The organism is Megasphaera cerevisiae DSM 20462 (assembly GCF_001045675.1).
Lineage (GTDB): Bacteria > Bacillota > Negativicutes > Veillonellales > Megasphaeraceae > Megasphaera > Megasphaera cerevisiae.
In genome coordinates, this window is record NZ_LEKT01000016.1 from 1 (window position 1) to 57,671 (window position 57,671).

50 protein-coding genes and 1 pseudogene are annotated in these 57,671 nt (G+C 43.9%); 15 read left to right on the forward strand and 36 right to left on the reverse strand.

The window, feature by feature from the left end:
- Nucleotides 1–359: 359 nt before the first annotated feature.
- From AB840_RS06310 to kdpA, 7 genes are all read right to left on the reverse strand, one after another.
- The gene (locus tag AB840_RS06310; protein ID WP_048513993.1) at nucleotides 360–674 is read right to left on the reverse strand and encodes a hypothetical protein; all 315 of its coding nucleotides are present in this window, start codon (nucleotides 672–674) and stop codon (nucleotides 360–362) included.
- Between the two features lie 21 nt (nucleotides 675–695).
- Nucleotides 696–1,580 (reverse strand): DMT family transporter, encoded by an 885-nt coding sequence (locus tag AB840_RS06315; RefSeq protein WP_048513994.1) that lies wholly within the window; start codon nucleotides 1,578–1,580, stop codon nucleotides 696–698.
- Between the two features lie 88 nt (nucleotides 1,581–1,668).
- Entirely contained in the window at nucleotides 1,669–2,388 is a 720-nt protein-coding gene (locus AB840_RS06320) for a response regulator (RefSeq protein WP_048513995.1), read from the reverse strand.
- A gap of 3 nt (nucleotides 2,389–2,391) precedes the next feature.
- Nucleotides 2,392–5,100, reverse strand: coding sequence for a sensor histidine kinase (locus AB840_RS06325; RefSeq protein WP_048513996.1), 2,709 nt, complete (start codon nucleotides 5,098–5,100; stop codon nucleotides 2,392–2,394).
- Between the two features lie 137 nt (nucleotides 5,101–5,237).
- Nucleotides 5,238–5,831, reverse strand: coding sequence for a K(+)-transporting ATPase subunit C (gene kdpC / locus AB840_RS06330; protein ID WP_048513997.1), 594 nt, complete (start codon nucleotides 5,829–5,831; stop codon nucleotides 5,238–5,240).
- Between the two features lie 16 nt (nucleotides 5,832–5,847).
- Nucleotides 5,848–7,923: a potassium-transporting ATPase subunit KdpB gene (gene kdpB, locus AB840_RS06335; RefSeq protein WP_048513998.1), complete on the reverse strand. Its 2,076-nt coding sequence runs from the start codon at nucleotides 7,921–7,923 to the stop codon at nucleotides 5,848–5,850.
- Between the two features lie 17 nt (nucleotides 7,924–7,940).
- Nucleotides 7,941–9,761 (reverse strand): potassium-transporting ATPase subunit KdpA, encoded by a 1,821-nt coding sequence (kdpA, locus tag AB840_RS06340; protein WP_200809958.1) that lies wholly within the window; start codon nucleotides 9,759–9,761, stop codon nucleotides 7,941–7,943.
- Nucleotides 9,762–10,049: 288 nt separating this feature from the next.
- Between kdpA and AB840_RS06345 the strand changes: the two genes are divergently transcribed.
- Complete coding sequence (locus AB840_RS06345) at nucleotides 10,050–10,448, forward strand: YbaN family protein (RefSeq protein WP_048514000.1); 399 nt, start codon at nucleotides 10,050–10,052, stop codon at nucleotides 10,446–10,448.
- A gap of 133 nt (nucleotides 10,449–10,581) precedes the next feature.
- Here the strand turns inward: AB840_RS06345 and AB840_RS06350 are convergent, their stop codons facing one another.
- The 3 genes from AB840_RS06350 to AB840_RS06360 all read right to left on the reverse strand — a co-directional run bounded on the left by AB840_RS06350 (nucleotide 10,582) and on the right by AB840_RS06360 (nucleotide 13,790).
- Complete coding sequence (locus AB840_RS06350; protein WP_048514001.1) at nucleotides 10,582–11,343, reverse strand: SDR family NAD(P)-dependent oxidoreductase; 762 nt, start codon at nucleotides 11,341–11,343, stop codon at nucleotides 10,582–10,584.
- A 75-nt stretch (nucleotides 11,344–11,418) separates the two neighbouring features.
- Entirely contained in the window at nucleotides 11,419–12,699 is a 1,281-nt protein-coding gene (locus AB840_RS06355) for a purple acid phosphatase family protein (protein ID WP_234984895.1), read from the reverse strand.
- Nucleotides 12,700–12,794: 95 nt separating this feature from the next.
- Nucleotides 12,795–13,790 carry an NADH:flavin oxidoreductase gene (locus AB840_RS06360; RefSeq protein WP_048514003.1) on the reverse strand — a complete coding sequence of 332 codons (996 nt, stop codon included), beginning with the start codon at nucleotides 13,788–13,790 and terminating at the stop codon, nucleotides 12,795–12,797.
- Nucleotides 13,791–14,109: 319 nt separating this feature from the next.
- On the opposite strand from AB840_RS06360, the gene AB840_RS06365 reads away from it, so the two are divergent.
- Nucleotides 14,110–14,667, forward strand: coding sequence for a manganese efflux pump MntP (locus AB840_RS06365; protein ID WP_048514004.1), 558 nt, complete (start codon nucleotides 14,110–14,112; stop codon nucleotides 14,665–14,667).
- A gap of 340 nt (nucleotides 14,668–15,007) precedes the next feature.
- On the opposite strand, the gene AB840_RS06370 is transcribed toward AB840_RS06365, so the two are convergent.
- Entirely contained in the window at nucleotides 15,008–15,445 is a 438-nt protein-coding gene (locus AB840_RS06370; RefSeq protein ID WP_048514005.1) for a SoxR reducing system RseC family protein, read from the reverse strand.
- A gap of 338 nt (nucleotides 15,446–15,783) precedes the next feature.
- Between AB840_RS06370 and AB840_RS06375 the strand changes: the two genes are divergently transcribed.
- The 3 genes from AB840_RS06375 to bioA are packed head-to-tail and all read left to right on the forward strand — an operon-like array spanning nucleotide 15,784 to nucleotide 18,358.
- Nucleotides 15,784–16,308 carry a biotin transporter BioY gene (locus AB840_RS06375; RefSeq protein ID WP_048514033.1) on the forward strand — a complete coding sequence of 175 codons (525 nt, stop codon included), beginning with the start codon at nucleotides 15,784–15,786 and terminating at the stop codon, nucleotides 16,306–16,308.
- Between the two features lie 17 nt (nucleotides 16,309–16,325).
- Nucleotides 16,326–17,003 carry a dethiobiotin synthase gene (gene bioD / locus AB840_RS06380; RefSeq protein ID WP_048514006.1) on the forward strand — a complete coding sequence of 226 codons (678 nt, stop codon included), beginning with the start codon at nucleotides 16,326–16,328 and terminating at the stop codon, nucleotides 17,001–17,003.
- Nucleotides 17,004–17,005: 2 nt separating this feature from the next.
- The gene (gene bioA, locus AB840_RS06385; protein ID WP_048514007.1) at nucleotides 17,006–18,358 is read left to right on the forward strand and encodes an adenosylmethionine--8-amino-7-oxononanoate transaminase; all 1,353 of its coding nucleotides are present in this window, start codon (nucleotides 17,006–17,008) and stop codon (nucleotides 18,356–18,358) included.
- A 4-nt stretch (nucleotides 18,359–18,362) separates the two neighbouring features.
- On the opposite strand, the gene AB840_RS06390 is transcribed toward bioA, so the two are convergent.
- From AB840_RS06390 to AB840_RS06415, 6 genes are all read right to left on the reverse strand, one after another.
- Nucleotides 18,363–18,641, reverse strand: a complete 279-nt coding sequence (locus AB840_RS06390; protein WP_048514008.1) for a thioredoxin domain-containing protein — start codon at nucleotides 18,639–18,641, stop codon at nucleotides 18,363–18,365.
- 60 nt (nucleotides 18,642–18,701) lie between these two features.
- The gene (locus AB840_RS06395; protein ID WP_048514009.1) at nucleotides 18,702–19,094 is read right to left on the reverse strand and encodes a NifB/NifX family molybdenum-iron cluster-binding protein; all 393 of its coding nucleotides are present in this window, start codon (nucleotides 19,092–19,094) and stop codon (nucleotides 18,702–18,704) included.
- A gap of 200 nt (nucleotides 19,095–19,294) precedes the next feature.
- Nucleotides 19,295–19,789 carry a hypothetical protein gene (locus tag AB840_RS06400; protein ID WP_048514010.1) on the reverse strand — a complete coding sequence of 165 codons (495 nt, stop codon included), beginning with the start codon at nucleotides 19,787–19,789 and terminating at the stop codon, nucleotides 19,295–19,297.
- 104 nt (nucleotides 19,790–19,893) lie between these two features.
- Nucleotides 19,894–21,042, reverse strand: a complete 1,149-nt coding sequence (locus AB840_RS06405; RefSeq protein ID WP_072061780.1) for a L,D-transpeptidase — start codon at nucleotides 21,040–21,042, stop codon at nucleotides 19,894–19,896.
- A gap of 10 nt (nucleotides 21,043–21,052) precedes the next feature.
- Entirely contained in the window at nucleotides 21,053–22,387 is a 1,335-nt protein-coding gene (locus AB840_RS06410) for a nucleobase:cation symporter-2 family protein (RefSeq protein ID WP_048514011.1), read from the reverse strand.
- 57 nt (nucleotides 22,388–22,444) lie between these two features.
- On the reverse strand, nucleotides 22,445–23,401 hold the full coding sequence (locus AB840_RS06415; RefSeq protein WP_200809957.1) for an L-lactate dehydrogenase: 957 nt from the start codon (nucleotides 23,399–23,401) through the stop codon (nucleotides 22,445–22,447).
- A 257-nt stretch (nucleotides 23,402–23,658) separates the two neighbouring features.
- Between AB840_RS06415 and AB840_RS06420 the strand changes: the two genes are divergently transcribed.
- From AB840_RS06420 to AB840_RS06430, 3 genes are all read left to right on the forward strand, one after another.
- Entirely contained in the window at nucleotides 23,659–24,285 is a 627-nt protein-coding gene (locus AB840_RS06420) for a DUF47 domain-containing protein (protein WP_048514012.1), read from the forward strand.
- A complete protein-coding gene (locus AB840_RS06425; RefSeq protein ID WP_048514013.1) occupies nucleotides 24,278–25,294 on the forward strand; it encodes an inorganic phosphate transporter in 1,017 nt (338 codons plus the stop codon). The genes AB840_RS06420 and AB840_RS06425 overlap by 8 nt, the downstream gene beginning before the upstream one ends.
- Before the next feature lie 212 nt (nucleotides 25,295–25,506).
- Nucleotides 25,507–26,529 carry a 1-aminocyclopropane-1-carboxylate deaminase/D-cysteine desulfhydrase gene (locus AB840_RS06430; RefSeq protein WP_048514014.1) on the forward strand — a complete coding sequence of 341 codons (1,023 nt, stop codon included), beginning with the start codon at nucleotides 25,507–25,509 and terminating at the stop codon, nucleotides 26,527–26,529.
- 72 nt (nucleotides 26,530–26,601) lie between these two features.
- On the opposite strand, the gene AB840_RS06435 is transcribed toward AB840_RS06430, so the two are convergent.
- From AB840_RS06435 to AB840_RS06445, 4 genes are all read right to left on the reverse strand, one after another.
- Nucleotides 26,602–27,498 carry a dihydrodipicolinate synthase family protein gene (locus AB840_RS06435; protein WP_048514015.1) on the reverse strand — a complete coding sequence of 299 codons (897 nt, stop codon included), beginning with the start codon at nucleotides 27,496–27,498 and terminating at the stop codon, nucleotides 26,602–26,604.
- Between the two features lie 81 nt (nucleotides 27,499–27,579).
- Complete coding sequence (locus AB840_RS06440) at nucleotides 27,580–28,608, reverse strand: MFS transporter (RefSeq protein WP_200809956.1); 1,029 nt, start codon at nucleotides 28,606–28,608, stop codon at nucleotides 27,580–27,582.
- The gene (locus tag AB840_RS17555; protein ID WP_200809955.1) at nucleotides 28,508–28,846 is read right to left on the reverse strand and encodes an MFS transporter; all 339 of its coding nucleotides are present in this window, start codon (nucleotides 28,844–28,846) and stop codon (nucleotides 28,508–28,510) included. The genes AB840_RS06440 and AB840_RS17555 overlap by 101 nt, the downstream gene beginning before the upstream one ends.
- Before the next feature lie 64 nt (nucleotides 28,847–28,910).
- A complete protein-coding gene (locus AB840_RS06445) occupies nucleotides 28,911–30,428 on the reverse strand; it encodes a UxaA family hydrolase (RefSeq protein ID WP_072061781.1) in 1,518 nt (505 codons plus the stop codon).
- 510 nt (nucleotides 30,429–30,938) lie between these two features.
- On the opposite strand from AB840_RS06445, the gene AB840_RS06450 reads away from it, so the two are divergent.
- Together AB840_RS06450 and AB840_RS18260 are read left to right on the forward strand one after the other, a co-directional pair.
- Nucleotides 30,939–31,208: a type II toxin-antitoxin system Phd/YefM family antitoxin gene (locus tag AB840_RS06450; protein ID WP_048514016.1), complete on the forward strand. Its 270-nt coding sequence runs from the start codon at nucleotides 30,939–30,941 to the stop codon at nucleotides 31,206–31,208.
- A 43-nt stretch (nucleotides 31,209–31,251) separates the two neighbouring features.
- Nucleotides 31,252–31,440, forward strand: a complete 189-nt coding sequence (locus AB840_RS18260) for a Txe/YoeB family addiction module toxin (RefSeq protein ID WP_354523340.1) — start codon at nucleotides 31,252–31,254, stop codon at nucleotides 31,438–31,440.
- Between the two features lie 256 nt (nucleotides 31,441–31,696).
- Here AB840_RS18260 and AB840_RS06455 read toward each other — a convergent pair whose 3' ends face one another.
- The 3 genes from AB840_RS06455 to AB840_RS06465 all read right to left on the reverse strand — a co-directional run bounded on the left by AB840_RS06455 (nucleotide 31,697) and on the right by AB840_RS06465 (nucleotide 34,906).
- Nucleotides 31,697–32,482 (reverse strand): IclR family transcriptional regulator, encoded by a 786-nt coding sequence (locus AB840_RS06455; RefSeq protein ID WP_048514017.1) that lies wholly within the window; start codon nucleotides 32,480–32,482, stop codon nucleotides 31,697–31,699.
- Between the two features lie 289 nt (nucleotides 32,483–32,771).
- Complete coding sequence (locus AB840_RS06460; RefSeq protein WP_048514018.1) at nucleotides 32,772–32,978, reverse strand: hypothetical protein; 207 nt, start codon at nucleotides 32,976–32,978, stop codon at nucleotides 32,772–32,774.
- A 320-nt stretch (nucleotides 32,979–33,298) separates the two neighbouring features.
- The gene (locus tag AB840_RS06465) at nucleotides 33,299–34,906 is read right to left on the reverse strand and encodes a gamma-glutamyltransferase family protein (protein ID WP_048514019.1); all 1,608 of its coding nucleotides are present in this window, start codon (nucleotides 34,904–34,906) and stop codon (nucleotides 33,299–33,301) included.
- A gap of 209 nt (nucleotides 34,907–35,115) precedes the next feature.
- Here AB840_RS06465 and AB840_RS06470 point away from each other — a divergent pair, with 209 nt between their 5' ends.
- Nucleotides 35,116–36,006: a diacylglycerol/lipid kinase family protein gene (locus tag AB840_RS06470; RefSeq protein ID WP_048514020.1), complete on the forward strand. Its 891-nt coding sequence runs from the start codon at nucleotides 35,116–35,118 to the stop codon at nucleotides 36,004–36,006.
- A gap of 150 nt (nucleotides 36,007–36,156) precedes the next feature.
- Here the strand turns inward: AB840_RS06470 and AB840_RS06475 are convergent, their stop codons facing one another.
- Together AB840_RS06475 and AB840_RS06480 are read right to left on the reverse strand one after the other, a co-directional pair.
- Nucleotides 36,157–36,867 (reverse strand): CpsD/CapB family tyrosine-protein kinase, encoded by a 711-nt coding sequence (locus AB840_RS06475; protein WP_048514021.1) that lies wholly within the window; start codon nucleotides 36,865–36,867, stop codon nucleotides 36,157–36,159.
- 143 nt (nucleotides 36,868–37,010) lie between these two features.
- Nucleotides 37,011–37,742: a LytR/AlgR family response regulator transcription factor gene (locus tag AB840_RS06480; protein WP_048514022.1), complete on the reverse strand. Its 732-nt coding sequence runs from the start codon at nucleotides 37,740–37,742 to the stop codon at nucleotides 37,011–37,013.
- 1,353 nt (nucleotides 37,743–39,095) lie between these two features.
- On the opposite strand from AB840_RS06480, the gene AB840_RS17080 reads away from it, so the two are divergent.
- Nucleotides 39,096–39,725, forward strand: coding sequence for a sensor histidine kinase (locus AB840_RS17080; protein ID WP_160300561.1), 630 nt, complete (start codon nucleotides 39,096–39,098; stop codon nucleotides 39,723–39,725).
- A 93-nt stretch (nucleotides 39,726–39,818) separates the two neighbouring features.
- On the opposite strand, the gene AB840_RS06490 is transcribed toward AB840_RS17080, so the two are convergent.
- The 6 genes from AB840_RS06490 to AB840_RS06515 all read right to left on the reverse strand — a co-directional run bounded on the left by AB840_RS06490 (nucleotide 39,819) and on the right by AB840_RS06515 (nucleotide 47,050).
- Nucleotides 39,819–41,813 carry a molybdopterin-dependent oxidoreductase gene (locus AB840_RS06490; protein ID WP_048514024.1) on the reverse strand — a complete coding sequence of 665 codons (1,995 nt, stop codon included), beginning with the start codon at nucleotides 41,811–41,813 and terminating at the stop codon, nucleotides 39,819–39,821.
- A 282-nt stretch (nucleotides 41,814–42,095) separates the two neighbouring features.
- The gene (locus AB840_RS06495; RefSeq protein ID WP_048514025.1) at nucleotides 42,096–42,893 is read right to left on the reverse strand and encodes a dCTP deaminase domain-containing protein; all 798 of its coding nucleotides are present in this window, start codon (nucleotides 42,891–42,893) and stop codon (nucleotides 42,096–42,098) included.
- Nucleotides 42,894–43,488: 595 nt separating this feature from the next.
- Complete coding sequence (locus tag AB840_RS17785) at nucleotides 43,489–44,793, reverse strand: ATP-binding protein (protein ID WP_048514026.1); 1,305 nt, start codon at nucleotides 44,791–44,793, stop codon at nucleotides 43,489–43,491.
- A gap of 505 nt (nucleotides 44,794–45,298) precedes the next feature.
- Entirely contained in the window at nucleotides 45,299–46,168 is an 870-nt protein-coding gene (locus tag AB840_RS06505) for a PD-(D/E)XK nuclease family protein (protein ID WP_048514027.1), read from the reverse strand.
- Between the two features lie 283 nt (nucleotides 46,169–46,451).
- On the reverse strand, nucleotides 46,452–46,874 hold the full coding sequence (locus AB840_RS06510) for a type II toxin-antitoxin system death-on-curing family toxin (RefSeq protein ID WP_053078143.1): 423 nt from the start codon (nucleotides 46,872–46,874) through the stop codon (nucleotides 46,452–46,454).
- Nucleotides 46,871–47,050: a hypothetical protein gene (locus AB840_RS06515; protein ID WP_048514028.1), complete on the reverse strand. Its 180-nt coding sequence runs from the start codon at nucleotides 47,048–47,050 to the stop codon at nucleotides 46,871–46,873. The genes AB840_RS06510 and AB840_RS06515 overlap by 4 nt, the downstream gene beginning before the upstream one ends.
- Before the next feature lie 237 nt (nucleotides 47,051–47,287).
- On the opposite strand from AB840_RS06515, the gene AB840_RS17570 reads away from it, so the two are divergent.
- Complete coding sequence (locus AB840_RS17570; RefSeq protein ID WP_048514029.1) at nucleotides 47,288–47,527, forward strand: IS3 family transposase; 240 nt, start codon at nucleotides 47,288–47,290, stop codon at nucleotides 47,525–47,527.
- Nucleotides 47,528–47,544: 17 nt separating this feature from the next.
- Nucleotides 47,545–48,429: an IS3 family transposase gene (locus AB840_RS06525; protein WP_152669411.1), complete on the forward strand. Its 885-nt coding sequence runs from the start codon at nucleotides 47,545–47,547 to the stop codon at nucleotides 48,427–48,429.
- A 40-nt stretch (nucleotides 48,430–48,469) separates the two neighbouring features.
- Here the strand turns inward: AB840_RS06525 and AB840_RS06530 are convergent, their stop codons facing one another.
- The 3 genes from AB840_RS06530 to AB840_RS06540 form a co-directional block, all read right to left on the reverse strand.
- Nucleotides 48,470–48,862, reverse strand: a complete 393-nt coding sequence (locus AB840_RS06530; protein ID WP_053078144.1) for a hypothetical protein — start codon at nucleotides 48,860–48,862, stop codon at nucleotides 48,470–48,472.
- Between the two features lie 302 nt (nucleotides 48,863–49,164).
- Nucleotides 49,165–50,139: a nucleotidyl transferase AbiEii/AbiGii toxin family protein gene (locus AB840_RS06535; RefSeq protein WP_048514030.1), complete on the reverse strand. Its 975-nt coding sequence runs from the start codon at nucleotides 50,137–50,139 to the stop codon at nucleotides 49,165–49,167.
- Nucleotides 50,126–50,791: a DUF6088 family protein gene (locus AB840_RS06540; RefSeq protein ID WP_048514031.1), complete on the reverse strand. Its 666-nt coding sequence runs from the start codon at nucleotides 50,789–50,791 to the stop codon at nucleotides 50,126–50,128. The genes AB840_RS06535 and AB840_RS06540 overlap by 14 nt, the downstream gene beginning before the upstream one ends.
- Nucleotides 50,792–51,115: 324 nt before the next feature.
- Between AB840_RS06540 and AB840_RS06545 the strand changes: the two are divergent.
- Nucleotides 51,116–52,132 (forward strand): annotated as a pseudogene (locus AB840_RS06545) (IS256 family transposase); the annotation flags it as partial.
- A gap of 219 nt (nucleotides 52,133–52,351) precedes the next feature.
- Here AB840_RS06545 and AB840_RS06550 read toward each other — a convergent pair.
- Entirely contained in the window at nucleotides 52,352–57,298 is a 4,947-nt protein-coding gene (locus AB840_RS06550; RefSeq protein WP_048514032.1) for an AAA domain-containing protein, read from the reverse strand.
- Between the last annotated feature and the right edge of the window lie 373 nt (nucleotides 57,299–57,671).

The following is a 57,671-nucleotide window of genomic DNA, read 5'->3' on the forward strand; positions in this document are numbered from 1 at the left end:
ACAAAAGAATCGTTCGAAAAGGCATGGAACAAGTACGTTTAGAGATTTTCCTGGTTTCTATCGGGCATAATCTTTATAAATACCACAATAAAAGACTACGTTTGAAGAAAGCCGCATAAACTCTAGAAAAGCAGTTTTTATGGGGAAAGGGGTTTTATGCCTATTTTGCAGTAATTTCCTGCTTATTACCTCAAGATGCAAATAAAAAGAGGATGTGGACAAAATGATTTCTCATTTTGTCACATCCCCACCGTGATACCACCCAACTTCGCCGGTCTTCACAGACCAAGCCTCTTCAGGTACGCCGGAATAAATCCATGATACCATAGCACTGTAACGGGTGCGCCCGGGCTACCTAATTATTCAGTACCCCAGCTCAGAGTCCATATTCCACAATACTTCATGCACTCCTTTTCACCAATAACAGCGAGTTCTCTGTGGTATTCCATATTATGTACTCTTCTCTTCATCGCCATGCAATTATACGAATGAGTTATGTGGTTCAGTGTATCATCTATCATATCGCTTGTCAATAATCCGACTCCTGCAGACCAACAGAACCAATCTCTGCGGCCAACATGGCCGCCTTGCATAGGAAAATCCGTTTTCTGCGCGCCGTCACTAGACCGAAAAAAAACATACCGGCTTATTTGCAGCAGATATGGTTTCTTCATCCGGCATCCTGTCCACTCCCATTATACCGGATGCTTCCAATGATGGGTCGTCATAAAAACGCCTGCAATAATCGCAGCCGCACCTCCCATCTGAGCCGGGCCAATGTAATCATCGAACATCATAAAACCGCTGAAAATTCCTACGACAGGCATAATATTCAGAAAAATAGCCGCTACGCTGGGTCCGGCGTTTTTGACGCCGACATTGTAGAAAAATAACGAGCAGAAGCCGCCCAAAAAAACAATATACAGAAAGGATATCAATGCTCCCGGAGACAGCGGCACGAATTGAAGAGTACCGCTCCCGGCACCGTACACGGCCGTCATGATGCCGCCAAACAGGCAGAACCAAAAGGTCGTCGCTTCCACAGACAAATCCTTCATGACGCGGAGACTGAGAAAAGAGTATGCGGCCCAGGATAATTGCGCTGCCAGACAAAGCATATCACCTGTATTAAAATTGATCTGCCGGATTACCTCGAGAGAACCGCCGCTGACAACGGCAAACACACCGCCAAAGGAAATGAAAATACCGATCCATTTCGCCAGGCTCAGCCGTTCCCGTATGAGGAAAAAGGCAATGCAGGCGGTCACCGCCGGCTGGGTCGCCGAAATCAACGTGCAATTCGTAACGGTCGTATACTGCAAGCCCGTAAATTGCAGAACGTTGTTCAGTAAAATCCCCAGAAAACCCATACTGATCAGCCATTTCCAATCCTCTTTATGCGGCATTATATTTTTCCCCTCTGCATGCCAGGCAGCGGCAAACCACATCAGAGCAATAATCGCATACCGGACAACAATCATTGCTGCCGGCGGCCATTCGGCTACCAGAAGCTTGACACAGGCAGGCTGGAAGCCCCAAATGGCACATGCAAAAAACAACATAAAATACGTTTTGACCATATCCGCATTCCTTTACATAGAATTCTAAGCAACATGTAAAGTATACCTTGTAGCAATTCGATTTTCAAGAACCTCCGGCACATCTTTGTTACAGTAGTTCCTCGTTCTCTTCTATGCGGAGCATGCGATAGCCGATACCGATATGTGTCTGAATATATTCGGGATTTGCCGCATCCTTTTCTATTTTTTTGCGCAGTGTCGCCATAAACACGCGCAGGGATGCCACATTGCTTTCCCATGCATTTCCCCATATTTCCCGCGTAATATAGGTATGGGTGAGTACCTTGCCAACGTTTCTTGCCAGCAGGCACAAGAGCTTATATTCGATCGGCGTCAGGTGAATTTCCTTTTGACGGCAGTAAACGCAGCCGGCCTGGTAGTCTATTTTCAGATCACCATTACTGAACACTGAATTCTCCTGCTGCATAGTCATCTGACTGTATTGCAGCCGCCGCACGGATACACGAATTCGAGCCAGTAATTCTTCAACGGAAAAGGGTTTCGTGATGTAATCGTCTGCTCCCGCGTCCAGAGCATCAATTTTATCCTTGTCCTCACTGCGCGCGCTGATCACGATAATAGGGAGTGCCGACCAGGACCGGACTTTTTTGATAATGGTCACGCCGTCCATATCGGGCAGTCCCAAATCCAAAAGGATTATATCCGGCAGATATGAGGCCGCTTCCAGTAAAGCTTGCGCACCTGTTTTTGCTATATGAAATTTATAGTCATTCAGTTTCAGTGTTGACGCAATCAAATTCCGGACGGCTGCGTCATCTTCTACAATTAAAAGGGACGGTTTATTCATATTTCAAATCTCCTTTGCCGGCAGCGTAAACACAAACAGAGTCCCATGCGGTACATTGTCTTTTACATAAATAGTGCCGCCATGCGCTCGAATGATAGACTGGCATAGGCTCAGCCCAATTCCCATGCCGCGCCGGCTGTCGGCAACACTTCGTTCTGCCGTATAAAACATTTCAAATATCCGTTTTTTTTCGTCGTTGGGAATGCCAGCCCCAGTATCTGCCACCGTTACTTCTATCTTATCTGCTTTTTTTCGTGCTTTAATGAGAATTTCCGATCCTTCCGGCGTGTACTTGACGGCATTATCGATCAGATTGATCAGCACCTGGGCCAGCAGCCGGGCATCGCCGACAACAATGAGTATCTCTGCCGGCGCTTCAAAGCGGATATTGTGATTACGGCGGCGCTGATTGACATGCTTCAGGGCTTCATAAACAATGTCATCCAGCAGTTCATTTTGCTTATGTATTTGTATTGTACCATTTTCGATACGTGTGACCGACAGGATGTTTTCCACCAGATTGATGAGCCACATGGAATCATCGTAGATGCCGGCATACATGCTGCGTTTTTGCTGATCGCTCAATTTATCGGAATTATTCAGAAGAAAATCAGCGTTGCCGGAAATGCTGGTAAGCGGCGTCCTGAGATCATGGGAAATAGACCGCAGTAAATTGGATCTCAGCTGTTCATTGCGGGCCTGCAGATACATTTCCTGTCTCTTTTTATTGTACAGTTCTTTTTCCAAAGCCAGGGACCCTTCCGTCAAAATAGAAAGGGCCAGATTGACTTCATTAGACTCCACATGATGCTGCTGTGCGGCCATTCCGACAACCCCATATACGTCATCACCGGATCGGACAGGCAGATATAAGCACTTGGCATCCCCCAGTGTTTCCGTCGATGCACCGGCTCTTTTTCTGTTCTTATATACCCATAGAGCTACAGCCTGTTCATTGGGGCTGGTCAGTGCCTCTTTTTCCTTAAAGTGGCCGGATGCTTCATACACTATGGGGGCCATCAGCCGGCCTATGTTCTGCACATGATCCACATGATAATAGACGATATCCCGGTTCAGCAGCTTTACCAGCTGATCTGCCATGATTTTTTCAACGTCCGTATCGCTGGTCGCCTTTTGCATCATCTGGCTTGTTTCCAGCAGCAGCCGCATACGGTATGCCAGTTGGGCAGCCTGTACTGCCTGAATCTTGACTTTATTGGCCAGTTCTCCGGCAATTACGGCTGCCACAAATAAGATGACAAAGGTAATGCCATAGGACGGATCATATGCCGACAGCGTATGCCGGGGTTCTATAAACAAGAAATCAAAGGTCAGAATATTCAGTATTGCCAGCAGAATACTGTGAAAGCGATCGGTCGTCTTCAGCGCATCTATCAGAACACCAATCAGATACAGCGGTATAATTGCTATATCCGTCAGTTCCCAGGAATCAAAAGCAAGGCTTATGGCCGTGGTAATAGCAAAGATCAGCAAGGTAATACCGGTATCCTTTAAATGGAAGGATTCTCTCCGCTGCCGGGACCGATGCATAAAATTCAACCGCAGCACCGGCGTATTACTGTCCGGGATAACATGGACATCAATTTTCGGCAGGTACACCAGCAATTGATCCGTAAAGGATTTTTGCATAAGGTGAAACAGTCCGCTTTTAGTATTACTGCGTCCTACCACCAGCTGTGAAACACCGGACATACGGGCAAATTCCGCAATTTGAAAGGGGACGTTTTCACCGACTACAGTTTCAATTTTGGCACCAAGGAGCTCAGCCAAATGCATATTCTGCTCCAGTCTGTCCCTATTTTCCTTGGACGTCGCATCAAAGCCGGAGGTACGCACAAACAAGGCCGTAAAACGGGCGTCAAAGGCATCGGCCATACGGGCTGCCGTGCGGATGATTTTGGGATTGGACGGTGACGAAGACAGGCACACCAGAATATGTTCCTTGGTGTAGTAGTCGTCCTTTTTTTCATTTTTAGTCCGCAGTGATATTTTATTGACTCTGTCGGCCATGCGCCGCAGGGCAATTTCCCGCAAAGCCGTTAGATTATCGGCAATAAAAAAATGCTGCAGCGCCCGGCCCACCTGCGCCTGCGCATAAATTTTCCCGTCGGTAAGCCGCTTGACCAAATCAGCCGGCTCAATATCAACGAGTTCCACCTGATCGGCGTCATCAAACACATAATCAGGAATCCGTTCCCGCACAATGACCTTGGTAATGGAAGCCACAATATCGTTCAAGCTTTCAATATGCTGCACATTAATCGTCGTATACACGTTGATGCCGGCCCGCAGCAGTTCTTGTATATCTTGATAGCGTTTTTCATGACGGCATCCCTGGGCATTGGTATGAGCCAGTTCATCCACCAGTATCAGCTGGGGCTTGCGCCGGATTGCGCCGTCAATATCAAATTCCTTCAGCTGCATTTCCTTGTATGGCACCGTAAGCGGCGACAGCACCTCCAGCCCACGAACCAGCGCCACCGTCTCCGGACGAGCATGCGGCTCAATATACCCGGCAACAACATCCGTCCCCTTGGCCAGTTCTTCGTGAGCTGCTTCCAGCATGGCATATGTTTTGCCAACACCGGCGGCGTACCCAAAGAAAATTTTCAACTTGCCCTGCCGTGCTTTTTTTTCTTCCTGTTGTATTTTTCGTAAAATATTGTCAGGCGATTCTCGTGCGTCCATCATACATTTCCTTCCGATAAAAAATGAACTGTATACAGCCGTTATTTCCCGCTATATACAGTTCGTCAAAGTTACGTAACTTATTCTATATTATATTATTATCCAATACCACGAATTTGGCAATGCGTACCTCCAAATTACTAATGGAGAACGCCGTCCAGCATCAAATTGACTTTCAGAACGTTAACCGTCGCTTCGCCGAAGAATCCCAATACTTTAGGACTGGTGCAAGCATCAATAATCGCGCTGACAGCCTTTTCACTCATGTTATTTTCCCGGGCTAGGCGCGGCACCTGATAGCGAGCTGCCGCCAGGGAAATATCAGGATCCAGGCCGCTGCCGGAGGCTGTTACCAAATCGACGGGAATGGGTTCATTACCCCGTTCCGGATTGGCCTTTCTGATCTTTTCAATCCGTTCGCCAATAATTTTATTATATTCAACACTGGCAGGGGTTTTATTTGTCGGTCCGCCATATGCCAATTGATTACCGTTGCTGTCTTTGTAGGACTTAACGTCAATATTGACAGCGCGTCCCCACATATGTTTTTCACTGGTAAACGGCTGTCCCAGCAATTCACTGCCATAATTTACGCCATTGACTTCAATCAGGGAGCCGTTGGCTGCTTTAGGCGCCACGGCCTGCGCGATGCCCGTCATAACAGCTGTATATATAAACCCGCAAAACACAGTGAATACGATGACACTTAACAAGGCTGTTTTAAAATTTCGCATATCACTCTCACCTTTCCTATACCAGGCCTAAACCGGTCAGTATCACATCAATAACTTTGATGCAGATAAACGGTACGATAATCCCGCCTAACCCGTATATCAAGAGGTTCCGCCGCAAAAGTTCACCCGCCGGTACTTCCCGATAGGCAACCCCTTTCAAAGCCAGCGGAATCAAGGCCACAATGATCAGGGCATTATAAATGACAGCCGATAATACGGCGCTCTGCGGACTCTGTAAATTCATAATATTCAATGCGGCCAGTCCCGGATACAACGTAATAAACAAGGACGGGATAATGGCAAAATATTTCGCCAGGTCATTGGCAATACTAAACGTTGTCAGGCTGCCGCGCGTCATCAAAAGCTGTTTGCCGATACGTACGACATCAATCAGCTTCGTCGGAGATGAATCCAAATCGACCATGTTGCCGGCTTCCTTAGCAGCCTGTGTCCCTGTATTCATCGCGACTGCCACATCAGCCTGTGCCAATGCCGGTGCATCATTTGTGCCATCACCGGTCATCGCCACCAGATGGCCCTGAGACTGGAGTTTGCGGATCATTTCCAATTTTCCTTCCGGCGTGGCTTCAGCAAGAAAATCATCGACACCGGCTTCAGCTGCAATGGCAGCCGCCGTCATGGGGTTATCCCCCGTGATCATAACCGTTTTGATCCCCATTTTACGCAGATCAGCAAATTTTTCAGCAATGCCGTCTTTGATAATATCTTTCAAATATACAACGCCCAGCGCCTTGCCGTCTTCGGCAACAACCAGCGGCGTACCGCCTTTTTCAGCAATGCGTTTGACGAAGTCATCACATTCTTCCGGATAAGGGCTTCCCTTGCTCTGGATATACAATTTCATTACATCGGCCGCACCCTTGCGGATTTCATGTCCGTCAAAATCCGCACCGCTCATACGGGTCTTCGCCGTAAAGGGCACAAATTTCATATGCTTTTCTTCCATCTGGAAGCCCCGCAGGTTAAACTGTTCCTTGGCCAGGACAACGATGCTGCGGCCTTCTGGCGTTTCGTCAGCCAGAGAAGACAATTGTGCCGCCTGTGCCAGCTGCTGCGGTTCTACGCCCTGAACAGGAAGAAATTGTGAGGCTTGGCGATTTCCCAGCGTAATAGTGCCTGTTTTATCAAGGAGCAGCGTATCAATATCACCGGCGGCTTCAATCGCACGACCGCTCATAGCCAATACATTCGCTTGATTCAGCCGGCTCATGCCGGCAATACCGATCGCCGACAAGAGGGCGCCGATAGTAGTCGGTGCCAGGCACACCAGCAAGGCTACCAGTGTCACAATAGAGGACGGATTGGCTATTTCAGCCTGTTTAGCCGAGAAATCGGAATAGGTATACAGTGAAAGAACGACGAGAACAAAGATAATGGAAAGAGAAACCAGGAAAATCTGCAGTGCTAATTCATTCGGCGTCTTTTTGCGATTAGCCCCTTCAACCATGGAGATCATCTTGTCGAGGAACGAATTGCCGCTGTCCGCTGTAACGCGGACAACCAGCCAGTCAGAGGTAAGTGTCGTGCCGCCGGTCACAGCCGAACGGTCGCCGCCGCTTTCACGGATAACCGGGGCTGATTCACCGGTAATTGCAGATTCATCAACAGACGCCGCTCCTTCGATAACTTCGCCGTCAGCAGGAATCTGCTGACCTATCTTCACATAAACGATATCGCCTTTTTTCAAATCGCAGGACAACACCGTTGTGCCTTTTTCTTTAGTATCAGGGCTGTTCAATTTAAATGCCTTGACGTCTTTTTTAGCGGCCCGCAGCGCATCTGCCTGCGCTTTGCCGCGGCCTTCCGCGATAGCTTCAGCAAAATTGGCGAACACACAGGTCAGCCACAGAATAATGGCAATGGCGGCCGTATATCCTGCGGAAGGCCCGCCAATAGCACTGGCACCCCCAACGGATACAATCCAAAGAAGCGTCGTCAGAACTGCTGATATATAGACCAGCAGCATGACCGGATTTTCTGCCTGAATCGCAGGATTCAGTTTCATAAAGGAATCTTTGACAGCTCGCATGAACATTTTCTTGTCAGACAGCGCTGTTTTTTTATTTGCCATAATGTGAATCTCCCTTCTTACATAATCATGCTGAAGTATTCAGCAATAGGGCCCAACGACAGAGCCGGGAAGAAATTCAGTGCGCCTACCAGCAGAACAACAAAGATAAGCAGGAATACAAACATGCTGTTTGTCGTCGACAGCGTGCCTGCCGTAACAGCAATCTTTTTCTTCTGTACCATGCTGCCTGCAATCGCCAGAATACCGATAATCGGCAGGAGCCGTACAAAAATCATCGTAAGGCCGATGGAAACGTTTAAGAACGGCGTATTGGCGTTAAAACCCGCAAAAGCAGAGCCGTTGTTGCCGCCGGCAGAAGAATAGGCATACAGCATTTCCGAAAAGCCATGAGCACCGGCATTGTTCAGGCTTTGCGCAACATCCGGCCATACAGCGGCAATACCGCTGGCGACCAGAATGCCAATCGGAGTTGCCAGGCAAACCAGGACCGCCCATTTCATTTCATACGGTTCGATCTTCTTGCACAGGAATTCCGGCGTACGTCCCACCATCAGCCCGGCAATAAATACGGTCAGCAGGGCAAAGCCCAGCATGCCGTACAGACCGCAGCCTACACCGCCAAAAATGACTTCCCCCAGCTGCATCTGCAGCATCGTTACCAAGCCGCCAAGGGGTGTATAGCTATCATGCATGGAGTTGACAGAGCCATTGGAAGCTGCCGTTGTAAAAGCCGCCCAAGTTGCAGACTGGGCAATCCCAAAACGCGCTTCCTTGCCTTCCATATTGCCGCCGGCCTGATCATCCGTCATGGCAATATTAACGGCATTGTCATGTGCCAGCTGCGGGGTGGCAGCTTGTTCATTGTATGCAATAATGCCTAAAAATACGACTAACATAATAAACATAGCCGCAAAAATTGCTTTGCCCTGCTTTTTATTTTTAATGCTGAGTCCAAAGGAAAAGCACAAAGCCGCAGGAATCAAAAGAAGAGCAATACATTCAATTAAATTCGTCAGTACGTTGGGGTCTTCCAGCGGGTGTGCTGAGTTGACGCCCATAAAGCCGCCGCCATTTGTACCCAGCTGTTTAATAGCGATCTGGCTGGCGCCCGGTCCCATTGGCACGAATTGATCCGTAATGATGGCAGCGTCATCTACCTTCTTACCATGCACGGTAACCGTATGGGTATTTAAATCAATTTTGGCGCCTTCAATCCAGTTTCCTTCGGAGTCTGCAGCCACCGGTTCGACCAGATGAGCCGTCTGTCCCGGAGCAAAATTCTGTACGACACCCTGTGAAAACAAAACGATTGTAACAATGATGCTTAAAGGAAGCAGTATGTATAAGGTGGCTCTCGTCATATCCACCCAGAAATTGCCGATGGTGGTCTTTTTCACACGAACGAAGGCTCGAACCAGCGCATATAATACGGCAATACCCGTAGCGGCAGACACAAAGTTCTGCGTCGTCAGGCCCATAAACTGAGAAAAATAGCTCAGCTGACCTTCGCCGCTGTAAGCCTGCCAGTTTGTGTTAGTAGCAAAGCTGGCGGCCGTATTGAAGGACAAATGCCAGCTCATAGGATCAATGTTCTGCGGGTTAAACGGCAGCTTGTCCTGCAACATCTGAAAAACAAATAAAAAGGCCATCCCGATAAAGAAAAAATACAGAACGCAGATGAGATACGTTTTCCAGGTCATTTCTTCGTCTTTACGAACGCCCGTAAGCTTATAGATCAGCTTTTCAACAGGCGACAATATCGGGCTCAGAAATACGCGGTTACCGTCCATAACATCAGCAGAATATTTGCCAAGAGGAACAGCAAGTACTACAAGAATCACTAAAAACGCAATATATTGTAAAACAGCACTCATCATTGTTCATCTCCCTTCATTAATACGTAGAAATAGAATATCAATAATAAAACTGCAACTATACCACTTACATAAAGTAGAATATCCATGTTGTGTTCCCTCCTTCAGGCACTTATCGTACTACATGGGATATAAAAATAGTGTTAGGGTATAGCCGCTTTGCATTAAGATTGCATTAAGATATCTAAATATAGCCAAAATCCCCATATATGATTCGAGGTTGACGACGGATATCGCTTCATTGTATGATAAATTTGATTATTATTCTCTATATTATGCAGGAGGTTATTCATGACGCCGGAAATAAAAAAGAAAAGCCGCGGACTGATCCGCTATTGCTGGATCACTCTCGGCTGTTTGACTCTGACCCTGGGAACCATAGGTATCGTACTTCCCATCCTTCCCACCGTGCCGTTTTATATGCTGACTTTATTTTGTTTTGCTAAAAGCTCCGATAGACTACATACCTGGTTTATCCAGTCAGAGCTATATCAAAAGCATTTGGCAGATTTTGTCCAGCACCGCTCTATGCCGCTGAAAAGCAAGCTGACCATTATGGGGACCGTAACCGGTATGATGGCAATTGCCATATGGGCAATGCAGCACATGCCTGAGATCCAGCTGCTGATCGCCGGAGTATGGTTTGTTCATGTTCTATACTTTATCTTCGGCATCAAAACCACAAGGTAACACGTTTCGCCACTGTTCTTTTTTATTATTCATTGAGTATGGCCTATGAACGCACAAAAAGACTCCTGCCCGTACGTATTAGGCAGAAGTCTTTCTTATCTAATTTTTATAAAATCATATTATTTTCCGAAATTTACCGCATCATTCTACTCAGCCACATCATGACTCCCGCGGGAACAAGCTTTGCAAAAAGCCGGTCTGCCGCCGCCACCGCTCCTGGTGTAGATACAGACTTTCCCTTGCAGATATCCTTCCACGCCTTACGAGCCACAAAAGTTTGTGTATCTGCCAGGGGAAATCTGCGAAAACCGCTGCCAGACGGTGCCTGCTGCGCAATGGTTATAAATTCCGTATCCTTGATCCAATACGGGCAGACCGCCGTCACTGTAATATTCTTTTCCCGCAGTTCTTCTGCAAGAGCCCGGCTGTAGTGATATAAGAAAGCTTTTGTCGCCGCATACACATTTAGATTGGGAATAGGCTGAAAGGCTGCGACAGAACAAATTTCAGCAATGCGGCTGCCGCTAGTCATAAATGGCAGGCAGAGATACGTCATCGTTACCGCCGCCGTACAGTTGACCTCTATCATTTTCTGTGCTGCCGCCAGTGAGATAGAATCACTGGTGCCTATTTTCCCAAACCCGGCGGAACAAATCAGATAGCGCACCCTTGGAGCCTGTTCCTCCAAAGCTCGTTGTATGGCTGCCGTCGTCACCGCCTGGCTGATATCACCGGCAAAAACACGGACCGGCGTCTGCAAACTATCCTGCAAGGCTGCCAGACGATCGGCCCGCCGGGCCGTCACCCATATTTCATCCAATCCATCCGTATCAAGCAGATGTGCAAATTCCCGTCCCAAGCCGCTTGATGCGCCGGTTACAACAGCTATGTTCATACGGTTCTCCTTATAAAACGGACACTGCAGGACCTCATGATGATGTCCTCGACAGTGTCTGTCCGTGTTTTATTTTTATTTTTTGCTTTTCCGGGCAGCAGGCTGCGGCGATTTTGCCGGAACCGTCACGGCATCAATGATAGTACCGTCATTCTTATACGCGGTTACACGAAAATCATCCGGTTCGACCTGCAGCACAATATACATAGGCATATCCATCGGATTGTAATACACGCTGTCAAAAGGACGGCGTACAGACCCATCCCATGCTTCCGTTCCCGAGCGACCTGTCGTAATATACACCGTCCCATGGGAATCGGGCTTGCTATCCCGTACCGGAACCGTCCGGGCATAGCAGTGTTCATGACCAGTAAACACCAGCGGTACCTGATAGCGATCAAACAATGGCAGAAAATAACGGCCATTCATATCTAGATCGCCATCATACGGACTATTCCATGGCGGTCGATGCATAAGGATAACGAGTCGTTTCCCCGCTTTTTGCGCAGCCGACAGGTCCCGATCCAGCCAGACCGCTTCATCTGCCATCATCGTCGGATACGCCGTATGCAGTTCTTCATAATCCGTATTCAGGGAAACATAATGCACGTTCCCATAATCAAAGGAATAGGCCAGCCGGCTTTGGTTCCGGGGACTGCCGTAAGGAACCGGAAAGAACGCTTTATAGGTATACGGTTCGGCATAGGTCCATGACAGGCTGTAAGCTTCATGATTGCCCAGAACCGGCGCAATGGGAATATGACTTGTCAGCACATCGGCATTTTCATACCAATATTTCCACTGATAATAGGACTGGCCGTTATCGGTCAAATCTCCCATGTTGATAAAAAAAGCCGCGTCCGTATTGTTTTCCCATGCTGTCCGGGCCGTTTTTCCCCACACGCTGTAATCCGTTGACTGCGAATCGCCAAATACGAGTACCTTGTATTTATCGAGATCTGCCGGCGTAGTGGTAAAGGGCATCCAGCCGGAAGTTCCGTCACTATTTCTGATTCGGTATTCATAGGTTGTTTCAGGCGTCAGCTGCTGCATATAGGCTCCATACGTGTTCGGTGCCTGCCAATCGGCATCATACACCGGAGGCGCCTTGAGACCCGTCATATATGCTTCTCGAATTTCACCGGTTCCCTGCCGGCGGTATTCCACCATATAATCACTGCGCCGGGCTGTATCCTGCCAAGACACCGTCCGGGACGTGGCGGAATCCTTAGAAATGATTTGAACCAAATTCTCAACTGCAATAGGCTGCGCTGCGCCGGCCATTCCATTCCAAAAGACAGCCGCTCCCGCTAAAATTGTTGTCAGTAGCTTTTTATATTGCATATCGTCGTTCATCTTCCTTCATGAATCAAATCCATTGTAACGCATTGCGGAAGATTGACAAGGTGCAAATATCATATTCCATCCCACGATCCCCCAAAGGAACCCCTTTATTGCATATTTTTTTGTCCCCACAACGGATCCTGCAGCAATGCTCTGCCTACACCGATAAGATCGGCTGCCTGCGCCTGCAGCAGTTGCTCTGCCGCCTCCCGGGTCGTGATTCCGCCCGTAAGGATGACCGGAATGGAGACCGCTTTTTTGACAGCTGCCGTCATGTCGCTGAAATACCCCGGTCCGGTTTTATCCTTTCGGACATAGCCGCACATACCGCCGGACATATCGATAAAATCAACTCCGGCCCGTTCAAAAATCGCTGCCGCCGCCACACTATCCGCAATCGTACTGCCGCCCTCCATAAAGTCGGCACCACCCAAACGGACAGCAACGGTAAAGTCACTGCCTACGGCCCGACGGACAGCCTCAATGACTTCTACATGAAACCGCGTCCGGTTTTCTACAGAGCCGCCACCATATTCATCATGACGCACATTCGTTAAAGGAGAATAGAATTGATTCAATAAATAGCCGTGCGCCGAATGAATTTCCACACCGTCATAGCCGGCTTTTTTAGCTCGCCCGGCAGCTGCGGCAAATTTTCCGGCAATTTCAGAAATTTCGGCTTTCGTCAATTCATGCGGCACGGGAAGATCTTTTTTCCACGGATGCTGAATAACGATAGCACTGGGCCCGACAGTCATCAATCCCGTACCGGCAAGATCAGCCGCTGCGCCGGCATGATTCAGCTGCGCAATGATCTTGGTGGATCCTACATGATGGACGGCATCTGTCAGTGTGTGAAGCCCTTCGATAGCTTCATCGGATGCGATGGAAATCTGCTGCGGACTTGCCTTTCCCTGTACGTCGACATAGCTGTGCTCTGTAATTATCAGCCCAATATAGCCGCCTCTTGCTCTGGCTTCATAATGCTGGCAAAGAGCCTCTGTCACCACTCCGTTATCGGATTTATTCGTCGCCATCGGCGGCATGACAAGGCGGTTCGTCAAGGTAAGGGCATGCATAGAAATAGGATCTTTTAAATTCATACTGGATTCCTCCTTAATTAGTTGATTTTGTTTTATTGTACTATACTTCCTTTTTAAAAGATATGTTCTCAGTAAAATAGACAAAAAATTTACATTTTAGGCTCGCTTTTCTTATTGACAATGTCCCTTCTATCTACTACAATAATATGTAATGCTTTAAGGGAGTAATCAGTACATCCTGCATGTATAATAGTGTCGACATACTGGTGCTGGGCACCCGGTACTATTTTAAATGATGAGACTTGGAGACAGCCTGTTCAGGCTGTTTTTAAGTCTCTTTTTGTATTTATTACACGAAATATGATGAGGAGAGATATGTATGAATATGGGAGAATTGTTTATTTTGGCAATGGGATTATCAATGGACGCGTTTGCCGTTTCTGTCTGTAAAGGGCTGTCGCTGGGCAGCATTCGTTGGAAGCATATGTCTATTGCCGGCGCCTGGTTTGGCGGTTTTCAGTTTTTAATGCCAATTGCAGGATATTATCTGGGCAGCTTTTTTACCGAATTCATCACCAGCTATAATTATTGGGTTTCATCAATTCTTTTAACCTTGATCGGTATCAATATGCTCCGGGAATCTACGGAAAAAACCAAACCCATCGACGCTTCCATGACGCTGTGTTCCATGCTGATTCTGGCAATTGCTACCAGTATCGATGCCATGGCCGTCGGTATTACGTTTGCTTTCATGGATGTATCCATTCTTCCGGCCGCGCTGACCATCGGCTGTGTTACCTTCATCTGTTCAGCTTCAGGTGTCAAAGCAGGCAGTATATTCGGATTAAAATACAAAACAAAGGCCGAACGGGCTGGCGGCATGGTACTTATTGCAATCGGATTGAAAATTCTGCTGACCGGACTTGCAGGCATATAAGCGGCAGCAATCAAAAAAAACATTGCCTTCATCAGATTCTCTCTATACGTATATAAAAAACAGACGATCCCTTTCAGGAATGTCTTCCAACCCATCCAAGGATATTAGCATTTGAGAAACCAACTGTCAGGCAGCCGCCGGCCCGTTCAACTGAACAGGGATATATGCCGAATTTCGTTTGAATGCCTATCATCGTGTTACTGCTGCCAAACGTCGTCTAGTCCGGTTATACCAATAAATAAAAGCATAAAGATCTGCAGCGCGATCACCGCTGCAGATCTTTATGCTTTTGTTTTGATAAAAAAATCATGGAGAATTCGTCTCTGGAAAATCGCGGTATTTATTCTCCGTCCTCCGGTTCTTCAATAATAATCGCCGTAATGTTCGCCTTCGTATCCACCCGCTGCGATAACGAGGCATCATAGGTCCGAACAATGGCAGCGCTGATAAGCAGGCCGATAACGGCACCCACCGTTCCGGAATAAAAGTCATCAAAGCCTGCCGAAGTGCCGATACTATGACCGATAAGTCCGACAGCAACGGCGATTATAAGAGGCATGATAAAGCACATGAAGGATCCCATGATCAAATGATCGTCCTGCACTTCATATCGCACAGATTGCCCTTCCTCTGCCCCCAGGGAATTTTTTGCCGTAAGAAAAACATGCTCTGCCCCGGCGCAGACACTGCAGGCCACATAAAGTGAATCCCGGCTTACCTTTACTTTAGCCAGACCGTTATCCAAAATTTCTTCAATGATCCCCACACCTGTTCTCATATTCGTGACCTCCTTATATCATAATCAATAATAATTATTATTTAATTTTAATTTATTGTAACACAAAATGCCGTCATAATCAATACTTTTTTTGTGCACTTATTGTCTTCTATCTTGCCAAAAAGATGCCGCACACAGAGATCCAGAACATCCCTCCTGCGTATATTATAACCCATTTTTATCACACGAATATGTTAACATTGACAAGTTTCCATCTCATGCAGTATACTTTTATTCGTAAACTTTTTATTTTATATAAAAGGGAACAATTTATGTGAGGAGTGACTTTATTGAAAAAAACAGAACGTACATCCTCTCTATGCAATTCGCCAAAAAGCATGGTATATCTTGCTTTATTCACCGCTCTTATTACTGTAGGTGCCTTTATTCGTATTCCCGTTCCCGTGTGTCCTTTTACGCTGCAGCTGTTTTTTACCACACTGGCCGGATTGCTTTTGGGAAGCCGCCGCGGCGCGGCGGCCATAGCGGTCTACGTCGCACTGGGGCTGGCAGGTATTCCAGTCTTCACGGAAGGCGGCGGCCCTTCTTACATTTTTCAGCCGACCTTCGGCTATCTGGCCGGTTTTATTGCCGGAACCTGGCTGACCGGCAAGCTCAGCGAAACAGCCGCTCATCCATCCCTATCCAGGCTGTTGGCGGCCGGATTTTCCGGACTCGCTATCGTATATATCTTTGGCATAAGCTATGTATATATCATTAATACATGGTATCTAGGTACGCCTATCGGTATATGGCCTCTTTTTCTGTACTGCTTTTTTCTGGCCGTCCCCGGAGACATTATTCTCTGCATACTGGCTGCCGGAACAGCTAAACGGATACGTACCGCTGGTTTTTCTATATAAGAAAGGAACATTCATTTATGGGAAAAGGATTATTTATAACCGGTACCGGTACCGACATCGGTAAAACATATGTTACCGGGCTCATTGTCAACACACTGCGGCGGGCAGGCTATCACGCCGGATATTATAAAGCCGCAGTCAGCGGCGCGCCTACAGTAAGTGAAAGCGATGCCGGATACGTCAATCGCACAGCCGGTATTCAGGAATCGGAAGCCTTATTGTTATCCTATTTATACCAAACCGCCGTTTCACCGCATCTGGCAGCTCAAATAGAAGGACACCCAATAGAAAAGGATGTCATTATCGCGGCATGGCAAAAAGTATCCGCAGCCTATTCTTATGTCACAATGGAAGGCAGCGGCGGCATTATCTGCCCCCTCCGCCATGATGCAAAGGCCGTATATTATCTGGAAAACGTCATTCAATGGCTGCATCTTCCCTCTTTGATCATTGGCGACGCCGGCTTGGGAACGATCAACGCCGTTACCCTGACTGCCGCTTACATGAAAAACCGCAGGCTTCCCGTAAAAGGAGTGATCCTCAACCGGTACACAGGCAGCCTTATGGAAAAGGATAATATTCACATAATTGAAGAATTGACCAATCTCCCCGTTCTTGCCCTGGTCAAGCCCGGCGATACGTGCCTGGATATAGACGCGCAGGTTCTGGCTTCATTATATGAAGGAGAGGTATGACAATGGAACTTATAAATTGGAATGAGGAAGATCAAAAGTATATATGGCACCCGGCACAGCAAATGAAGGATGCCGAAGTATTTCCACCTATTATTGCTGACCATGCCAGCGGCATGTACATATATGATACAGAGGGAAGAGAATACCTTGATATGATCAGCTCATGGTGGTGCAATCTGCTGGGACATTGCAATCCCGAAGTAAATGACGCGGTAAAACACCAGCTGGACCAGCTCGAACACGTCATCTTTGCCAATTTCTCTCACAAACCGGCAATCGAGCTGTGCCGTATGCTTATTCCCTTGCTGCCGCAAGGGCTGCGCCGCTTTAATTTCTGTGACAACGGCTCATCAGCCGTCGAATGCGCTTTAAAAATGGCTTTTCAGTATCATTACCAGACAGGTCAATCTCAGCGGCAGCGTTTCATGTGCCTGTCTGAATCCTATCATGGAGAAACTATCGGTGCTCTTTCTGTGGGCAGTATGGATTTGTATGCCAAAATATATAAGCCCATGATGATGAATACGATTCATTTTGACGGGCTGGATTGTTATCGCTGTCCTTACGAAAAAACAAGAACCTCCTGTCACTGCGAATGCTTCGAAAGTGCCGAAAAAGCTTTTCAGGCTTTCGGAAAAGAAACAGCGGCGGTCATTGTCGAGCCGATTCTGCAAGGTGCTGCCGGCATGCGTATCTACCCTGCCGAATATCTAAGGAGGCTGCACCATCTCTGCCAAGCCTATGGCGTGCTCCTTATTGATGACGAAATCGCCGCCGGCTTTGGCCGAACGGGAAAAATGTTTGCCATTGAGCACGCCGGCATCTGTCCTGATATTCTGTGTACCTCCAAGGGTCTTACCGGCGGCTATCTTCCCATGGCCCTCACAATTACAACCGAAAAAATATATCAGGCCTTTTATGATGAATATGGCACGCATAAAGCCTTTGTGCACAGTCATACCTATGCGGGAAATCCCCTGGCCTGCGCCGCCGCGCTGTCAGTCCTTACCATTCTGCAGCGGGAGGATATACTCAAAAAAGCTGCCAAGAAAGCCATCTACCTGCATAATATGCTGGAAGATGCTCTTGGCAGCCATCAAAACATCGGCGAAATACGCCATATAGGCCTTATCAATGCCCTTGAACTCGTCAAAAATAAAAAAACAAAACAACCTTTCGATGCCCAACGCCGTATTGGCTGGCACATTTTCCGCAAAGCGATGGACCGGGGACTTGTCCTTCGTCCTATTGGGGACGTGCTGTATTTCAATCCCCCGCTGACGATAGATACGGAAACCATGGAGCTGGCAGTGGCACGCTGTACAGCAGCAGTACACGACGTGTTGGGCCGCTGACCGATCAGCGAATCGCCTGATCCAATACAGCCTTGACATGTCCTTTGATTTCATCATAGCTCTGGCCGGGCTGCGCTTCATAAAACCGTTCCGTGCCGATAAACATAGACGGCACATAATAATAAGAATGCCCCTTTACCACATCAGGATGCTCTGTTTCTTCATACCATTCCACAGGAACCGTCCCGTAAACCGGATTTTCTTCTATAAGCTCCTGAATAGCGGCCCTGGCATTACGGCAATAGGGACATCCATTCAGATAAAACGCTGTAATGGTTTTCATCACAATTCCCTCCTTTTATTACTTCTTAATACATAAATTCTATTGATATTGTATCACATCTTAATGTATACATCTATGGGTACCGCAGGATTCTCCATCATGCTCGTGATCATCATGATCGTGATGATCACAATGCACATTTTTATCATAACACAGCGTACCCGCTAAAAATGCCCGGACAGCCTCATCAGCATTGCCGCAAACACCGCCATACAAGGCAATGCCGGCTTCCTCCAGCGCCAGCTTGGCTCCGCCGCCGATGCCGCCGCAGATCAAGGTTTGCACATGATACTGCTGTAAAAGCACGGCCAATGCGCCATGACCACTATCTCCCGTGTCCACAATTTCTTCCTGCGTGATGACGCCGTTTTCTACATCATAAAATTTGAACTGCTCCGTATGTCCAAAATGCTGAAATACGTTTCCGTCATCATACGTTACTGCAATTTTCATAAGATCAATTCCTTTCCGACTCTCTGTTCTCGCCGGTACAAGGTATAACCGGCTGCACTATAATTGACATATGTCAATTATAGTGCAGCCGGTATTTTTTGTCAATACAGCGAAGCGTGACGGTATCTCCTTAGTACATAAATACGGTCAGAAGCGGTGTCCATTGATTCCGGCATCGTTTCTGACCGTATTCCATTCACTTAACCTGCGGTTCTGACATTAATGCTGATAATATAAAAATTCTGCACGTCAAAAGACAACCGGTTACCATATGCATCTTCATATTCATACAAGGTTTTATCCGTACCATTTTCCTCATAGCTGTACAAATGATCGGCCTGCTTATACACCTTGTTCAGTACGTCCGCCGTCATACCGGTCGTCACCCCGTCCGGTGTAGCCAGCCAATTTTCCGTACAAGTGACATAGGCGGCCTGGCGGGATGCCGCATTGAACCCCACCAAAAACGTACCGGCATAATTATATTCAATATATTGCACTCCTGTATCAGCGTCAATATTCTTGGCTGCTGCCGGCTCGCCATACACATCTGTCACATAGGAAATCGTACTGCCCGGGCCAACACCGCCGACAGCTATCTGATCCGTTGACACCTGGGCAAAACACGGAATCGCCAATGCCAAAGCAATACATCCGGCAAAAGCTGCTGCCAGCCTGCGAATGAAATTTAACATAAGTACCTCATACTCCTTATAATTCGACAACTCGTTACACAACAGTTCTTATTATATACCTACAAAGACCAGATAACAAATTGCCGAACTCGGAGAATTTCCGCCTATGCTGTTTTCTGTTTCGTTTGCTGTTTTACCGGCACTGCCGATGCGGGCTCCGTTTTTTTCTGCGGCCCCTTATCTTCCGATACATTCTGCCGGACAGAGACCATGACATACTGCAAATCCGACGTGAGCTGCCCCATTACATGAAACAAAGCCGCCGCATCGGTACCCTTCACATAGACCACATCACTTTTGACGATCCCCGGTGCGGTTCCATAGGGACTCGTCAGCACCCTGCCGCTGCCATTCCAATGCAGATCCAACCTCAGCGCGGTCGCAACGGAGACGGCCGGGACATACATGATGCCATCCTTCTCCAAGGCCCGCTGAGACAACCTGCGGCCATCGACAATCAAATCATAGGCTTTAGCAACATAGGCAGGCAATCCGTCGGAAGCGCCTATCTTAGCTGCAATGGCCGGCGCTTCGGCAAAATTTTCCACACCATATCCGGCCAGCGCCTTCTTTACGTCCTGCACGCTCACCTGCTGCCAGCCGTATCCATCAGGATAGATATAATAGGCCACAGTATGATCGGGTGCGCTGTCAATAACAATACGATCATAATATACCGTAACCGGCGTTCCCACACGTACCAGTGGATATAAATCCTCCACATCTTCTTCATGCATGCGGACGCAGCCATTGGACACGTATGAACCCACGGTACCGGGACGGTTTGTACCGTGAATCCCATAGGTGCCATAAAACCCGATCCAACGATATCCCAACGGGTTCTCCGGACCCGAAGGAATCCGTATACTGGTATCATCGGGATCAATCCACGTCGGGTCCATTTCTTTATTCTGCACATAATAAAAGCCAGTCGGCGTAGGCGTCGTTGTCTTTCCCACGCCAACAGGATACATACGTATTTTCATGCTTCCTTCATACAAAATCAAAATGCGGCTGGCAAGATTGATACCTATTTTCTTTTCTGTCGAAACAGGGACCGGTTTGGCCGGAAGACCGGCATTATCCAGCTGCACCGTCTTATCCGCCGTTTTGATATCTACCGTCACGCCGGTAGAAAGCGGTTGAGCGGCCAGCGGCATGGCTTCCGCAGCGGACACGATACTGACCGTCAGGATAAGAACACACGCCAGCAGCATAATTTTTCTCAGCAATACATTTTTTCTTTTCATCATAAAATTCTGTCTACTCTTCCTCCACAGCCGCTTCTTCGCCCACGCCGTTCAAGATAAGATTTAAAACAACTGCAGTCAAGCTCCCCAGCGTAATGCCGCTTTGAAGAATAATTTTAGCCGCATCAGGAAAATTTTGAAAAAAAGTGGGAACAGTCAGCGTAATCATGCTGATCCCAATACTAACGGCTACCAGCATTAAATTATAATTCCCCTCAAAATCCACTTTGGACAAAGCCCGTATACCGCTCGCAATAATCATGCCAAACATTGCCAATCCGGCACCGCCTAATACGGAATTGGGAATACAGGCAACAACAGCTGCCATTTTAGGAAATAATCCCAAGGCAATTAAAATAATACCCGATCCCGCTACAACAAACCGGCTTTTTACGCGCGTAACGGCAATCAAACCTACATTCTGAGCAAAAGCCGTATACGGAAAGCTGTTAAAAACCCCTCCGATAAAGGTAGACAGCCCATCTGCCCGAAGACACTGCGCCAGATTTTTTCTGCCAATAGGCTTACCTACGATTTCACCAATGGCAATACAATCACCGGTCGTTTCTACCATGACGACAAGCATCACAATAATCATAGAAATAACCGATCCCACATCAAAGGTAGGAAATCCAAAGGAAAAAGGCGTAATGATCCCAAACCAATCTGATCTCCCTACTTCGGCAAAGTCCGTCTGCCCCAGAACCATAGCGATAACCGTGCCGCAAATCAAGCCGATCAACACGGCAATATTGCTTACAAAACCTTTGCCATACCGATATACCAGAATAACAATCCCCAAGGTGATGAAAGCTAAAAATAAATGCATCGGATTGGCAAAGTCAGGAGACGACGGGCTGCCACCCCCACCAATCCACCGTACAGACACCGGTAGAAGCGTAATTCCGATAATCGTAATAATCGTACCGGTAACGACCGGAGGAAAAAAACGGATAAGACGGCTGAACCATGGCGCAATAAAAAAAGTAAATAAACCGGCAAGAATAATTGCCCCATAAATAGCCGTTATCCCATGCTCTATACCAATCAAAATCATCGGCGTAACCGAAGCAAAGGTCACTCCCTGGATCATGGGAATACGTGCTCCGACCTTCCAAAATCCCAGTGTCTGAATCAATGTAGCAATACCGCAGGTAAATAAATCAGCATTAATCAAATGAATAAGCTGATCCGGCGTCAAATGCATGGCTTGTGCAACAATAATAGGTACTGCCACCGCGCCGGCATACATAGCCAGTACATGCTGCAATCCATAAGCAAATAACTTTGAAAGTGGCAACATTTCATCAACAGGATGAATACTGTTGCCCGTTCTGTTTTCACTCATAATCCCACCTCAGATTGATACTAATCAGGCTCCCCCAAAAGATGCCTGTCTGTTTTTTTATTGAATTTCTTCAGCCCGCTTGAGAAAATCCCGCAGAATATTACAGGAATCGTGGAATTTTTTCTGTTCGTCCATCGTAATCGGCATTTCCAGTATATTCTCCACGCCTTGCCTTCCAATGACGCAGGGCACACCGGCAGCGACATGTTGTTCCCCGTATTCACCATCTAATGCCGTCGAACAAGGCCACACTAGCTTCTGATCATGAAAAATAGCCGTAATAAGCATGCAGGCCACATTGGCAATTCCAAATTCAGTGCAGCCTTTACCATCAATTTCGATATCACCGGCCCGTTTGACCTCCTCCTGAAGCTGTTCCAGACTCAAGCCGGCTAATTCTGCCTTTTCCTTATGCAGGTCTAAGAAGGGTTTGCCATTAATAAAAATCCGCGACCAGACAATAAAGCTGGAATTACCGTGTTCTCCCATGCAAAATCCCTGGATAGAACGACGCGCATAGCCCGTGCGATGCGCCAGAACACGCAGGAGTCTGTAGGTTTCCAAGCTCGTCCCGGTACAAAAGCAACGGTTCCGTTCCCAGCCCATACGGCGGCGTATATATTCACAAATAATATCCGCCGGATTGGAAATACTGATCATGATGCCTTGAAAATGAACTGTTTGCAAATGAGAAATCACCTCATTGGCCATTCGAATCGAATCATCAAACATATCCAGGCGGGTCTCGCCGGGCCGTCGGCTGCGACCAAAGGCCATCACTAAAATATCAGCATCCGCAAGCTCTTCGTAGCCACCGGCACGAATGGCTGCGTCATGGCCGCATACGGCACCGCTGATTGCATCATCCATATCCATGGCATGCCCTTCCGCCTTTTCTTTAAGTAAATCAATCAGCACGATATCATCAGCTTCGCCGGCCTGAATAAGCGCCAGCGCAACATGAGAGCCTACATGGCCAGCACCGACAATAACTACCTTCCGTGTTTTCAACATGATGTAAGTCCTCCTTTATATTTTTCTGTCATTTATGCCATGAACACAATACATCGGATTTCAGGCACTGTCACATTGTTTTCATTATAGCATACCTATACATAAAAAAAACGTTTTTTTCCAAACATGCCTTTCCCAATATACCGTTTCATTAAGTAAAGAAAAAAGAAATACTTTACACAATCTTTACAATAATTTTTCACAATACCAAACCATTTCTTCTATACTGAAAATATAAAAATCAGGAGGTAGATTATATGCTAAGCATCAGTAACAAGCACGAAGAGTTTTTCAATTATTTAATATCCAATGCCGAAAATTTTCACCGCGGCGCCGAAATTGCCAACGAAGTCATGCGCGACGTATCTACTATTTCCATACATATCAAGGAAGTAGTAGCATTAGAGCACACTGCGAATAAAACAAATCAAAACGTCATTATCAAATTATGCCGCGTTTTTATCACCCCGATCGATAGAGAAGATTTCTACCGCCTGACCTGTATTTTAGAGAACTGTATCGATTCATTGCATGGCGCGCTAATGCGAACCAGTGTGTATCATGTAGAAAAAGCACCGGCTGTCGCCATACAGATCACCGAACAGCTGAAAGCCATGGGCGAAGAACTGAAACAAATTTTTGTGCTGCTCAAGGATATCAGCAGCAACGAAGCCGAATTGATGGAGCGGGCCAACCGGCTCAGCAAGTTGGAAACAGAAGTAGACCACATGTACCGCCGTGAATTATCCCGTATTTTTTCCGGCAACGTTCCTATTCTCGATGTAATTCGCTGGAAGGACATTTTAAGTACGCTGGAGGAAACAGCAGACCATGTAGAACGTCTGGGAAATGTGATAAAAGAGGTGACAATGAAATATGCTTGATACATATTTTATTATCATGGTCGTCGTCCTGGCCCTGGTATTCGACTTCATCAACGGATTTCATGATACAGCCAATGCTATCGCCACCTGTGTATCAACCCGTGCCATCCGTCCGGGAATTGCCATCGTCGGCACAGCCGTCCTGAACTTCATCGGCGCTATGATCTCCACAGGCGTCGCCAAAACGATCGGCGGCGACATCGTCGTATCTCCCGCCATGATCAATGAATTGATCATCATTGCCGGCCTGACAGGCGCTATTGCCTGGAATCTTCTTACCTGGTGGTTCGGCATGCCCTCCAGTTCCTCTCACGCACTGATCGGCGGCATGATCGGCGCCATTCTTATTTCTGTCGGTACGGCAGCCTTGAATGACTGGGGCATTATCAAAATTGTCTTATCTCTTATCATTTCCCCTGTCACAGCCATCGTCATGGGATACATTATCATGAATATTCTCTTCATAATCTGCCGTAATTACAAACCAGCCAAAATAAATATTACGGCCAATCGTCTTCAAGTCATATCCGCTGCCCTTATGGCCTTTTCTCACGGCTCTAACGATGCGCAGAAATCCATGGGAATCATCACACTGGCACTTGTATCTGGCGGTTTTATCAACTCGCTGGAAGTTCCAACGATCGTCAAATTTCTCTGCGCCGCGGCTATGGCACTTGGCACCAGTGTCGGCGGCTGGAAAATCATCCGTACTGTCGGAGGAAAAATATTCAAAATGCATCCGATTCACGGCTTTGCCGCAGATCTCAACTCGGCAGTCGTTATCTTCGCTGCGACGATGCTGCATCTGCCTGTCTCCACTACTCACGTCGTATCAGGTTCCATCATGGGTGTCGGTGCCGCACAACGCGTCAAAGCCGTCCATTGGAGCGTCGCCCGTCAGATGGTCACAGCCTGGGTTCTGACCATTCCCTGTACGGCTCTTATGGGGGCTGTCTCATATTGTATTATCAGCTATGTAATGGTTCACATTCTTCCAAGCCTGCAGTAATCGCAGCTGCCAGCAATCAGCAATAACACATGGACATCCCGTCGCTGTGAGGTTATTGTTGTTTCATATATCGCACCTTCCCTATAGACCGACCGGGCCCTGCAGCGTGAATACCATGCGTGGGAGCCCAATTTTTTTTGTGTATAATGAATAGCGCTCTGTCCATCAGGATAAAATTATGATACGATGGAATACAAAAGGAGGCGTTATCCATGAACGCACACAACCCAAAAATCTCGTTTTTAGATCCAGCCCCTACACCTCTGCAGTATCTTCCCGGCCTCTCGCAGGAATTATTCCGGGAAATATATATCAAGCGAGATGATCTGACGCCGGTCGGCGGCGGCGGAAATAAACTCCGCAAGCTGGAGTACCTTATGTTTGAAGCCATGAATCAGCAGGCCACAACGATCATTACCGTCGGCGCCCCACAAACTAATCATGGGCGCCTGACTGCCGCCGTAGCCGCTAAATACGGTCTGAAATGCATTATCGTCACTGTCGGCAAAGACCCGGGCGAGCTCAGCGCCAACCTGCTTCTGGACGGAATATTCGGAGCCCGGGTCATCATCAAAAAAGATGATGGCCGCGACCAGTCCCTGCAGATAGAAGAAACCGTCACCGCAATCAAGTCCAAACAGGAAAAGCAGGGAGAAATCGTCTATGTCATTCCCATGGGCGGCAGTGATATCGTCGGCCTGATGGGCTATTACGACTGCGCCCGCGAGCTTGACATGCAGGCCAAGGAGCAGCATATCGACAATGCCAATATCTATGTCGCCACTGGCAGCATGGGAACATATCTCGGTCTGTACTGCGGCCTCAAGGCCGTCCAATCAAAGCTGAAGCTTACAGGTATTGCGATCCTGCCCTTCGAAAAAAAAGAAAAACAGCGGCTCCATGAATATTTTGCTGAAGCCAAAGAAGCCTACGGATATGATTTTGATGACAGTGATATTCATATTGAAACAGGATATGTCCGCAAAGGCTATAACGAACCGGATGCCAGCGTACGCAAAGCAATTTATCAAATGGCCCGTCATGAAGGGATTCTTCTCGATCCCTGCTATACGGGAAAAATGTATGCTGCCGTTCTCGATATGATTCACGAAAAACGGATAAAGCCAGGTGCGCAAATCATTCTGATGCATACCGGCGGTATGCCCGGGCTGTACACCAAAGAACACCGCCTTTGCTTTGAAAGAGAGCTTAAAGACCAAATTACTATTTTATAAATTAATATCCATAAAAAAATCCATGAAAAAAAACTCCCGAAGCTGCCCGCTCGGGAGTTTTTCATATATTGTTTATTTTGTACGCCACAGCTCATCTGCCACGGCATCCAGACGGTTCTTTTCTTCGGCAGTCAACGAGGATAGCGGTACCTTGCAGTTTTCCTGCATAGGCCGCCCCAGTTCCTTCAAGGCCCATTTCATGACCGGATTGAAGGTCGGATACGCTTCATAAAATTTCATGCGCTTATCTATCTGCCTCTGAATCTTACGAATAGCCGCCAGATCTTCATTACGCAGTGCCTCGGCCGCACTGTGACACATATTCGGATATACATTGGACAAGGCGCCAATGCAGCCATTGCCGCCGGAAATAACGGAGGGAATGCAGTTATTATCATATCCGGTGAATACCATAAAATCTGGATATTGACCTTTGATTTCCTGAATATACCGCTGCGTATGACGCAGTATGGGATGCGTATCCTTTACGCCGATAAAATTTGTATGCTTTGCCAGCAGGCGCAGTATCGTTTCTCCGGAAACGTCATACCCCGTGCGGTCTGCAAAATTGTAAAGGAAAATATTACCGTGAATTTGTCCCATCACATCATCATAATACTGGAACACATTTTCCTGCGTGCAGGCACTGTAATATGGTCCGACAATAATAACGGCATCAGCACCGGCATCAATCGCCGCATTGGATAAGCTGATCGTTTCGGACTTTGCCATACGGCCCGTGCCAGCTAAAACGAATCCCCGGCCAGCAATGTATTTCACAGCATCGGCAATCATCTCCTTGATTTCATTATACGTAAAGGCATAAAATTCGCCGGCGCTGCCGCCAACCAAAATACCATCAATGCCAGCACCTAAAATTTGATCATAGAACGCATGCATATTTTCATAGTTTACAGTGCCGTCAGCATTGACAGAGGTCAAAATCGGGCAAAAATATTTACAATCCATTGTCATTCACCTTCTCTTTCTTCTAAAATATAATTGTCAATAAATACTATTTTAATATTCAAAAATTACTTAATAACGATTTCATGCCTCAATAGGCTTAATATCCTTTAATACAAACAAATACATCAAAGCCCCCACTACACAAAGCGCTCCCGATACCCCCAATGCAGGAATAAACGAGCCTGTAGAAGAAATAATAAAGCCTGTAACAATAGGGCCTAAAATCCCACCAAAATTCGCAATGCAGTTTTGCATTCCTCCCAAGACAGACGTCATATTTTGAGGTGCTATGTCTCCTGGCAAACACCAAATAGCACTCCCGGCAAAAGATAAGCCTGCATAGGAAATACATAATAACACCATTAATATAGTATTACTAGAAGACAAGCCTGCAAACGCAATAGTTGTTGCTAACACCATTCCGCCCACCAAGTTTGTTTTTCTTGCTATGTCCAATGATTTTGTTTGTTTATATGTGTAATCAAGCAGCCAACCGCCGAACCACTCTGATAAAATCCCCGTCAAGGGCGGCAGCATAGCCATCCATCCCATTGTCGCAAAGGATAAGCCCCGCTCTTGCACCAAATACATGGGAAACCATGTGACAAAAAAATAAATAGAGTAATTTAATGTGAAAAAGCCAATACATATTGCAATAACATTTCTATATCTGAATAATTCATACCATTTCATGGGTTGAACCGCAGCTATAGTGTGCACCCTTTTTTGCCCATTGCGTATATATTTTAGCTCTTCCTCGTTAACATATTTTTGTTTATCAGGATCATTATAATACCAAAACCACACCAATGTCCAAATGACGCCTAAACTCCCGCAGATAATAAACGCTACATGCCAACTGTACGTTGCTATAATCCAAACAACCAACGGCATCGTAAATGCGGTGCCAAACCGGGATCCACTATCAAAAATAGCGGTCATTTTTCCTCTTTCATGATCAGGAAACCATTTTGCAGTAATACCCGCATTACAAGGATACGCACCAGCTTCACCCGTTCCCATAAATATCCTGGCAAATAAAAAGTCCCATAGGTGTCCTAGCAAGTGCAGTTGCAACCGTTGCCAATGACCACCACAAAACAGAAACACCTAAACAAATTCGTTGACCAATTCTGTCTGCTAACCAGCCGGCCGGAATTTGAAATGCGGCATAACTCCAAAAAAAAGCAGACATAATAAATCCCATTTCAGCAGTCGTAATATGTAAGTCAGAAATAATTGCAGGTGCTGCCGCAGACATAACCGTGCGATCCAAATAATTAATAACGATGGTCATAAGCATTAACGCTCCAACACCATATCGGGCATGCGTCATCATTTTTTTCATAAATACCACGTCCTTCCAATACTTATATTCCATTTATATATATCGTATGAAACTATAACGCACTTTATACGGTTGTTGCCAACCGCCAAATCGAGAAATCATTTTGTTTATTGATTTCAGCCTTGGTTCGCGTCCCTTGGCTTATTTTTACCATATAGTCCAGAATTTCTTCTCCTACTTCCTGAATTGTTCTTTTACCTTCAATTACCGTACCGGCGTTTAAATCAATGGAATCATTCATCGATTGGAAAACCTGCGAATTGGAGGCAATCTTGATCGTTGGTGTAATAGGACTTCCCGTAGGCGTTCCCCTGCCCGTTGTAAAAACACATATATTACAACCGCCGGCCACCATACCGCTGAGCTGTTCAATGTCATTACCCGGCGTATTCATGAAGGTAAGACCAATATCAGTAATGGGCTGTGCATATTGTTTTACTGCTACTACCAGCTGATTTCCGGCCTTATAGACACAGCCCAGTGATTTTTCCTCAATACTGCTGAGCCCGCCTTCAATATTTCCCGGGCTTGGGTTGGCACCGCGAATATCAGCATGGGCCTGAATAACAGTATTCTCAAACCCCTTAATAGTGTCCATGACCTGCTGACTCACTGCAGCATTCACGGCCCGTGCTGCCAAAATATGCTCTGCTCCGATTAATTCTGTCGTTTCGGCAAGAATAACGCTGCCGCCTTGCTGAATAACGATATCGGATGCATCACCTAAGCTTGGATTCGCCGACAATCCTGAAAAGCTGTCACTGCCGCCGCACTCTGTCCCCAGTACTACATCGGCCAGCGTTCCTTTGCTTTTTACAGCGGTTAAAGCTTTATCCAGCATATTTTGAACAATCTTGATTCCTTTTTTGATACTTTTTTCTGTACCGCCAGTTTCTTGAATAGTCAGATATTCTATCGGTTTATAAGGAGCTCTGCTTTTAATCTCATCAGCCACTTCCCGAGCCGGAACTCCTTCACAGCCAAGGCCTACCACCAGTACAGCCGCTACATTGGGATTGGCCCCGGTCCCGGCCAACACATCCCGCGTCTGCCGGGCGTCATAGCTGAGTTCACTGCAGCCATGCTGATGCGTAACATATACGACACTTGTATCTGTCGTTTGACAGGCAGTACCATATATAAATGTATTAGCAATACGTTCAACTACTTTATTGGCACAATGCACACTGGGAATTACTAATACGTGATTGCGAAAACCAAAAGAACCGTCCGGCCGTCTATATCCCTGCAGCTCATAGTTTTTACAGCTATGGGCAATCTCCCTTGTACCATGTACCTGTTGTTTGATTTCCCGTACCGTATGATCTGTATCACCGCGGCCGCGCTCACCTTCTAAGTTATGCACATGAACCCACTCGCCGACTTGAATAGGTTTCGCAGCGATGCCGATATGAGATGCATATTTGATGATCGGCTGACCGCTTCGAATATTCTGCGTCGCAAATTTATGCCCGCTAGGAATATCTTCCCGTATCGTCACACCTAAAACTTCGCTGCCTTTTGACAATGCTTCAAGAGCGGTTGCTACATTATCTAATTCACTGACATGAATTCCCTTCATTATTATCCTCTCCTTTTTTTGTGTTTGTATATACTAATTACGTTTGTATATTCTAATATTAGTTCGAGTATATCATTCGTAAAATTCACTGTCAATGCTTTTTATTTCATATAGTAATAGTATTTACGCATAATATATGTTCAATCCATACTTAAAAGTAATGTAAATCATTTTTATTGCAAATAAAAACAAAGGCCCGTGATCGTCCTATCAAAAGAACTTCTTCGCCTCATAATTAAAGACTGCTAAAACCAAAATAAAATGATAAGGTACTCCAAATTTTATGGCACAAGGTAAATTAGCTTTGCCACTGGAACACGTGATTTTACTGGAACCTGATCAAAGGAACTTCTAGTAAAAAAGATCTCTTGCGAAAGCAAAGAAATTTATTACTATAAATTTAGGATAATGATACAGTTGATCTGTCTGAAAGCCATATAGGTACACGCTCTTATTGAAGTACATGTACTTGTGTGATATAATAAAATTACACAGAAAGGATGTGATCGTATGAAAATTATGAGTCAATCAAAAGCAAGAAAAGAGTTTTTTAAAATAGCAAAAGATGTCAATGCTGACAGCATCCCCGTTATTGCGACCAACAAGGATATTGATAGCGACGTCGTGATAATGTCCAGAGCCGACTACGAAAGCCTGAAAGAAACCTTATATATCCTGTCCGTCCCCGGAATGGCCGAAAAACTGCGGGAATCTTTTGATGATCAAGGCGAAGACTTTGACGGTGATTTAGACCACCTTGTACAAGCTCAAAGTCACTAAGAGATTTAAGCAAGACGCGATAAAGATATATCAGTATCCGGCCATGTATAAAAAACTGAAAGTCTTGATTAAAGTCCTGCAAGCGAATCCGTACAATCCGCCATATGAAAAATTAATATGCAGAGATAACACGTATTCAAGACGTCTTAATATCCAGCATAGATTAGTTTACGAAATCTTTGAAGATACAAAAACAGTGAAATTGCATTCCTGTTGGACACATTACGAATGAGAGGTTCCTTACCCGCAGGAAGTAGTATTAAATTATAGAAAAACAGGATAGCTATATGCTTAATCCTGCTTTTTTTGTAATTATATCTCTGTTTTTATTTTTCTTAATATTATTGGGATTAGCCATTAGATATATTGTGAATGGATTGTCTATTGGGGAAAATACATTCTTGCTGATAAGTAAGAAAAAAGGACTGCAGCAATAAGGAATAACCCTCATTTTGCTGCAGTCCTTTTTAATAACCAGCGTAATTCTATTACTTTTTATACGATATATCCATATTATTTACAGGAATCATTTTCATTTCCTGTTCAATGCGCACTGCCTGCTGCTTCAGCAGAGAGACAATAGACTGAACTTTTTCTGGTGTTGAACGAAAAATAGGAAGACTGACACTCATGGAAGCCAGAATATCATTCTCCCGTCTAATCGGTACGGCTAAGCATTCTACCTCTATATGCGTCTCTCCGATTTCATGAGCATATCCATTAGCTCTGACCGCTGCAATCTGCGTTAACAACATATCTATATCAACTGTCGTTTTTTCTGTATATCGTGTCAACCCCTCGGCATATAAGGTACGAATAGCTTCATCACTCAATCCGGAAAGAAGGGCTTTCCCCAGAGAGGTTGCAGAAGCTGCCAGCGTTTTTCCCACATGCGACGTAATCCGTATAGCTTGATCCGGTTCCGTTTTTTCCACATACAATACATCTGGACCATCCAATACGCCCAGCTGGCATATTTCATCACACTGTGATACGATTTCCCGCATATGCGGCCGGATAATAGCTAAATAATCCAGTGAATGTTCGTATGCGTTTCCCAGCTTGAAGCACTGCTGACCGATTGTAATCACAGAATTATGTATCTTCAAATATCTTTCATGGGCCAACGTCATAATAATCGGATGAAGCGTCCCTTTGGCGATTCCAGTCTGATTTGAAATATCCGTCAAGGTCAGCTCTTTATCGCTGTCGCAAACAGTCTCCAATATATGCAGCACTCGTAATGTCGGATGATGTAATTTACTATATTCCATATTTCACCTGTATCAGGATACGTTAAAATTAATAAGTATATTAAATTCATTATAACGAATATAGTTTTTATTGTAAAGTAAACAAATCATGCGGCAACCAAAGAAAGGACGTCATCGGAAGGATACCGTACATGACAAAAAATATCTGATGATGGTGAAAAGCCAGGTCACGACTTGATTGACACCCTAGTTTCCAACCAACCGGCTTATCGTAAAACTCACATAAAAATAACGTATCTGCCGCATCACCGCACAACAGGTACGTTATTTTATCCGCCCCGCACCGGCCTCACCGGAACATGAGCAAAGTAACAAGGATAGACAGAATCAGCATAGGCCCTACAAAGACCGCTGCTGACGTACTGGCCGCCAGGCAGATCGCCAATCCCAAGACTGCGCCGATCCCCAATTCAGCCAATCCAAAGGAACTAAAGAAATAATCCATAAATCCTTCCGAACGTTTTACGGCCGGAGCCTTTACCATTTCATTCATCATAATGATTCCCCTCTTTTCACATGACGCCACTAAAAAAAGCCGAAAAGGTACTTTCATCATATTCGCACCCTTGCGACCTTTCATTATCTTGCAATATATATTTCCATAATTAAAGATATATGTCATATATATCTTTAATTACAACTTTATTATACACTTTTTCCATGTTATGTACATGTTTTTATAATAATTTATTAATATTTTATTGACATTGTCGTTTTTACAAAAACGCAAAAAGGCTGATATGCGGTATAAAAAACAGCGCATCAGCCTTTCTTTTTCATATATATATTTATTTTTTATCATTATTTAATTTGACATTACCATGCTGCGACCGCACCATCGGCCCGCGGTTCCGTAGCTCCGGCAAGAATGCCGGTATGATCGCGCCAGATAATTTGTCCCCGGCCATAGGCCATACTGTCTGGATTAATGACGATATCATGGCCCATCGCCTGCAATTCGGCCACAAGCTCACGCGGCACAGACGATTCTACCTCGATGACCCGTCCGCCAATCCACTGCCACCGCGGCGCATCCAGCGCAGCCTGCGGATTGAGATGAAAATCAATCGTATTCATAAGGACCTGGAGTTGTCCCTGCGGCTGCATAAAGCCACCCATCACGCCAAATGGTCCTACGGGCTTTCCGCCCTGCGTCAAAAATCCCGGAATAATCGTATGATATGATTTTTTGCGGGCCCCGACGCAATTATCACTGGCTGAATCCATAGAAAAATTACTGCCCCGATTGCTAAGTGCCACCCCATATCCCGGAATCACAATACCGGAGCCAAATCCGGCAAAATTGCTTTGAATGAAGGAAACCATATTTCCTTCGCCATCTGCCGTACAAAGATAGACCGTCCCGCCGTTATCAGCATCCACCGGTTCGGGCAGAACAGCCTTACTGCCAATAAGGCAACGGCGCTGCGCAGCATATTCCTCAGACAGCCAATACGCAAGGTTTGTCTTCATAAAACGAGGATCGGCAATATATTGTTTCCCATCCGTAAAGGCCAGCTTCATTGCTTCAATCTGCCGGTGAAAAGTTGTCACCGTATCCCGCGCCTCAAACGCAAATTCCCGAAGAATATTCAGCGCCATAAGGACTACCAGACCATGCCCGTTCGGCGGTATTTCCCACACATCATATCCCCTATAGCCCGTATGAATCGGTTCTACCCATTCCGGTTCATATCCGGATACGTCCTCAGAGCGAATATAGCCGCCGGTTTTTCGGGACCAGGCATCAATCGCTCCGGCTATTTCCCCTTCATACATATCCCGGCACTGACTATCCCGCAGCAGGCGCAGTGCTTTGGCATGATCAGGCAGGGTCAGAATTTCACCGGCCCGAACAGCTCTGCCGTTGGGAAAAAAAGTAGAAAACAGACCTGAAAAAGCCTCTTCATTCCGGTACGGGGCAAACTCCGCTTCACTTTCCCGAAGCATTGCCGCCAAATTAGGCATAACAGCATAGCCTTCCTCCGCATACGCAATGGCCGGATCAAAAAGCCGGGCAAAGGGAAGACGTCCAAACCGCTGGTGTATCGCGGCCCAGGCTGCCGGCGCGCCGGGAACCATAACAGGCATCCAGCCTCTCTTGGGAACAGCATCACAGCCCCGGTTCCGAAGTGCCTCCCAGGTGAGTCGCTGGGGAGACCAGCCGCTGCCGTTTAATCCATACAGATCCCCTTTTATCCAAATCAAGGCAAATACATCGCTGCCAAGACCATTGCTGGTCGGTTCTAATACGACCAAGCTGATTGCAGCTGCCAGAGCAGCATCTACAGCATTGCCGCCCTGCTTCAGCATGTCCAGACCGGCCTGCGAAGCCAGTGTCTGCGAGGTACATACCATGCCGTGCCGTGCATAAACGACCTCCCGGCGCGATGTATAGGGATACTGACTGGAATCAAATTGCATATAAACTCCCCCTTTTGTATATCATATATATTTCTACTATATCATATAAGCCCGTTCCCGTCAGCAGTATATGCCTGCCGTCAATAATTTATTCTGCAAATTTTTTTTACAAATATCATATTCCGTCTTCACTTAAAAGCCTTTTATCGCTATAATAGTAGTACATCCATTATATGAAAAACTATCAATCGCAAGAAGGAGAATTCATCGTGAAACGGTGCATGCTGATCGTCAATCCTACAGCAGGACGCGAACGGGCAAAATATCATAAAAACACGCTTAAAGTCCAACTGGAAAGTATGTTTGATGCTGTCGAGCTGCGTCAGACCGGCCAAGCCGGCGATGCAACAAAATGGGCCGAAGAAGCCGTACTAACTGGTTTTGACTCGGTATTTTGCATGGGCGGTGACGGCACACTCAACGAAACCATCAACGGACTGGCCCGGGGCAACAAGCCCGTCAAGTTTGGCTTTATCCCTATGGGAACGGTTAACGACCTGGCCCGGGCGCTGCAAATGCCCCTTCATCCGGAAGCTGCCATTGCGATGCTCAAAAACTGCAGAACGGTCAACGTGGATATTGCCAGGGCCAACGACCGGTATTTTATCAATACGATTGCAGCCGGCATCATGCCCGCTGCCGTAGGACACGTATCCATTGAGCAAAAAACACGGCTGGGCCCATTGGCCTATTTTCTGACCGGGATCAAGGCCATGCAGACACATCAGACGTCTCTTTTTAAAATTGAAACAGATGACGGACAGGCAATTTACCGGTCGCCTATGATCATTGCCATGCTGACAAACTCCGTCGGCAGCTTTCGCAATATTGCGCCTCAAGCCCGCGTTGACGACGGCAAAATATGGCTGGCAGTGTTTAAAGACTTTAACTATCTCGATCTGCTAAAAATTGTTCCGGAATTTTTAGCAGGCACGCCGCTCAGCTCAGAGTTTATGACCTTAAAAACCTTGACCCATGGCAAAATCACCTTACTGGACGATCCGTTCTTATCAACGAATATGGACGGAGACAAAGGGCCTGATTTTCCGCTGGAATTACAGATTCTGCCTTCCTTTCTGACTGTATATGTTCCGGCCTGACAGCAGAACTCATGATCATGAAGTGTCAGCGAAAGAGCATGTATCTGCTCTACCGCTGAAAAACGAGTGAGAAATCCATTCAATGGAATACTCACTCGTTTTTTTATAATGCAGGATATATATGAACTCCTTTTCAGAATGCCTTTTCAGCTATAGCGGCGCACTCTCATGATGCTGCTTTTCAGCCTTTTCATCATAATAAGCACCGTAGCCATAATTATCACAACGGTACTGCGGCACACAGTTGAGGATGACCCCCAGCAGTCTGGCACCGCCCTGCTCCAGTCTTTCCTTTGCCGATTGCAGCCTCGCCGGAGGCACCACCCCTGAGCGAACCACCAAGACGACCCGATCGGCTTTCGATGCCAGAACTGCCGCATCCGTTACAACCATAATAGGCGGCATATCAATAAAGATATAGTCATATACGTTCCTTACCTGCCGCAAAAGCGCTGCCATATTGGCCGAATTCAATAATTCAGCCGGATTCGGCGGCATCGGCCCGCCAGGTAATATATCCAGATTAGGAGCCGCAATTCCCTTCTGCACCACCTCTTCAAAAGGGGTATTCATGGAAATGCAATTACTGAGTCCCTTATTAGGCAAATTAAAAATAATATGCTGAACTGCCTTGCGCATATCCGCATCAATAAGAAGCACCTTCTTCCCATCCTGTGCCATCATGATTGCCATATTGGCTGCCGTCGTTGATTTACCTTCTCTGGGGGCGGCGGAGGTAAAAATAATGCATTGGATGGCGCTGCCGGCACCGGAAAACTGTAAATTAGTCCGAACAGCCCTATATGCCTCTGCAAAGGGAGATTTTGCCTTATACCTGGTAACTAAATTAATTTCTTCCATATGTTCCTCCTCCGTATACAGTGAGCAGCTCCGCCTGCCGCCAGTCTGTTACGATACGGTTTGCTTCTGCCCTTTGATATAGTCTGATGTCATCCAACAACTCCATACTGAAAAGACCGGTCTGTCATAAGGTACTTCTGGCGCTAATGCCGCTGGAAAATATATCGAAAATATTGTGCCTGAAAATTTCTATATTCCCGTTTGACCAACGGAATGTGCTTGCCGTCACACATTTCAATATAGCTTGATTTGATCACGCATATTTCTTTTTGATTGACAACATATCCTTTATACGGCATGACAAATTGGCCCGGCACAAGGCTGCCAAATACTTTCAACAGCTGTGCCTGACTCTGCCGTACTCTCACATGTTGATTTCCCCGGATATATGCTGTCTGAATGTGAGAATCGCTTTCTATATAATAAATATCATCTACTTCGATAACGCGAATTCCTCCTCCGATGAGCTTGAAAATGATTTTTGAACTGTGCGCTTTATTATAATTAAACATGGCTCTGTCCATAGCTTCCTCAAACTGCTTCTGCGTATACGGCTTGACAAGATAATGAGTCACCCCCAACGAAAACGCCTCCACGGCAAAATCTGTACTCGTCGTCAAAAATATAATTTCTGCCTGCGATTTTTGACGCTTCATTTCTGCCGCTATTTCTGTTCCCAAAATATCCGGCATGCAAATATCAAGAAATACAATATCAAACCATGTCCGGTTTTCTATTTCCTCTAAAAACGTAAAGGCATTGTCATACATACTGCACATGACGCTTTCCTCTCTTTGGGAAAAATAAGTTTCCGTTGCTCTTTTGACAGCATGTACCTGCTGCACTTCATCATCGCAAATGGCAACTTTTATCATCACGTTCCTCCCTCCGCATCAAATTTGTCCTTCCATGCACGCGTTTTTCAAAACAATCAAAACCAAAAGTTATTATTTATTATATAAAACATTTTATTTTAAAATGAATATTTGACCTCACGCATACATTTTTTTCCCTGAATCGACAATATATATTCTAAAATCATGACGCCGCGCACTCCACAACTGCGGACGCTTTCATACTTGATTTGAATGGAATATCAGAACGTCTAAGAATATATTCCAACATTTTCTGGTTTGCATATATAAAAAATAACTGCCAAGGAAATTCCTCAACAGTTATCATCAGCATATCTCATATAGGCGATTTTTTCATGGATAACGCCTTCTGCATATCTGATTGCTCACGATGAGACAGCAGGGAATCGGATCCCATCTTTATTATCCCGATCCATTCTGCTGCAATCGATTTTATAGGAAGACCGCCTGTATAAAATAGTCAGGAGCCAATCATATCGCTGATATCCTCATGTAATCAGATGTTGTTATGAATCTTGCCAATAAATAGTAGCCATTATTGTTTTGGATCAGAAGAAGCACCCCATAATAAAGAGCTATTATTTATCCCCCTGTCAGGGAGAAAGGTAGTGGAGTTTTTGATACTCCATGATACAAGGTGTTTTCATGTTTTACACTATAGCCTTTTCTATTACATTATTAGTCATATGCGTTATCGGTACCGGAATCTATATCCGGTATCTTCCTTTCTGCCCCTTCATAGCTGCGCAGCAAATCACAAAATTAAAAAAGCTATATGGGATGTGCCTCCTGTCAGAATATGTTATCATATCCTTTTTAGTATCCGTCAAATTAATTCCTCTGACCGTCGCGTCCGTCAAAATCATGCTTTACATACTTTGGATACCATTCCTGCTCATTAATTTCGTATGTATTCCCAGCCATGTGTCCCAACATATATTTGCAGCCGGTCTCCAATTTATTTATGCGTTTTTACTGCATACGGTGGCCGGAGCATTTCATTTGCTGCTGCTCCCAAGTATAACAACGGTCCCTGCTTTTTTATATGCTCACTTGATCATATATTTAATATTATTTCTGATCACATTTCAAGCCATCCGGTACTACTTCACAAGATTATTTATTACCTATTATATAGACAACTATTACTGGTCCAAAATAAGCTTTTTTCCTTTTTTTCTTTTTATCTGTAATGTGTATCTCACAGCTGACAGATATACGTCACCGTGGCATCAGCTGTCGGCCAGAATCATCTTCGGAATATGCACTATCTGCCTCTGCTATTGCTTTACACAAAATTTAAAATGGCTCCAGGATCGTGTCAAACTGCGCCACAATAATCAATTACTGCTCATGCAAATTAATTCTATTCAGGATCAAGTCCGCCTGCTGGAGGAATCAAAAAAAGCCCTCGCCCTCCTCCGCCATGATATGCGGCACCACTTTCGAATCTTGTATTCTCTGATCCAGACCAATCATAAAGAAGAAGCGTTGGGCTTTATTAAATCACTGGAAGAAAATATGCAGCAAATAGCCATCCACACCTATTGCCAAAACATATTGATCAACGCCGTTTTATCCGTTTACATCACAAAATTTCGTCAAGCGGCTATTCCCTTGCAATATGACATTGTTGTTCCTGCCCGCATCGGCATTAATGAAACAGATTTGGCAGCTGTCGTGTCCAATCTGCTGGAAAATGCTTTCCAAGCCAGTGAAAAACAGCCGCCTCACAAGCGGAGGCTGCAAATCGATCTGCATATACAAGAAGTCAAGCTGCAGCTCATGGTCAAAAATCAATTTGACTCGCCCGTACTTTTGGGATCCGACGGTCTTCCTGTCACCCTGCATCAGGGACACGGCTTCGGCATGCGTTCCTTAGCCTCGTTTGCCGAAAAATATAAGGCAACGATATTTTGCAAACAAGAAAAGGGCTGGTTTTACATATATATCATCATTTGTAAACCAGCCGCCTCTATGTAAATACATCCTGCCTGCTATACGCATATCACAAGCAGGATGCTTCTGCTTTCCATCCATATCAGCACACGCTATACCGCGTAATGCGATCATACGCTAGCTTCGAATATTGACCTGAACATCATAAAAGGTGCTGCCGCCCCCCTGATCCGTCAGCCGCTGTGAGGTAAGGGCATTCACCGATCGGTCCCCCGGCGCATGCTCAATCCACCATACTCCTTCTGAAACAACTTGCCCCGGCGCAGTACATTCTGTGAGATGGAGTGTAAATTCCGCTTTTCCCCATTCGTTTTCCACCGTAACACGCTGCCCCTCGCGCAGATGTTCACGACCGGCATCCTCCGGATGCATAAAAAGGACCATAATATGCGAACGTGTCAATTCCGACCGTTCATTGAAGGACGAATCCAAAATACGCGGATCCGCGCCATTGACGAAGCGATACATCCCCTTGCCGGCATGAGGCGGGAAATATACCGGCAATGCCGGAATTTCTCCGGTATTCAAAATTTCTATCTTACCGGATCTTGTTTGATAACGGAGCTTATACGCCTCCGGCAGCGGCAGCTCGACAGGCTCTCCGGCAGCCAGACGAACGCGGTCTACCGGCAGTTCCCATTGCTCCGTCGTAGAAATAAGCCGCGCAATGAGGTCATCCTCGCTTTGCCCGAAAAAGTCTTGTGAAAAATGCAGCGCCCGAGCCAGTCCCTGGGCGACCTGCCAGTTGGACCGGCACTCTCCCAGGGGGGCAATGACAGCCTCTCCGCGCTGAATCGTATAATGTCCATACGAATAATAAATATCACTATGTTCCAGCGACGTCGTGGCAGGCAAAACAATATCAGCATATCGTGCCGTATCCGTCATAAATCGTTCATGGACGACAGTGAACAAATCCTCCCGTGCCAATCCCCGTAGTACCTGATTTTGATCCGGCGCGGTACAGGCCGGATTCGACGAATAGACAAACAAGCTTTGAACCGGCGGGTGTCGTTCCTCCAGCAGTGCATTTCCAATTTGACACATGTTGATGAGACGGCAGTCAGGCCGGAGCCACTCGTCACGACTGATAATTCCTTTATCAAAAGCCTTGCTGCCAGCAGTCGATGCCAGCAGTCCGCCGCCTTTTTTTGCCCAAGCACCGACAATAGCTGGCAAGCAAGTAATCAGCCGTGACGTCATAGCTCCGTTGATATAGCGAGACTGTCCGCTGCCAAGACGAATAAACGGCGCCCGCGCCGCCCCATAGGCATGCGCCAGTTCTTCCAGCAAATCCGGCGGTACACCTGTAATCGCTGCCGTATACGCCGGTGTATACTTAGGAAGAATTGTTTCCTTAAGTTCCTCCCAACCCAGAACATACTGACTGATAAACGCGTCATCTGCCAGCCCGTCCCGCCCGATAATATGCAGCATCCCGAGAACCAGAGCCCCATCCGTACCGGGCCGGACCCGTACAAACCGATCGGCATCACGGGCCGTCTTTGTTTCGTATGTATCTATGCACCAGACCGCGGCTCCACGCTTTCGTGCCGCCATTACATCATGCCGAAAATGAAAATTCGTCGCCAGCATGTTGATACTCCATAAAATAATCAAGTCGCTGTCCTGGGCCTCCTGCGGTGTCGGCGGCAGCGTATTGCCCATGACAGCCCGCCAGCCATGACCTTTAGCCGGAGCACAAATCGTGCGGTCCAGCCGGGACGCTCCCAGCAGGTAAAACAGCCCATGCAGGGCGTCATGCTGAACGATTCCCATCGTACCGGCATACGAGTAAGGCAGGATCGCCTCGGCTCCATATTTTTCAATAATGCCCTGCCATGCAGCGGCAATTTTCGCCAACGCCTCTTCCCACGTTATCGGGCGGAACTGACCGTTCCCTTTAGGGCCGCAGCGGCAGAGCGGCGTCAGCAGCCGTCGCTCTGAATACACCGTCCGTTCGTAATGCGCCATCTTCGGGCATAAGGTCCCTCGCGTAAAGGAATGTGCCGGATCACCGGCCACCTTGACGACACGCCCATTCTTCACATATATCAACAACCCGCACGCATCGGGACAATCATACGGACAAACAGATTTATATATTTTCATGCCATCCTCCTTGATCTATCATCACCAGTGCACCATAACTTTTAGTTCATCAATTGTGTAGCGCTATTTCTATTTAGCCGCAATCTAATTCAATATCTCCTGCCGTATTGTTATATTGATATGCCAGAAAAATATCTCCTCTTCTTTTATTTTCCAAATAAATACCATGATCCGATGATCATGTAATTCTAGTAAATTAAAACTACAAAAAAAGCCAAAAAACCGTAATTTACCATATCACGAATTTCTGGCCCTTACCATTATTTTTTATTTCCCCAAACATCACATAAAATGCACAAAAAACATAGCTCCAATAAAGCACATCACAAATATACCAAATAAACTGTTTCGTATTTTATGAGAAATAGTATCAAACAACACAGACACCATCCCCACAAACGCCGCTACCGTCCCAATTAAGACAAGATTAATGAAAATAACCCCATATCCATTATGAATTTCTGGCAATAGTCTTCCATTGATTATCATGATAGAAAACATGGCAATAAAAATAGACATAAGTGTCAATACTGTAGCGTAAATATTACGCACCATAGATGCAATTTCGGATTTTTCAGATTGGGCCACTTTTGCTATCGCCGTCTGTACAGAATGCACCCCTTTTACATCGGCAAAATCAAATTGATCCGTATATATCCCTTCATACGGATCAGTCACATCTTTTTCTAAACGGTAAAACATAATAGAAAAAAGAGAAATACCTTGGCTGATAGTAATCTCATTATCTGCAATATTTGTAACACGGACAAATACTCTGGTATGATGCCCCGGTTGATATACCGGAGCTGCAATATCAAGCCCCATGCGAATAGATGAATTACGAGGAATAATGATGCCCATCATATCATTAGGTACCTGAATCGTTTCCATAGTAGAAACAAAAACACTATCCCCTGGTTTTAATACATGGGATACGCTCACTTGAGGTGAATGATCTACCCATTGAATGCTATCTAATCGTAAATCATAAGAAATATTATGAAAATTATGTTTTTCATACGCATCAATTAATTGATTATCCTGGGAGAGCTGTAAAAGTTCTTCTTTTTGTAAATACATATCCTCACCCCTATTATATGATACTCATATTTTAACACTCAAATACTGAAATCACAATGCTTTTACAATACGCAGAATAAAAATCAATCATGGTATATTAAGTAATGTCTACTGCATAAATGTTATTTTTATTTAGCTCGTATATAAAACTATCAAACAGCAACTACAAACGGTCAATCCCCAGCGCATTCCGATTTTCTTTGTGCTTCTATCATCCGATCAAAGCCCAATGGACCTACTAATTTTCACACCTAAAAATACAAAATCCACGGTATCTTCACTAACCGAGTATTGTGTAATATCTAAATGTTAATAACGAGGTACAAATGTGTGATACAACGAAGCGATTGTGTGCGTATTCAAAGGGTGGCGTTCCACAAGCCAGCGCAATACTATGCGCTTCCACCTTACCCGTAACTTTCGGAGTCACCGGAGGCATACTACGTTTTTTGGGGGATGATAATACCCTATGGATATTTGCAGTCATTAGAACACCCAAGCACATGATTCATTGTATAGTCGCCGTATTCAATGCCCGTTTTGTAGAACATAGTTCGCTTCTTTCTCCTCCAAAATATTCTTTTACATGCGATTTCTATAAAGCAACACGATCGATCTCTTCCACCGCATATAGTGGCAAGTTTACCAGCCAATCTTCCTTTTTGTAATCTGCCATGGACGTACGGACGGAAATTTCTGGATTAAATTTACCCTTATACACCCGCAAGCTTTTGGCTTTGAGATTGACCTCGGCTTTGACCTCCACCGGAATGACCTTTTCGCCGGTGTCGATGACAAAATCCACCTCACAGGAACCACGGTCGTTGGTGAAATAATAGACGCCCAAATCCTCAATGGTTTTGAGCTGCTGACAGACATATTGCCCGGTCAGCGCACCTTTGAATTCGGTGAACAGATCGTTGCCATCCAGCAGCGTGCGCTGCCTAATTCCAGTCATACACCCCAATAGCCCCACGTCCACGATGTACAGCTTGAACGCCCGTAAGTCTTCGTAGGCTTTCAGCGGGATTCCGGCGACGTTGACTCGGCTGACCTTGTGTACCAGCCCGCAGTCGGTGAGCCACATGATTGCGGTCTCGTACTCTTTCGCACGACCGCCCTCGCGGACAAGGCCATAAATAAATTTCTTGTTTTCCTTTGCCAGCTGAGAGGAAATGCTGTTCCATATCATGCGGATCTTCGGCACGATCTCATAGGGCGCGTGCTTAGAGAAATCCTGCTCATACGCCGCCAAAATGCGCTTCTGTATCTCCCGAGCCTCATTGAAGTCCTTGTTCTCGGCGAAACTCTGCACGACCTCTGGCATACCGCCCACGAAATAGTAATGCTTGAGTGCGTCGATGTAGGTCTGCTTGAAGGAGGTGATCATCTCGTAATCCTGCTTGTCCAGTAGTTCAGTGAATCGCTTGTTGCCGGTCGCCATCAGGAATTCCCGGAAAGAAAGCGGATAGAGCTTGAGAAAATCCACCTTTCCCACGGGGAAAGAGGTTCCGCCGTGGAGAGCAATACCCAACAGCGAACCTGCGCAGATAATATGATACTGCGGTGCGTTCTCATAAAAATATTTAAGAGAGGAAAGCGCCCTTGGCACTTCCTGCACTTCGTCAAAAATCAGCAGTGTGTTTTCGGCGTCGATCTTGTGACCGGCGTAAAGCTCCAGCCCCATGATAAGGCGATCCGTGTTCAGGTCAGATGTGAACAGATCCGCCATCCTTGAATTAGAGTCGAAGTTGATATATACGGTATTCGCATACACCTTGGAACCGAATTCTTTCATCAGCCAGGTCTTACCGACCTGACGCGCCCCTTCGATGATCAGCGGCTTGCGGCGCTTGCTTTTCTTCCATGTATAGAGCTTTTCAATAGCAAATCGGTACATACACGCACCTCCACATGATAACGCGAGTACAGCATAGCACAGAAAGACAAAATTATCAACGATATTTAGGAAATTATTAACACTTTTTACGTCGAATATATAATGTTTTATACAAATATTCAATATCCGCACATGCCATAGCCGTTTTCACGCGATAGAATACTTTCCGGCAGCTTGGCGAGTCACTTCCGGCTGAAGGAGGTCGTGCCGAAATAGATGGAAATCAGGCTATCATTAAGCAGCTCTTCCAAGAGTACAACATCGAGAAACCTAACGACATGCAAGATGCCTTGAAGGATTTACTTGGCGGCGCCATCAAGGAAATGATGGAGTCTGAGATGGACGAACAGAACACCTGGGTTACAGCAAATCAGAACGCTCTGACAGCGAAAATGCCCGCAATGGCTATAAACCCAAGCAAATGAACAAGCAGTTATGGCAGTTTTCAGATTGACATTCCTCAGGATCGTCAATCCTCTTTCAAGCCACAGGTCGCCAAGAAGCGTCAAAAGGACATCTCTGCCATTGACCAGAAAATAAAACCGTTAATTCCAAATCGGACCCCCACATATCCTTCTGTCTTTCCAAGAAGTAACTGTATATTTTCTGTACCTTCGGCCAATGGATTCAATCCACCAATACTAGTTGGTTTTTTGTGATTTTTGTAATAATATCCTTGAAAATCATTGCAGATAAACGCGTTTAATGCTTTAAGCGTATGTCGTGTATATTCTGGAATGGGTTCCGTTCTTCCCCCCGCTTCATCCCGCAGAAGCTCACTAATCAACGTATAAACAGAAGGATATCCTTGATCATTTTCCTTCCACGTACCAATCTGTATAGAATCACCATCTTGCACATCAGGTTTATGTCGCCATTCATCCATAGATGTCACGTCTACATCACCCGGTACTAAAAATATTAATACGATCCGTCTCTTGATTTTTATTTTCCCCCTTGTCGCTGCATTTCGCAAACCATCATACTCTCGGCAAAGTTGTGTGAAATCTGATGCAGAATTTGTATAAATTTTATTTTCAATAGCTAAAATAGTGTCGCTAAATTCAAGGACAGCATCAATAAAAGCCTCACCCGTATCGCTCGTAACATGTGTTTCAAGATCACATAAAACATCTTCACATCCACATTGATCACCCTCTTCATCTTGCGATGATTTTCGCAATTGACTCACTAAACGCCTTTCCAAAGATGTTAGTTTAGGATCTTTTTCTTCCAGTTTTTGAATAAATCGCTGTAAAAATTCATACCCTAGCCCATGTTCCATTTGCGGATTCAATAACCATAAAATTAAAGCAGACATACATTCCTCAGGAAAACTTTTTTTAGAAGATGCAAAAACTTTGAATATGTTCATTAGTAACCTTCCTCCGTCTTCGTAAATTATTAGATATCTTTTGTAGCTACCTTACTTACCAACCGTATGGAGATAAAATTTACAATAATTGTACATAAACGTGTATTGTTTCAGTCAGCTAAATGCATAATTGTCCGGTTTTGTAGGCTGTTTTCGGTGTACACAGTACACAATATCTACTAGAAACCATTTATAAATTTTTGGATATCAGATAAAACCTATAAAGCCTTATGGTTACGTTGCAAACACGTAAAAAAAAAGGCACCAATGGTTGGTGTCTTTTTCAAGTATTAATATTGACTATATGCGCCTCAAACCACGTAATCAACATTTCACAATCAGTTTCCTTTGATTGTTTCGAATCGGCTATTCCAGTAGATATTTCAACTAATTCATCTTGTGTTGCATTAATTTCTAGATCATTTATAAATAAAAATATTGAAGTACAATGCAATGCAGTCCTTTTATTCCCATCGACGAACCCATGATTTTTATTTAACCCATAAAACAAACAGGCTGCCTTCTCTATAACACTCGGATAAAAATCATGATCACCGAAGCCAGAAAAAGGAGCATAAATGGCAGACTCTATCAACCCACTATCTCTTACCCCTTTATTGTTGTCTCCAAAACTTTTTTCTAGTTCCTCATGACAGCCAATGACATCCTCATAAAGCAGTTGTATAATCTGCTTGTTTGTATTCATCTATCTGCCAGTTTAGAATACGCTTCTTTATTTTTGCATAAAAAATATTGAGATGCATCTGCTATTTTTTTAGCAACATCTGGCGTATGCACTTGTTTACATTCTTTTTTAAGAGCAAAAGAACACGGGCAGCTTTTAACAACGTTGTACTTTGCGGTTTTCCGATTTACATACATACGATCATCTCCTTTAGCAAAATATATTAATCAATTTAGTTAATATATTATAGCTAATACAGTACGAATTGTCAAACGTTCACGCACTGTATTAGCTATATATATTGTTATTTTATGTACCCGTATTGTTGCCCTTTCTTATACATCTCTGAAAACTCATTGGTGCTACCCTATAAAAGTAGACACATTCTTGCACCAGGCGTATTATTATTTCAAACACGAAAAGGAGGAATTAACTTGTCCACAAAAACACCTCGTTACGAAGAAGACTTCAAACGCACACTGGTGGAGCTTTACCACAATGGCAAGACTCAAACTGCACTTATAAAAGAATATGGTGTATCTCAATCCGCTCTGGGTAAATGGATTAAGCAATATTCTACTGTCGAAACCGACAATGGTGAGATTATCACCGCTAAACAGGTCAAACAACTCCAAAAACGCAATGCGCAACTGGAAGAGGAAAATCTTATTTAAAAAAAAGCGATTGCCATATTCACGCCACACTCAGACAAAGACTAGAAGCTGTTTTTAAACTGCGCTGTCAGCATCGTGTTAAAATGCTTTGTAAAGTGCTGCATGGTAATCGCAGCACTTATTACAAGCATTTTTTCTCAGAACCAGCCCCCAGGATAGCGGTTAATCAACAAATTAAGTCCGCTATCGTGCACATCTACAGCGACTACGATCACAGTCTTGGTGCTTATAAAATCCACCACGTCCTTAAGCGTGACTATGGTATAACCATCAGTGTTGGCAGAGTGTACCGACTGATGGCTGGCATGGCTCTGCCTAAAATGTCCACGGATACGCCTAAATATAAACCTGCCCCCATAGATGGGATACTATGCGTAAATCATCTTAATCAAGGTTTCAATCCGGATGCTCCCAATATGATTTGGGTCAGCGATTTTACCTACATCAAGGTCAATGGCAGGTTCAACTATCTATGCATTGTTATTGCTCTTTTTGCCAGGAAAATCATAGGCTGGAATGTCTCATCTGAGCATTCCCATAACCTAGTACAAGCGGCCCTGCAAAAGGCGTATACAAATCGTGAATTTCCAAAGCATGTATTATTTCATTCAGATCAAGGTTCCGAATATAAAGCTTTTTCTGTCAGAAAACTTCTTGATAGATACCAATTTGTCCAATCTTTCTCCAAGAAGGGTTATCCTTACGATAATGCCTGCTGCGAGAGCTTCTTTAAGCAGATGAAGCGTGAATGTCTGCTGCGCAGGACATTCTATTCCACAGAGCAGTTACGTCTAACCTGTTTTGAATATATCCAACGGTATAATTCTAAACGGCCGCATGCTTCGCTTGGATATTTAACTCCTAATGAAGTAGAAGAAGCGTATCACCAAATGCAGGGATAGTTCTGCATTTTTATAAATTATACTTTTAAAATGTGTCTACTTACTTGACTGTGTTCCAGTCTCCCAATACGATGTCAATCGTAGTACATAACACACGATAATCATAATGCTGTCTTGCCATCCGAATCAATGTATTGGTATCTAATTCCCATGTCTGTATAAGATCATAAACAAGCCTAGTAGGACTTGCTGCATCCACGGGTACCGTATGTAATTGTTGAACAGCATCTAAAAGTTGCAGATACCGATGATTGTTTGTTGTAATGGGGATGGGTGGTTTGCGAAGCGTAATGTTCCAATGGTTTTGAATCCGTTTATCATACACATTAGTGGCAATACATCGTTTAGCAGGCATCTGCGTAACAAACCCCAACCGATTCAACCCGGATAATCTCGTTTCATATCCAATGATAATAAAAATGTGCGCAGGCATCTAATCTATCTGCTAGATGCCTGCGTATAACAAAGTCGGAAATGTGATCTTTTTTCATCAATATGCAGAGTCCCCCGAAGCTATCGATACAACAGTCGAGAAGACTTCTTTCCCATTTTCATATGCCCCCCTTATTACGAAAACTCAAGACAATGGCTTAATTAAGCCATTTATGTTAATTTTCGGCAACGATTGTACCAAATAATTGCCAAAAGTGTATTAAAAAGTGGTACCATCGGAAGGTCTTATCATCCTATTTTTTGTATCAAATGCTGAATTTTTTCATAATTTCTATTTCACTATCATAAAGACTCATCTAACTGTCGCAGAACAGGTTCCAATTTTTTCCATTGGCGTACAATACATTCATACACCAGTTGATCATGTTCGGCAAATACATAATTTTTCTGCATTCTTTGATATTCTTTTTGCAATATATCATTTTTCGCTAGTTCGTCAAAAACTACAAAGTCTCGGAATAGTTGGTTCGATAAATTACTTCCGATTCTTTGTTGCTCTTCTTGTCTTTTATATTGTACCATCTGTAATAACACGATTCGATTATGCAATAATTCCTGAATTTGTGGGATATCCATAAGAACACTGACATCGTATATGTGCTTTGCAACATCGAAATAGGATTGGCGTTCATAATAAAATTCGACTGCAAAAATTTTATCGGTGAAAATACGTTCCAACCGAATGGTTTCAATCCAAAACGGCCCTACCGTAAACTGTTGCTGCAAAATCTGTTTTTGTTCTTGGGTGGCATAGGTATACAGAATCGGTTCAATTTGTAATGCAGTGTGTGGTTCACTGACAGTAAACGAAGTCCCTTCCACTTTTACATGCCCAAATCGTTGTAACGGATCATCTGTATCTGCCGTATGAACGATAGATTCATAATCATACACGGTTGTAATGCTGCCGTTGTTATGTTCTTCCATACTCTTCTGCAGAGTACGGGGAAGCGATTGATATTTTGTTGTTGCGTCTTTCAACCGTTTCTTTTTTTGACTATTATTGTTACAATCATCAATACATACGGTAATATCGATATCTTCCGAAAAACGCCGTATACTTTTTAATGCCTTATACAAGGCAGTCCCGCCCTTAAAATATGCTGGCAATGCATCCTGTTGCTGTTTTTTCGATAGCTCATACAGCAACAACATGACATAATAATCTTTTTCGATAATATCGCTCCGGATATCGCTTTTCTCATGAATATCGTTGATTAGTGCCCCAAATGCGTATTCATCTTTATGCAGATTCATGGATATCCCCCAATACTATGTCAATCGTAGTACATAATACACGATAATCATAATGCTGTCTTGCCATCCGAATCAATATATTCGTATCTAGCTTCCATGTCTGTATAAGATCACAAACAAGTCTGGTGGGGTTTACTGTATCCACGGGTGCCGTATGTAATTGTTGAACAACATCTAAAAGTTGCAGATACCGATGATTGTTTGTTGTAATGGGGATGGGTGGTTTGCGAAGCGTAATATTCCAATGTTTTGGAATCCGTTTATCATACGCATTAGTGGCAATACATCGTTTAGCAGGCATCTGTGTAACAAACCCCAACCGATTCAACCCAGATAAGCCTGTTTCATATCCAATGATATGATCATTGGCATCTCGTAAAAATCGGTTACAGTACAACGCATCTGCATCCGGTGTATAGTTCCCAAACACGGTATTAATTGTTTTACAATACATGCCTTTAGTAATTCGTACGATATCCCCCTGTTTTTCCAACCGAGCCAGAATAACATTAACCGTACGTTTCACGACGGCAGGATCTAAGTAAGTAACAGCCGCAACATAAGCACTCACTTGTTCCGTCAAAATAGGTTGTTTTTCATCGTGCTGCCGAATATAAGTTTGCACGATACTCGTATATCCTGTCTTTTTCATAGCACCCACCTCCTTTATTTGTTATTATAATTACACTGTATATTTTATTTTATGTAATTATAATAACATTCGTGTCAAATATTGTCAATCGACAATCATCAAACAATGGCATAGGTATTTTCCTCTTTCTTTAATATGATGATTATGTCCTACTAGCCACTACGTTACGATTATAGTTTATCACAGCATTTGTTGCTTCCACTTGCAGTAAAGTTCTTTGTAATAGATAGAGTACAATTAAGTTCGCAAAAGTAAAAAAAGGAAAAAGCCATCAAAACTCCGAAAAGGTAAGTAGCAAGCAAACCAATAAGGAGTGAACAAATGATGGCTTACCTAAATTCTACCGTATCTTTTGAAAAAATGCTAATGAAATTTATATCAGAGGAAGATCCGATGCAATCTATTCTCAAATGGCTCTGTGAACGTCTCATGGAAGCTGAAGTAGAAAGTAAGCTTTGTGCCGAGAAATCAGAACGGAACAAGGAACGCCAGGGATACCGATCAGGCTACCGCGTTCGCCGGTTTGACACAAAAATGGGAACAATGTATCTCATGGTTCCTAAAATCAGAAATGGCGGATACATTCCCTTCTTTGTAGAAGCAAAAAAACGTTCCGAAGCTGCTCTCATGAATGTAATTCAGGAAGCCTACGTCAATGGCGTCTCAACCCGCAAAATTGATACATTAACCAAAACGCTAGGCATCGAATCCATTTCATGCAGCCAAGTTTCAGCAATGACTAAGGATTGAAACGAACAAGTAGAAGCGTTCCGAAGCCGAAAACTGGAAGCCGCATATCCGGTTCTTTGGGTAGATGCGTTATATGAACGAATTCGTGATAATCAAAAGGTTAAAAATATGGCCGTACGAGTCGTCACTGGCATTCATTTAGAGGGCAAACGTGCTATTTTAGCGGTAGAGCCCATGTATGAAGAGTCTGCCGCAACGTATACGAAAGTATTTGATCAGCTAAAAGAACGGGGTTTAGAGAACGTATGGCTGGTCGTATCTGACGCCCATAAAGGCCTAGTAAAAGCTGCCCGAGAAGCTTTTCTTGGCTGCTCCTGGCAACGGTGCAAGGTTCATTTTATGCGAAATATATTGGCGCATGTTTCTGGTAAAAATAAAAAATCGTTTGCCGCAAAGCTTAAGCAAATCTGGCTACAGCCGGACTACGAGAGTGCTCAAAAATATGCGAATACCTTCATGAATGACCATGAAGTTCAGTATCCGCAGGCCATATCCTTGTTAGAAGAGGGCCTCGAAGAATCGCTTCAATTTTTCAGTTTCCAAGAAATTGATGCTAGAAAAATCTCATCTACAAATCTACTGGAGCGATTAATTAGCTATCTTCATAATACATCTCCTGATTGCTGATTAACCATCACGCATTAATTTCGACAATTATTGTTAATATAAATAAAACAGTGTTGTGTTTCTCTATAATTTATCGGTAACAGAATGAAAGCGCCTGTTAGCTTACACCTGTATTTCTATTTCAACACTGGTCTTGAGCTTTATCGTAAGTATACTTTCTCCAAACATTTTTGCACAATATTACTAATTTTTCAGTTTTAAAAATCCCAACTTGAATGCCTGTGGGACCTGGAATCGTCTTAGTTTTTCATCGTCAAAAATAACGTTAACATACCCATCATCAATAGATTTTACAATCCCTTCTCCAAAAATCTTATGCATAATAACCATACCGATGGCAATATGATTCGAAATATTACCTACTTGTTTTGAATCAATATGGGTTGGCATTATTTTTTCACCTGTTTTCTTATCTTTTCTTTCATCGGGAACTATTGTCTTCATTATGCCATTGCCTAGGTTGGAAGTAGTTTTTGTAGCAAATTGTGTGTTTTCAGTGCTTATTTGTGTCAACTTTGTCTGTTGTCTATGTAAACTATTATTAACACCATTAAATGAAGTGTCATGAGAATTCCCCGTTATGCTGGCCACAACAGGATTTACGCCAATAATATGCTTTTGTACATTAATCGGCAAATCTACCGGTTCATCCACATCGTCATCCCACGATTTTCTGATTTCGCGAGCTTTACGCACAACCCGTTCATATAAGTCACTAGTCTCCTCCTTAGCATCATTTTCAGCTATTTCTGGATAAATATCATATTCTCCAAGTTGGCGATACACATCTTTCATTGTATCTTCCTTATCTCTATAAAATAATCCACCTGGAATGCGGATAAAACGCCATCCCAAACGTTCTAAGATACATTGACGTTCCATATCCTGCTGTATTTTTACTTCTCCCGAATGAAATCGTTCTCCATCACACTCAATAGCGATTTTTCGATTTTGATAAATCACGACGATGTCAAGGCGATACGACCCAACTTCATATTGCTGAACTATATGATACCCTGTCGCTGTTAGAAATTGAGCAACTTCTACCTCAAACGGAGATTCCGATTTACGTTCAATATCTAACACCTGTTGACGATGTGTTTTATAATTTTGTGCATATTCCAATAATCCATATTTAAGATCGTCCTTCTGTAAAGCTGTATAATCTAATGAATTGACTACCCAAATTTGATCTTTTGCACGACTAACAGCTACATTATATCTTTCAGCAATATTTGCAACTCTTACCAATTTTGCAGAATCATTATCATCAACCATGCTCAAGAAAATGATATCTCGTTCATCACCTTGAAAAGAAGCCGCATTCCCTGAAATTAATTCTCGATCTTTAATGGCTGAATAATCACCCACTTTATTAAGGATTAAGCTACTTATGATTTTAGCCTGATCTTCACCCACCATAGAAATTACGCCAAAGGTTTTATTCCTATATTCCTCTTGTCCCCAACAAGCCATAATCAAGGCTACAATCGTTTCCGCTTCTACTGTATTTGTTTTCTTTCTGCCGTTTCTAAAACCATCTACACGATAATTAATTACCGGTGGCAAAAGTTTAGATGAGGTAGAATCACGAAGTGGTAAAATTTGATTATTATAAAATTTTTCATTACTGTAGCCTATAATTTCCGGTACACATCTAAAGTGCTCGCGTAACATAAGCGGTTGGAAAGACAGACCTACAATTTCATAAAAAGATGTTGTCCCATTAAATAACATCCAATTATTCATATAGCTGGCAAGAAATTTCTTCAATATGTCATCTGTTTTACTCTGATCCACGCCTACCATCATGGGACTTACCTGTTTATCATCACCGACCACAATAATTTTATCCGCAAGAAAAGTAATCGCCAATGCTTCCAAAGAAGACTGACTCGCTTCATCAACGATAGCAATATCAAAGTGGTTTTCTACCGGATCAAAAGTTTCCAATGCCTTCTTCACAGGTATAATCCATGCAGGAACAGCTTTCTGTCCCTGTAACATACATTTACGTGCCTGACGTCGTATTTCAGGTACACGTTTGCCAGTCCCCTTACCAATTTTTTTATTCAATGCTGTCCAAGCAGCTAAGTTATTTTGAATTTCCTTTTTTCCAGCTAGATGTTCTTTCAAATGCAACCAAGCTAGATTATTCGCTAAATCTGCAGTTTTTTTACGTAAATCAACACTATACACTGCTACCTTTTTCTGTCTTTCTTCCAACGATTCAGAAAAAACATCATAAAAAATCATATTAAATTGTCTTACTTTCCAGGCCTTCGTCAAATCACAAGGAATTTTTGTGGAATTATTAAGCCCTTCTCTATTTTCAATCTCGCCAGCCCACTCCGGAGCATTTAATGCTAGCTTCAGTAATAGGCGACATCTGTTGCGGTATATAGGATATTTATCATACAGCTGCACATATGTGCCATAACTTTTCATATATGCGACTCCATCATGATTCAATAAAGCTTGTAGCAGCTTGTTACAATTTAAAGACTGTTTTAATTTAGCATTTTTAAAATTATCTTCTGCTTTGCAAATTTCATCATAAATTTGTTTTTTTGCATTATAAATAAGCGCAATATGGATATAATTTTTGACATTATGCGTTATGTAACTAATATATTCTTTTATGTTTTTAATATATTCCGTTCTCGGTTTTAATAATGACTTATTAAAACCTGATCTCAATAATCCCTCGGCATAGGCTTTATACCATTTATCTTCCCATTGCAGTGCCTGTTTTATTTTGTCTGATACAGATCTAATATAAATAACTATATTTTCTTTTATATGATTTATATCAGAAATACTGGAATGATTAAATAAATCATTCCATATATTTTTTAGGTTATCATAGGCTTCATCGCGATTAATTTTTTTCAAAATTAAAGTGGCTTCCTCAACGGTACGCAACTCATGATTGTTAATTTGAATTCCATTTAAAACCTTACTAACGTTACCATGTGTAAGCTTAAAAAACAAGCCAATTCCACCATTTTTCAACTGATTAATGATAACTGAAATATTCTTTTTAAGTTCAGATTGCTGCAAATTGTCATCTATCGATATAGACATTCCTGCTAAATCTGCTTGATACTGACTATCAGCATTTGAAAATATTTCAACTCGTTCTATTAATTTTTCCCAACGTGCCCTATAACCTTGCCCAAGAATTGTATCCTGAATAATAGAAAACTGCCAATCATCCAATATGGGAACGGTATCCAAAATTTTCTGAAGCTTCTTTAGTTCATCGCTGTTGGGGGCTTTAAATAAAACTTTATTCTTGTAGATAAGCTGATTAGTCTCAAAATCTTCACGATATTCCGAAAAGTCAAAATTCTTAATACCTGCTATCTGTTCATTATAGGTATCTATATCATGTAAAAGTTCCTGAAATTTTTCCGGTGAAATGAGAGAGTCATAAAATGGTAAATCCAATGCCAATTCCTTGCACTCTGCCTGGCTTAAAATCTGATTGCTTTTATACAAATCATCAAATTCTTCAATAGTTAGTGGTAAATCCGGACCTTTACTAACTTTTCCAGGAATATATTTTTGCAAATCACTATTTTTAGCCAAAAAATCTGCTATATCTAAAACCGAATAACTTTTCCCATCATATACAATATCCTTTGCTTCTTTATGTCGTATCTCGAATATAGTTTTACGTTCTCTATTGAGATGACCAATAATTTCTTGTCTGTTTTTTCTACATTCTTCAATCTTTCGTTTTAAATCCTTCACATTGAGTACATGGACTTTACCCATTATTGAGTTTACAGAGTTTTCCATTTCACCTTGATTATCATCAAAAACAGGTACACAAAGAGGCTTGATTTCGTCGTCTAATTTATCCTTCAATACCGTTAATGCTTTGACTTTTTCACTCGTAACCAAGATTGTTTTCCCTTGTGCCAGAAAGTGACCAATAAGATTTGCAATCGTATGAGTTTTACCGGTGCCAGGAGGCCCTTGTACTTCAACTGCCGCATTTGTCTCAATTTCCTGTGCAATACGCAGCTGTTCCTTGTTAGCCGGTTTAGTCATATAAATATCTGGATCTTCGCCACTTACTGCAGCCAATCTTTTTTCAATGGATTCATCATATGTTGTAAGAGTAGTAAGTTTATCATCATTATTATTCTGATTTTTGGGGTTCAAAATATCAATTAGATATTGCGGTATATCCCTACCATCCGATAATGCATCTTGAATTTTATTGATGAAATCTGTTATTCCGGATTTACGCGTCCGAACAATGAACAAAGGCGAATATGATATTGTAAATTGTTGCGTAATTATCTGTTTATTATCATCCACATACTCTCCTGAATGGGTTAATAGGTTAATCACACTCTTTAAAAAAATTTCTACTTCAGATTTATCATAAATAGCAAAATCTTCGTCTTTTACTTTTGTGTCTATTTCGCCAATATTATTAAAATCAGTATCTGTAATTGCACTTAAGCAAGTTGAATCAAATTTCAAATCTTCCACAGTATCATATATTGTTATAATATTTTTTACAATATCTTCATCGTCAATACGTAATCGTTTGGTAAACAAAGGATGATTCACTGAAGATCCATATTTTCTGTTATCTTTAAATAAACCAAATGTAAATAACAACTCACTATCTTCAGAATCTCTACGAAAATCATTATTGATTTGATAAATTTTTTTGAATATTCGATCTATCTTCATCAAATGATTTTGTTCTGTTGCCCAAATTTCTCGCTGTTTTACCCAATGATTAAATATTTGCACACGTTCCAGAGAATCTTCGAAATTTTCATTGGTATTTTCATCAACGTCTTTATGTTCAACCTTATTGGCATAACGTTCCCACCCAGAAACTAGCCAATTTTTCACAGAATCAGGTGGTTGTGGGCTACTGGTGAATTGCGGTTTGCGAACAGATAAGACTCTTCCCCTATCATCATTCATAAAATATTTAATATACCTATGTTCAGCATCCAGTTCAATAATATCCGATAACAAGAGGTGTTCCGGATACTCTGTATATTTTGATACTACTTTTTCTCTATCAACACATATCGCCTGTATTGCTTGAAACAAAAGACTGACTAATTCTCTATCATCCACTCTTTTCACTAGGAAAACCTCCCGGCTATATTACTCTATATTTTAATATCAAATATAAATAAGCCCTAATGTTACGTAGATATATGAAATTATTATTCAATACATACTCTTAAATTTTAGCTTTGTAATTCATTGTATACCAATTAAGCTTGTATGTATACAGTTTTTGGGTTAATGTATGTGTCAAGAAATTCTCGGTACATGTATTGACCCAGATAATAACTAGCCTCATCGACTTCGCTTTTTTACAAAAATGCAGGCGTTGAAAAACGTTTTGCTAACTTTCCCATGGCACTGCTGGACGGACTCGCATTGCAAATGCGTCCGTGATGAATCCCTACATGCGTTTGAAAGGGGATCTTTCGCATGACTCGTCTCATCG

Coding starts and splice junctions, on each gene's coding strand:
- AB840_RS06310 (WP_048513993.1), bottom strand. CDS start 674: ATGAAGAAACCATATCTGCTGCAAATAAGCCGGTATGTTTTTTTTCGG.
- AB840_RS06315 (WP_048513994.1), bottom strand. CDS start 1,580: ATGGTCAAAACGTATTTTATGTTGTTTTTTGCATGTGCCATTTGGGGC.
- AB840_RS06320 (WP_048513995.1), bottom strand. CDS start 2,388: ATGAATAAACCGTCCCTTTTAATTGTAGAAGATGACGCAGCCGTCCGG.
- AB840_RS06325 (WP_048513996.1), bottom strand. CDS start 5,100: ATGATGGACGCACGAGAATCGCCTGACAATATTTTACGAAAAATACAA.
- kdpC (WP_048513997.1), bottom strand. CDS start 5,831: ATGCGAAATTTTAAAACAGCCTTGTTAAGTGTCATCGTATTCACTGTG.
- kdpB (WP_048513998.1), bottom strand. CDS start 7,923: ATGGCAAATAAAAAAACAGCGCTGTCTGACAAGAAAATGTTCATGCGA.
- kdpA (WP_200809958.1), bottom strand. CDS start 9,761: ATGATGAGTGCTGTTTTACAATATATTGCGTTTTTAGTGATTCTTGTA.
- AB840_RS06345 (WP_048514000.1), top strand. CDS start 10,050: ATGACGCCGGAAATAAAAAAGAAAAGCCGCGGACTGATCCGCTATTGC.
- AB840_RS06350 (WP_048514001.1), bottom strand. CDS start 11,343: ATGAACATAGCTGTTGTAACCGGCGCATCAAGCGGCTTGGGACGGGAA.
- AB840_RS06355 (WP_234984895.1), bottom strand. CDS start 12,699: ATGAACGACGATATGCAATATAAAAAGCTACTGACAACAATTTTAGCG.
- AB840_RS06360 (WP_048514003.1), bottom strand. CDS start 13,790: ATGAATTTAAAAGATCCTATTTCTATGCATGCCCTTACCTTGACGAAC.
- AB840_RS06365 (WP_048514004.1), top strand. CDS start 14,110: ATGAATATGGGAGAATTGTTTATTTTGGCAATGGGATTATCAATGGAC.
- AB840_RS06370 (WP_048514005.1), bottom strand. CDS start 15,445: ATGAGAACAGGTGTGGGGATCATTGAAGAAATTTTGGATAACGGTCTG.
- AB840_RS06375 (WP_048514033.1), top strand. CDS start 15,784: ATGGTATATCTTGCTTTATTCACCGCTCTTATTACTGTAGGTGCCTTT.
- bioD (WP_048514006.1), top strand. CDS start 16,326: ATGGGAAAAGGATTATTTATAACCGGTACCGGTACCGACATCGGTAAA.
- bioA (WP_048514007.1), top strand. CDS start 17,006: ATGGAACTTATAAATTGGAATGAGGAAGATCAAAAGTATATATGGCAC.
- AB840_RS06390 (WP_048514008.1), bottom strand. CDS start 18,641: ATGAAAACCATTACAGCGTTTTATCTGAATGGATGTCCCTATTGCCGT.
- AB840_RS06395 (WP_048514009.1), bottom strand. CDS start 19,094: ATGAAAATTGCAGTAACGTATGATGACGGAAACGTATTTCAGCATTTT.
- AB840_RS06400 (WP_048514010.1), bottom strand. CDS start 19,789: ATGTTAAATTTCATTCGCAGGCTGGCAGCAGCTTTTGCCGGATGTATT.
- AB840_RS06405 (WP_072061780.1), bottom strand. CDS start 21,042: ATGATGAAAAGAAAAAATGTATTGCTGAGAAAAATTATGCTGCTGGCG.
- AB840_RS06410 (WP_048514011.1), bottom strand. CDS start 22,387: ATGAGTGAAAACAGAACGGGCAACAGTATTCATCCTGTTGATGAAATG.
- AB840_RS06415 (WP_200809957.1), bottom strand. CDS start 23,401: ATGTTGAAAACACGGAAGGTAGTTATTGTCGGTGCTGGCCATGTAGGC.
- AB840_RS06420 (WP_048514012.1), top strand. CDS start 23,659: ATGCTAAGCATCAGTAACAAGCACGAAGAGTTTTTCAATTATTTAATA.
- AB840_RS06425 (WP_048514013.1), top strand. CDS start 24,278: ATGCTTGATACATATTTTATTATCATGGTCGTCGTCCTGGCCCTGGTA.
- AB840_RS06430 (WP_048514014.1), top strand. CDS start 25,507: ATGAACGCACACAACCCAAAAATCTCGTTTTTAGATCCAGCCCCTACA.
- AB840_RS06435 (WP_048514015.1), bottom strand. CDS start 27,498: ATGGATTGTAAATATTTTTGCCCGATTTTGACCTCTGTCAATGCTGAC.
- AB840_RS17555 (WP_200809955.1), bottom strand. CDS start 28,846: ATGAAAAAAATGATGACGCATGCCCGATATGGTGTTGGAGCGTTAATG.
- AB840_RS06445 (WP_072061781.1), bottom strand. CDS start 30,428: ATGAAGGGAATTCATGTCAGTGAATTAGATAATGTAGCAACCGCTCTT.
- AB840_RS06450 (WP_048514016.1), top strand. CDS start 30,939: ATGAAAATTATGAGTCAATCAAAAGCAAGAAAAGAGTTTTTTAAAATA.
- AB840_RS18260 (WP_354523340.1), top strand. CDS start 31,252: ATGTATAAAAAACTGAAAGTCTTGATTAAAGTCCTGCAAGCGAATCCG.
- AB840_RS06455 (WP_048514017.1), bottom strand. CDS start 32,482: ATGGAATATAGTAAATTACATCATCCGACATTACGAGTGCTGCATATA.
- AB840_RS06460 (WP_048514018.1), bottom strand. CDS start 32,978: ATGATGAATGAAATGGTAAAGGCTCCGGCCGTAAAACGTTCGGAAGGA.
- AB840_RS06465 (WP_048514019.1), bottom strand. CDS start 34,906: ATGCAATTTGATTCCAGTCAGTATCCCTATACATCGCGCCGGGAGGTC.
- AB840_RS06475 (WP_048514021.1), bottom strand. CDS start 36,867: ATGGAAGAAATTAATTTAGTTACCAGGTATAAGGCAAAATCTCCCTTT.
- AB840_RS06480 (WP_048514022.1), bottom strand. CDS start 37,742: ATGATAAAAGTTGCCATTTGCGATGATGAAGTGCAGCAGGTACATGCT.
- AB840_RS17080 (WP_160300561.1), top strand. CDS start 39,096: ATGCAAATTAATTCTATTCAGGATCAAGTCCGCCTGCTGGAGGAATCA.
- AB840_RS06490 (WP_048514024.1), bottom strand. CDS start 41,813: ATGAAAATATATAAATCTGTTTGTCCGTATGATTGTCCCGATGCGTGC.
- AB840_RS06495 (WP_048514025.1), bottom strand. CDS start 42,893: ATGTATTTACAAAAAGAAGAACTTTTACAGCTCTCCCAGGATAATCAA.
- AB840_RS17785 (WP_048514026.1), bottom strand. CDS start 44,793: ATGTACCGATTTGCTATTGAAAAGCTCTATACATGGAAGAAAAGCAAG.
- AB840_RS06505 (WP_048514027.1), bottom strand. CDS start 46,168: ATGAACATATTCAAAGTTTTTGCATCTTCTAAAAAAAGTTTTCCTGAG.
- AB840_RS06510 (WP_053078143.1), bottom strand. CDS start 46,874: ATGAATACAAACAAGCAGATTATACAACTGCTTTATGAGGATGTCATT.
- AB840_RS06515 (WP_048514028.1), bottom strand. CDS start 47,050: ATGTATGTAAATCGGAAAACCGCAAAGTACAACGTTGTTAAAAGCTGC.
- AB840_RS06530 (WP_053078144.1), bottom strand. CDS start 48,862: ATGCCTGCGCACATTTTTATTATCATTGGATATGAAACGAGATTATCC.
- AB840_RS06535 (WP_048514030.1), bottom strand. CDS start 50,139: ATGAATCTGCATAAAGATGAATACGCATTTGGGGCACTAATCAACGAT.
- AB840_RS06540 (WP_048514031.1), bottom strand. CDS start 50,791: ATGAAAAAGACAGGATATACGAGTATCGTGCAAACTTATATTCGGCAG.